The organism is Streptomyces canus (assembly GCF_001514145.1).
In the GTDB taxonomy this organism is placed as follows: domain Bacteria; phylum Actinomycetota; class Actinomycetes; order Streptomycetales; family Streptomycetaceae; genus Streptomyces; species Streptomyces canus.
This window is the reverse complement of sequence record NZ_KQ948680.1, coordinates 1-56,651: the sequence shown is the minus strand read 5'-3', so window position 1 is coordinate 56,651 and position 56,651 is coordinate 1. Positions and strand designations below refer to the sequence as shown.

The window sequence follows — 56,651 nt, the reverse complement described above, 5'->3', positions numbered from 1 at the left end:
TGGTGTCGGCCTGCGCCTCCGCGTCAGCGGTGGTCTTGAGCGACTGCTGCTGCGCCTCGCTGAGCAGCTTGTCCGCCTCGGCGGCGGTCTCCGTGATGAGCGTGTCGACCTGCTCGGCCGCCTCGGAACGCCGCTTGTTGGCGTCCTGGCGGGCCTCGTCGAGGGTGCGATCGGCCTCCGCGCGTGCGGAGTTGACCAGTTCCTCGGCCGCGGCCGCCGCGTCCGCCCTGACCCGCTCGGCCTCGCTGCGGATCCGCTCCGCGTGCTGCTGGGCCTGCCCGACCGTCGCGGCGGCCTCGGCACGCAGCCGCTCCGCGTCCCCGGACGCGTCCCCGATCAGCTGCTCGGCCTTGGCGACCGACTCGGCGCGCACCCGCTCGGCCTCGGCGACCGTCTCCGTGCGCAGCCGGTCGGTGTCGTTGATGGTCTCCTCGGTGAGCCGCTCCGCCTCGCTGCGCGCCTCGGTGATGAGGGTGTCGGCCTGCGTCGCCGCGTCCGAGCGGATGCGGTTGGCGTCCTCGCGGGCCTCGGCCCGGGTGCGGGAGGCGTCCTGCTCGGCCTGGGCGATGGCGTCCGAGGCCTCGGTGCGCGCCCGCTGGGCGTACTCGGTCGACTCCGACCTGAGCCGCTCCGCCTCCGCGATCGCCTCCGAAACGGTGCGCTCGGCAAGGGACTTGGCGGCGTCCGTCTCCGCGGTGGCCTCGCGCCGGATCCGGGCCGCGTCCTCGCTGGCCCGCTCCCGCTCGGAGTAGGCGTCCGAGCGGACCCGGTCGGCCTCCTCCTGAGCCTCGCGCCGGGTACGGTCGGCCACGTGCTCGGCGGCCGAGCGCAGTCCGGTGATCTCCTCCTGCGCCTGCTCGTGCAGCCCGGCGACCGAGTCCCGCACCTGCTGGGCGTGCTGCTCGGCGGCCGACACCATCTCGTTGGCTCGCCGGTCCGCCTCCTCGACCAGCCGTACGGCCTCGGCCTGGGCCTCCTCCACGCGGTTGCGCGCCGAGGCCAGCAGCTCCTCGCTCTGCTCGCGGGCCCGCTCACGCTCCTGGTCGGCCTCCTGGCGCGCCGAGCCGAGATACTCCTCGGCCTCCCGGCGGCGCCGGTTGGCCTCCTCCTGGGCGGCGGCCAGTGTCTCGGACGCCTCGGTGGCGAGCCGCTCCGCCGCGGCCTGCGCCTCCGCCCGGACCCGGTCCGCGGTGTCCTGCGCCTCGGACTTGAGCCGCTCCGCCTCCGCGGCGGCCTCGGAACGCAGCCGTACGGCGACGGCCTCGCCCTCGGCCCGGGAGGCGGACGCGTCGGACGCGGCCTCGGTGCGCAGCCGGTCGGCCTCCGCCTCGGCCTGCTGGTGCAGGGTGCGGATCCGCTCGGCGGCCTCGCCGCGCAGCCGGTCGGTCTCCTCGGCGGCCTCGCGGCGGATCCGCGCGGCCTCCTCACGGGCCTCCGTGAGGGCCCGCTCGGCGGCGGCGAGACGCTCCTCGGCCTCGGCGTGCAGCCGGGTCAGTTCGTCTGCGGCCTCGGCACGACGGGCCTCTATGGCCCGCTCGGTCTCCTCGTGCAGCTCGCGCGCGGCGCGCTCGGCGTCGGCCTTGATCTCCTCGGACTGCTCGACGGCCTCCTCGCGGTGCCGATCGGCCTCCTGACGGGTCCGCTGGAGGGTCTCCTCCGCCTGCCGGCGCAGCGTGGTGGCGCGCTCGATGGCCTCGGTGCGGACCTTCTCGCTGTCCGTGGTGGCGGTCTGGCGCAGCTCGTCGGCGTCCGCCTTCGCCTTGGAGAGCAGCTCCTCGGCGGTCTTGGCCGCCTCCTCGATCTGCTGGACGGCCTCCTTGCGGGCCTCCGCGCGGATCTTCTCGCCCTCGCCGACCGCGTCGGCGCGCAGCTGCTCGGCCTCGCCGCGCAGCCGGCGGGCCTCCTCCTGCAGCTCGACCGTCTTGGCGCGGTACTCCTTGGTGTCGTCCTTCGCCGTGCCCTTGAGCTGCTCGGCGATGTCGTGCGCCTCGGCGCGCAGCCGGTCCGCCTCGGTCTCCGCCTCGCGACGGATCCGCTCGGCCTCCTCGGCGGCGGCCCTGGTGGTCCGCTGCGCGTCCTCCTGCGCCTTGTTGAGGACGTCCTCGGCGGTCTTGGCCGCCTTCGACAGCTGGGTCGCGCTCTCCTCGGCGGTGAGCGTGCGGGCCTTCTCGGCGGCCTCGGTGACGATCTTCTCGGCCTCGGCGCGGGCGTCCGCGACGATCTGCTCGGCGGCCTCCTTGGTCGCCTCGGCCTCCTGGCTGGCCTCGGTGACCAGCCGGGCGACCTGCTCCTTGGCCGTGCGGGTGCGCTGTTCGTTGGCCGACTCCGCGCTCGCGAGCGTCTTCTCGGCGGCCGACTTCGCCTCGGTGAGCACCTTCTCGGCCTCGGCCTGCGCCTTGCGCAGCGCCTCCTCGGCCTCCGTCATCCGCTGTTCGGCGGCCCGGCTGAGCTCGGTGGCCTGGCGGCGGGCGCTGTCCGACTCGGTCGCCGTGGACGTACGCAGCTGCTCGGCGTGGTCGGTGGCCTCCTGGGCCTGCGTGGAGGCGGTGTCGAGCAGGCGCTCGGCGTCCGCGCGGGCGCGGCGCAGCAGCTGTTCGGCCTCCGCGCGGGCGGTCTCGGCCTCGCTCTGCAGACGCTGGCGGGCCTCGGAGGTGACCCGCTCGGCCTCGGCACGGGCGGCCGCCATGGCCTGCTCGGCCTCGGCACGGGACTCCTCCAGGAGCCGTCGGGCCTGCGACTCGCTGCGGGCGCGCAGCTGCTCGGCCCACGCCACGTTCTCGTTGACGTGCGACTCGACGGTCTGCCGGCGCTCGGCCAGCTCCTGGTCGAGCTGCTGACGTCGGGTGACGGCCTCCTGGTGCAGCTCCGCTTGCAGACGCGCGGCCTGTTCGGCGTGCTCCTGGAGGATGCGCTGGGTCTGGGCGCGGACCTGGCTCAGTTCGCGCTCGGCGTCCTGGCGCAACTGGTCGGCCTGGATCTGGGCGTTGCGCAGCAACTGTTCGGCCTGGTAGCCGATGTCCCCGCCGCCGAATTCGGGCCGGGACATGAGGGTGCGCCGCGCCTCGTGCAACTTGGCGCGCAGCACCTCGACCTGGTAGCCGAGGTCCTCGGCGTGCTGGATCGCCTTTTCCCGCTCGGTCTTCAGCCGCTCCATCTCGGCCTCGAACCGAGAGAGGTGGTCGACGTCAGCCGCCGGCTCTCGCTCCTGGCGTTCGTAGCCCCGCACTGCGCGGTCCCATCCGTCCCCTGGTCGCAAGTCTCTCCTGACGAGCCCTGTCCATCCGCCGAACGGGGCCCCCGGGGAATGGTGTCAGATCAACGGCGGAGCATGGGCTGCTGCCCGCCGCTCGCCCCCCGAAACCCGGACCCCGGCTCGGTTCTGCCGCCATGGGCAGGACCCGGTCGCCCTGGTAAGAGCGGCGACCGCCCCCAACCCTACCGGCCCATATGTACGAGGGTCAGTGCTCAGGTGACTCAACAGGCACCGAAGTGACCAGTTCTGTCAGTACGCCGTGGCAATCCTTTGGGTGCAGGAAGGTGATCCGTGACCCCATGGAGCCGCGTCGCGGCTCCTCGTACAGGACGCGTACGCCCTTGTCCTTGATGTCCGCGGCCTCCGTGTCCACGTCCGCCGTACCGAAAGCGATGTGGTGGACGCCCTCGCCGTTCTTGTCCAGCCACTTGGCGACGGTCGAGTCGGGGCGGGTCGGCTCCAGAAGCTGCAGGTAGGAGGCGCCGCCGTCGGAGGTTTCGTTGATCTTGAGCATGGCCTCGCGCACGCCCTGCTCCTCGTTGACCTCGGAGTGGAACACCTCGAAGCCGTAGGTGGCCCGGTAGAACTCGACGGTCTTGTCGAGGTCGAAGCAGGCGATCCCGATGTGGTCGATTCGCGTCAGCATGTTGTCAGTGCAGCGCTCCCGGGATGGTTACGCAACGTGCGCGCGATCACACCGACGGGGCGATGACGGCACGGAGTGCCACTCAGTACATTTTAAGTAAACCCTCGTTCACTCCTCGGCAGTGCAGCCGGTAAGGGGATCGCAGCTCATGTCTGGATCGAACAGCACGACCTCGGTGATCGTCGCGGGCGCCCGTACGCCCATGGGGCGGTTGCTGGGCTCGCTGAAGTCCTTCTCCGGAGCCGACCTCGGCGGCTTCGCGATCAAGGCCGCCCTCGACCGTGCGGGGATCGGCGGCGACCAGGTGCAGTACGTCATCATGGGCCAGGTCCTCCAGGCCGGCGCCGGTCAGATCCCGGCCCGCCAGGCCGCGGTCAAGGCCGGCATCCCGATGAACGTCCCGGCGCTGACCATCAACAAGGTGTGTCTCTCGGGCCTCGACGCGATCGCGCTGGCCGACCAGCTGATCCGCGCCGGCGAGTTCGACGTCGTCGTCGCGGGCGGCCAGGAGTCCATGACCAACGCCCCCCACCTGCTCCCGAAGTCCCGCGAGGGCTTCAAGTACGGCGCGATCGAGATGCTCGACGCGATGGCCCACGACGGCCTGACCGACCCCTGGGAGAACATCCCCATGGGCCAGTCGACCGAGACGCACAACACCCGCCTCGGCATCCGGCGCCCCGAGCAGGACGAGATCGCCGCCCTGTCCCACCAGCGGGCCGCCGCCGCACAGAAGAACGGCATCTTCGAGGCCGAGATCACCCCGGTCGAGATCCCGCAGCGCAAGGGCGAGCCGGTCGTCTTCAGCAAGGACGAGGGCATCCGCGCCGACACCACGGCCGAGTCCCTGGGCAAGCTGCGCCCCGCGTTCACCAAGGACGGCACCATCACCGCCGGAACCTCCTCGCAGATCTCGGACGGTGCGGCGGCCGTGGTCGTGATGAGCAAGGCCAAGGCGCAGGAGCTCGGCCTCGAGTGGATCGCCGAGATCGGCGCCCACGGCAATGTGGCCGGCCCGGACAACTCCCTGCAGTCCCAGCCGTCCAACGCGATCCTGCACGCCCTCAAGAAGGAGGGCCTGGAGGTCTCCGACCTCGACCTGATCGAGATCAACGAGGCGTTCGCGGCCGTCGCGGTCCAGTCGATGAAGGACCTCGGCGTATCCACCGAAAAGGTGAACGTGAACGGCGGCGCCATCGCCCTCGGCCACCCCATCGGCATGTCCGGCGCCCGGCTCGTCCTGCACCTCGCCCTGGAGCTCAAGCGGCGTGGCGGCGGTGTCGGCGCGGCCGCGCTGTGCGGTGGCGGCGGTCAGGGTGACGCGCTCGTCGTGCGGGTACCCAAGGCCTGAGTCCCCGTACGTTTCCGGGCGAAGCGCGTTTTCAGGCGAACGGAGCTGTGATGCAGGACGTCTCCACCCTGGTGGCCCAGGCCAGGGAGGGCCGCCCACGGGCCGTGGCCCGGCTGATCTCCCTCGTGGAGGGAGCGTCCCCGCAGCTCAGGGAGGTCATGGCGACGCTCGCCCCGCTCACGGGCAACGCGTACGTGGTGGGCCTGACGGGCTCGCCGGGGGTGGGTAAGTCGACGTCCACCTCGGCTCTCGTGACCGCCTACCGCAAGCAGGGCAGGCGGGTCGGCGTCCTGGCCGTCGACCCGTCCTCGCCGTTCTCCGGCGGTGCCCTGCTCGGCGACCGGGTGCGCATGTCGGAGCACGCCTCCGACCCCGGCGTCTACATCCGCTCCATGGCGACCCGCGGCCACCTCGGCGGGCTCGCCTGGGCCGCCCCGCAGGCCATCCGGGTCCTGGACGCGGCCGGCTGCGACGTGATCCTCGTCGAGACGGTCGGCGTCGGCCAGTCCGAGGTGGAGATCGCCGCCCAGGCGGACACGTCCGTGGTGCTGCTGGCCCCCGGGATGGGCGACGGCATCCAGGCCGCCAAGGCCGGAATCCTGGAGATCGGCGACGTGTACGTCGTCAACAAGGCCGACCGTGACGGCGCCGACGCGACCGCCCGCGAGCTCAACCACATGCTGGGCCTGGGCGAGTCCCGCGGCCCCGGCGACTGGCGCCCGCCGATCGTCAAGACGGTCGCCGCCCGCGCCGAGGGCATCGACGAGGTCGTGGAAGCCCTGGAGAAGCACCGCGCCTGGATGGAGGAGCGCGGCGTCCTCGCCGAGCGCCGCCGCACCCGCGCCGCCCACGAGGTCGAGACCATCGCCGTCACCGCCCTGCGCGAACGCATCGGCGACCTCAGGGGCGACCGGCGCCTGGACGCGCTCGCGGAGCGGATCGTCGCCGGTGAACTGGACCCCTACCGCGCGGCGGACGAACTGGTCGAAGGCCTGACCCGGGGCTGAGCCCCTGATACGTTGACCGTCATGTTCCTCTCATTGGCGTAGGGCCGCACCGGGCCACGGTTGAAGCACACCCGCTCCCGTGGCTCCTCGGTGTCCCCTCCCACGCCTCCTTCGAGGAACTCACCCATGTCTGCCTCCTATGCGCGGGTGCTGCGCATTCCGCATGCCCGCCGTACCTTCGCCACCGCCCTGCTCGGCAGGCTGTCGTACGGCGTCGTCCCGCTGTCCGTGATGCTCGCCGTGACCCGCGCCTCGGGCTCGTACGCGGTGGCGGGTGCCGTGATGGCGCTCTTCGGTGCCACCGTCGTCTTCCTGGCGCCCGCGCGGGCCGCCCTGATCGACCGCTTCGGGCCGCCGCGGGCGCTCGTCCCCCTGCTCTCGGCCTACGTCCTGCTGCTCGCCCTGCTCACCGCGGCCGTCTGGCGCCCCGGCGCACCCCCCGTCCTCCTCGGCACCCTCACCGCCCTCGCGGGAGCCTGCGTCCCGCCGCTCGGACCGACCATGCGGGCCGTGTGGGCACGGCTCGCCCAGGACGACAAGGCGCTGCTCCAGCGGGCGTACAGCCTCGACGGGGTGGCCGAGGAACTGCTCTTCGTCTCGGGCCCGCTGCTGGTGGGCGTCCTCGTCGGGGCCGCCGCGCCGGCCGTCGGGATCGTCGTCGGCGCCGCCCTGATGGTCGCGGGGACGGCCGGCTTCATACGGTCGCCCGCGGTACGGGCCGTGCGACCCGCGGGTTCTTCTCCTCGACGGGACAGCGGCGGCCGGCGCGTACTGCGCCGGGTCGGCCGTCCCGTCGTGGCCGCAGCGGCCGTGGGTCTCGCGCTCGGTGTGCTCGACCTGCTCGTCGTCGTGTTCGCCGAGCGGCATCATCACGGAGGTGCGAGCGTGGCCTGGGTACTCGCCGCGCTGTCGGCCGGAAGCGCGGTCGGCGGGATGCTCAACGGCGCGGTGAACTGGCGCACGCCCGCCCGGACCCGGCTGGCGCTGCTGACGGCCTGTCTGGGCCTCGCGCTCGTCGGCGCCGGGCTCGCACCGGGCCTCGGCACCCTCGCCCTGGTCATGGCCGGCGCCGGGTTCTTCGTGTCGCCGACCCTGACCACCGCGTATCTCATCGCCGACGCGGCGGTCGCCCCCGAGTCCCGCACGCAGGCCGGCGCGTGGGTCAACACGGCCGTCAACGCGGGGAGTACGGGCGGAACGGCCGTGGCGGGAGCCCTGGCGGGACAACTGCCGGTGACCGTGTGTTTCGCGCTGACGGGCGGGGTGGTCGCCGTGACGGCGGTGCTGGTCATGACGAAGGGCGCCCGGGGGAGGGGCGCCCTTCGCAGCGGTACGGATCGGGAGGCCACGCCTGTCGCGTGACGGCCGGGTCAGGCGTCGTCGCCGTCGTCGTCCCGGTCCTGGGTGACCTTGCCCGTGTCGAGGGCGATGTTCCACTCGCCGTGCCCGGTGCCCTTCACGGTCTCCGCCGACCAGGCCACGGTGCCATTGTCGTCGTCGATGCCGACCTCGGTCACGGTGCCCTTGTGCGCGGCGGCCAGCGCGGCCTCACGGGCGTCCGTCTTCGCGCCCTTCACCGCGGCGAGTTCGGCACGGTCGTCGCCGTCCTGGTCGTCGTCGGTGTCACGCTGGGCGCCGAGGACCTTGCCGGAGTCGGGGGCGATCCGTACGTCGTACTCGGTGCCGTCGCCCTTGACGACGCTCACCTTCCACGCGTCGGCGCCGTCGTCGTCCAGGTCGGCCGAGACGGCGGTGCCCGGCGTGTGCTTCAGGGCGGCCGCGATCGCCTCGGCGGCGGTGACGTCGGCGCCACGGACCGCCGTACGGTCCTCGGTGGCGTCGTCGTCTGCGTCGTCGCGGTCCGTGGCCGCCTGGGCGCTCGTGTTGGTCTGGCGCTGCGTCGCCGTCGCCTCGTCGTCGCCCGCGGCGAAGGCCGCGACGGTGCCGCCGGTTGCCAGCGCGGCGGCGGTGAGGGTGGCGATGACGATGTTGCGCTTCATGAGGATTCCTCCAGAGCCGTTCTGCTTCGTTCGCTTTCGACGACAACCACGCTGCCGGAGGGGAGCTGAACGTGACCTGAAGCCCCCTGAAGGCGCCTTCAGGTTCGCTTTGCCACCCTGTACGCATGCGCCTGCTGATCGTCGAGGACGAACGCCGCCTAGCCCTGTCCCTCGCCAAGGGCCTCACCGCCGAGGGCTACGCCGTCGATGTCGTCCACGACGGCCGGGAGGGGCTGCACCGGGCCACCGAGGGGTCGTACGACCTGGTGATCCTCGACATCATGCTGCCCGGCCTCAACGGCTACCGGGTCTGCGCCGCCCTACGGGCCGCGGGCCACGAGGTGCCGATCCTGATGCTCACCGCCAAGGACGGCGAGTACGACGAGGCCGAGGGCCTGGACACCGGCGCCGACGACTATCTGACCAAGCCCTTCTCCTATGTCGTCCTGGTCGCCCGGATCAAGGCGCTGCTGCGTCGACGCGGGCAGGGCGCCGGGGCGTCGCCGGTGCTCGAACTCGGTGGGCTGAGGATCGACACCGCCGCCCGCCGGGTCTTCCTCGACGACGACGAGGTCACCCTCACCGCCAAGGAGTTCTCGGTCCTGGAACAACTCGCGGTGCGGGCCGGCGAGGTGGTCTCCAAGGCGCAGATCCTGGAGCACGTCTGGGACTTCGCGTACGACGGCGACCCCAACATCGTCGAGGTCTACGTCAGCACCTTGCGCCGCAAGCTGGACGCGGGCCTCATCCACACGGTCCGCGGTGCCGGGTACCGGCTGGAGTCCGCGAGATGAGGCGCCTGTTCGGCTCGGTCCGGGCCCGGGCCACGCTGGCCGCGACCGCGGTGGTGGCAGTGGCCCTGGTCGCCGCGGGCGCCGTCGTCCTGCTGTCGCTGCGCAGCAACCTCGCGGGCCAGGCGGACACGGCCGCCGACAGCGCCGCCCGCAACGTGGCGACGCAGATCGCGCAGGGCGTGCCGTACCGGGAGCTCGACCTGGACGGGGACCATCCGGTCCAGGTGGTCGACCGGGACGGGCGGGTGCTCGCGGTGAGCGAGGACCTGGAGGCGATCAGCGGCACCGGCGCCCCCGACGTCACTCCCGTTTCGAGCCCCGACGCGGGGCGGGACGACGACGAGGACGACCCCGAGGTCGGTGAGGTCGGTGAGATCACCTGGCATGGGCAGGGCCGGGCCACCGTGGACGGCGAGAGCGTCGCGTACCGGTTCGCCCAGGTCGAGGTCACGGACCGGAGTGACCGAACGGTCCGGGTGTACGCCGGCGCCTCGCTCCAGGCCCAGCAGGACGCCGTGCACACCGCCGCCACGGTCATGCTCATCGGCCTGCCCGTGCTCCTCGCGGTGGTCGCCTGGGTGACCTGGGCGGTCACTCGTCGCGCCCTTCGTCCGGTCGAGGCCATCCGCCAGGAAATGGCCGCGATCACCGCCTCCGAGGACCTCGCCCGCCGCGTCCCGGTGCCGGACACCCACGACGAGGTGGCCCGACTCGCCCGCACCACCAACGAGACGCTGGCCGCGCTGGAGACCTCCGTCGAGCGCCAGCGCCGGTTCGTCGCCGACGCCTCGCACGAACTGCGCAGCCCGATCGCCTCGCTGCGCACCCAGCTCGAAGTGGCCGCCGCGCATCCCGAGTTGCTGGACCTGGACGGGGCGGTCGAGGACACCGTACGGCTGCAGCACCTCGCGGCGGACCTGCTGTTGCTGGCTCGCCTGGACGCGGGGGAGCGGGGCGCCGGCGCGCGGGTCGCGCTGGCGGCGCTGGCCCGGGAGCGGGCCGCCGGGCGGGCCGGGGTGACGGTGCGGGCGGACGCCGTGGAAGTGACGGGGTCCCGGGGGCAGTTGGAGCGCGTGCTCGACAACCTGCTGGACAACGCGGGACGGCACGCGCGGTCGGCGGTCGTGGTGACGGTACGACGGGACGGTGACCGGGATGCCGTGGTCGAGGTCGGCGACGACGGGGACGGGGTGCCGGCCGGGGACCGGGAGCGGATCTTCGAGCGGTTCGTGCGGCTGGACGAGGCGCGGGCGCGGGACGACGGCGGCGCCGGGCTCGGACTCGCCATCGCCCGTGACGTCGCCACTCGGCATGGTGGGACGCTGACGGTGCGGGACGCGCCGACAGGCGGAGCTCTGTTCGAACTCCGCCTGCCGATCGCCTGATCGGGCCCCGGTGTCAGGGGCGCCCTCGCTGCCCCCGCAAGTGCTCCGCGATCGGCTTGAGGGCCTTGTCCAGTTCGGTCAGGGACTCAGCCGGCACGAGGTCGATGAAGTGCCTCCGCACAGACGCCACATGATGGGGCGCGACCTTCTTCATCGTCTCCATGCCGTGCTCGGTCAGGACCGCGTACAGGCCGCGGCGGTCGGACTCGCAGTTCTCGCGCCGGACCAGGTCCGCGTTCTCCATGCGGGTGATCTGGTGCGAGAGCCGGCTCTTGGACTGGAGGGTGGCGGAGGCGAGGTCGCTCATCCGCATCCGTACGCCCTCCGACTCGGAGAGATTGACCAGGATCTCGTAGTCGTTCATCGTCAGGCCGAACGGCTGAAGGTCCCTCTCGAGCTGATACGTCAACAGCCTGTTGACCTCCAGGTGGGTGCGCCAGGCGCACTGCTCCGCATCGGTCAGCCAGCGCGTGGCCGTCTCGGTCTCCATGAATGAAGTCTACCTAAGAAGTTGAAAGGCGAACTAATGAGGGTGGTGTGACTGTGCGCACGCGTTCGATGTCACACTCCGCAGACTACCGCTCACAGCCCGAAGCGACGCTGGAGGTCCCCCAGCTGTCCGGGAAGGCGCGGTGCCCCCGGCTGCTGTGGATGCCCTGTGGGTGCCCCGTGTCCGCCGGGTACTCCGGCCTGCTGCGGAGTCGCTCCGACGGCCTGTTCGGCCATCAGGACCTCCGTCGACTGGAGCAGTACGGTGCCGGCCCCCACGAACTCGAACTGGTGCTCTTCCCCAGAGGCCCCGCCGAGGCCCGTCATCGCACGTAGACCGCCCATCAGACCCGTCATGTAGCCGTGGTCGTAGTGGTGGCACGGCGAGGGGCAGTCGGCCCAGCCCACAAGCGCTTGCGGGTCCACCCGGATCGGGGGCTCCATGAACACCACCGGGCCGTTGGAGGCGGCCACGAACTTTCCGGTTCCGATGAGCGTCAGGAAGCCCGGCACGATCGACTGCTTCAACGCGAGACTTGGCTGAAAAGCGAGCAGGTTGCCCGAGCGAATGGTCAGGTTGCCGTCCTCGAGGTCGTAGGAGTTCACGTCGAAGGCCCGGTCGGCGAGGAGCATCTTGCCCGAGCCCTGCGCCACGACCCAGTCGCTTGCGTGCAGAGGCGAATGGAAGGACGTACGGATGAGACCGTCGAGGCGGCCGTGTCCGATGCCGTTGAAATCCATCTGACCGTAGTAGGCGATCATCTTCCCCTTCTGCAGGAACCACTGGCTCCCTTTGAGCTCCACGCAGAAGGTGTAGTTGTTGACGTTGTCGTCCGAAGGCAGCGTCATGGGGTCGTGCACGGTGGGGCCCGCGCCCGGGTAGTGGCTCACAGCTTCTCCTCCGAGGCCTGGACGTACACCACGCCGTTCCCGCTGAGCTCCAGTTGGAAGGCCTCGCCGGAGCCGCGGCCCACCATGTCGCGCCAGCCGAGCGCCGTCGACAGCTTGTTGCGGACGTCGCCGTGATGGGCGACGTAGGCCTGCGGGTCGACGTGGACCGGGCGCTGCGGGGTGACGGGGACCTCGAAGACCCCGCCGTGGGCCATGACGGCCACCGAGCCGTGTCCCTTGAGCGTGGTGGTGAAGAGGCCCTGGCCGCTGATCTGGCCGCGCACCATGCCCATGACGCCGCCCTGCGAGCCCATGAACATGGTGCCCTGCTGCAGGGTGCCCTCGAAGGCGAGCAGGCGGTCCGCCTCGACGTACAGGGTGTCGCCGGTGAGGTTGATGATCTGGACGTGGTGGCCACCGTGCCCGAACAGGACGGTGCCGCTGCCCTCGACGGTCATCAGGGGCGTGTCCTCGTTGGCCACGCGGCGGCCGATCATCGACATGACGCCGCCCTGGCCGCCCTGGAGGTTCGGGGTGAAGGACACCTCGCCCCGGTACGCCAGCATCGCGCCGCGCTGGCTGAACAACCGCTGGCCCGGCAGGACGGTCGCCTCGACCATCTTGGAGTTGATCTCGCTGAAGGGCATGTCACACATCCCCCGCGATCGTGTTCCGCTCGCTGGGCTGGACGTACACCAGGCCGTCGCCCTCGAAGCGGATCTGGAAGGCCTCGCCGCCACCCTCGCCCATGAATGTGCGGAACGTCACACCGGACTGGAAGGACTGGCTGAGGTTGCCCTGGTGGGCGATGTAGGCGCCGGGGTCGACGGTCAGCGGGTACTGGCGGCTGACCCGCAGGACGACCGCCGGGCCGTCCGACATGATCGCGGCCTGGCCGTGGCCCTCGACCGTGGTCGTGAACAGGCCGTTGCCCTGTGAGGCGCCGCGCAGGCCGGTGAAGCTGGTGCCGGTCCGGAGTCCGGCGTCGGTCGCGAGCAGGTTGCTCGACTCCACGTACAGCTTGTCCCCCTGGAGGCCGACGAGGTTGATCTCCGAGGCCCGGTCCGCGAACCAGCACGTCCCGTGCCCCGACACCTCCATCACGGTCATCTGCTCGCCGGTGATCCGCCGGGTCACCATCCCCCGGATCCCCTCACCACCGCCGCTCATCTTCTTGAACGTCATCTGCCCGTCGTACGCGACCATCGAGCCGTTCTTCGCCTTCACGGCGTCCCCGGTCATGTCGACGGCGAGCACCTTGCTGCCTTGAAGTCGGAACATCGCCACGGAGTGAAGGTAGCGGGCGCAGGGCCCTGCCAACAGGTCCTGCGGGTGGAGCCGCACCCTGAGTGGTCCCTTAGGGTGCGGGGTGCCTGCGGCGGCCTGTGCGGGTTCGGGTGGGGTGGGGGCGGGCGTTGTGCGCAGTTCCCCGCGCCCCTGAGTGCCTGCGGCGGCCCGTTTCGGCTTCGGTGGGGGTGCGTGTAGCGCGTGCGGGTGTGTTGTGGGTCGGGGCCGGGGTGGGGGGTGTCCGTCCTCGGTCCGGCGGCTGCTGGTGCTTCAGCGGTGCTCGGTGTCGGACGCCGGCCGCTGCGGGCGGACACCCCCACCCCGTCCCCTCGCCGCCGTACGCGTCTGCACGTGCGTGCACCTGTCCGACCCAGGGGCGCGGGGAACCGCGCGAGCCACAACGGACCCGCAGTCGGACCCCGTGCCCCGGCTACCCGGAACCGTTTGTCACAATGGGCGGACGCTTGTGCGTGCGTTCACAAACTGTCGACGTACCTCCCACCGAAGGTGACCCGTGGACCTCAAGACAGCCTCCGCCATCCGACGCCTCCGCCTGATCTCCGCTCCCGAGGCGGTCTCGTTCCTGCTCCTGCTCGTCTGCTCGGTGCTGAAGCGGACCACGGACTTCAACGCCGTGCCGGTGATGGGCATGGTCCACGGCGTCCTGTTCATCCTGTACGTGATCTTCTGGTTCGACGCCTGGAACCGCACCAAGTGGTCCGCGAAGACGGGCATCTGGTACTTCGTGCTCTCCGTGCTGCCCACCGGCGGCTTCTTCGCCGAGCGCAGGCTCAAGCGCGAGGCCGAGGACGCGGTCATCGCCTCGCGCGCCCGCAAGGAAGGGGTCGTGAACGCATGATCGTCGCCTTCTCCGTGACCCCGCTGGGGGTCGGCGAGGACGTGGGGGAGTACGTCGCCGACGCGGTGCGGGTCGTCCGGGAGTCAGGCCTGCCGAACCGCACCGACGCCATGTTCACCTCGATCGAGGGAGAGTGGGACGAGGTCATGGAGGTCGTCAAGCGTGCCGTGGCCGCCGTGGAGGCGCGGGCGCCACGCGTCTCGCTGGTGCTCAAGGCGGACATCCGCCCCGGGGTGACGGACGGTCTGACCTCCAAGGTGGAGACGGTGGAACGGCACCTCGCCGACTGACCCCGGCCTCACCACGACGCACGAACCCCGGCCCGCGCGGGCCGGGGTTTTCTCGTACCTCCTGTTTGAGCGATCGCTCAAAAGCATGGTACGTTCCTCCTCAGGGTGTTTGAGCGATCGCTCAAATAGCGAGCTCACCTGGGGGTATCAATGGGGCTTTACATCGAGGCACGCATCCGCGCCGATCTCGACGATCTCTGGACTCGGACACAGGAACCGTCCCAGCACCAGCGCTGGGACCTCCGCTTCACCCGGATCACCCACCTCCCGCGCGCGGACGGCGAGCCGCAGCGCTTCCGGTACGCCACCCGGGTGCTGCCCGGTCTCACCGTCGCCGGCACGGGAGTCTCCGCGGGGGAGCGGGAACGCCCCGACGGCACCCGCACCTCCGCCCTGCGCTTCTCCTCCCCGCACCCGCTCTCGCTCCTCGCGGAGGGCAGCGGCTACTGGCGCTACCTCCCCGACGGCGACGGCGACGGCGTCACCTTCCTCACCGGATACGACTACCGCCCGCGCTGGGGCCGCGTCGGCGCCGTGACCGACCGCCTGCTCTTCCGCCCCGTGATCGGCTGGGCGACGGCCTGGTCCTTCGACCGGCTGCGCCTGTGGCTGGAGCGCGGGATCACCCCGGAGCGCGCGCTGCGGAACTGGCTCGCCGAGCTCCTCGTCCGCACCCTCGTCGTGATCGTCGGCGCCGCCGGACTCGGCCTGGAGCGCTTCCTGCACCTCTTCGGCCCCCTGGCGGCGTCGATGGCCTACGTCTCGCCACTCCTCCTCGCCGTCGTCATCTCGCTGGCCCTGTTCACATCACCCCTGCCCGGCACCCCGGCCGCCCGCCGCTGTCTGCGCCGGCCCGCCACACGCGTGCGTGCACCGCGTGTCCTTCGCACCCTGGAGACGCCGCGATGACCTCGATGTTCCGCACCGTGATGGGCGCCGACTTCGACCGCCTGCACCCTCAGCTCCAGCGCCGCTTCTCGGTCGGCCTGACGACCGGTGAGGCGTGCACCGGCCGGGGTGTGATGGACCGCATCTGGCACGGCGGGGCCTTCGTGAAGCCCTTCCTGGCCCTCGGTACGACCCGCAACATCCTGGTACCGAGACCGGGCCGGAACGTGCCGTTCGTGATCGAGAACGTGCCCTACGCGGACACCTACGGCCGTGAGACGGTGACCTTCGTGCGCACCTTCCACCTGCCCGGCCGCCCCCGCCGCTTCGACGCCCAGATGGTGCTGAGCCCCAAGGGAGACCGCATCCTCGACTACCTCGGTACCCACCAGCACCTGGCCAGCGAGCTCCACTTCCACGCCGAGCCCGACGGCTCACTGCTGATCCGCTCCGGGGAGCACCGGTTCCGGGAGGGCGTGGTGGACGTCCGGGTGCCCGAGCTGATCGGCGCGACGGCGGAGGTGAGGGAGTCGTACGACGACAGGGCTGACCGTTTCCGCATCAGCGTCCGGGTCGTCAACCGTTACTTCGGCCCCCTCTTCGGCTACGAGGGCTCCTTCGAGGCGACGTACAGCGACATCACCGCCTGCGGAGTCCGCCCCGGTCTCCGCCCCGTGCGCGAGGAGGCACGCGCATGAGCCCCGAGTCCGCCAAGTCCGTGGAGACCAAGACCAAACTCCTGGAAGGCGCCCTGCGCACCCTCACCGAGCAGGGCATCGCCAAGACGTCCGCCCGCACGGTCGCGGCGACCGCCGGGGTCAACCAGGCCCTGGTCTTCTACCACTTCGGCTCGGTCGACGAACTCCTCGCGGCGGCCTGCCACTACGGCGCGGAGCGCGCGGTGTCCCGCTACCGGGCACGGATGGCCGCCGTGACCTCGCTGTCCGAACTCCTCGCGGTGGGACGGCAGGTCCACGAGGAGGAGCGCGCCGGAGGCCACGTGGCCCTCCTCGGCCAGCTGCTGGCCGGCGCCCAGACCCACGCCACCCTCGGCCCGGCCACCGCGGCGGGCCTGGAGCTGTGGATCACCGAGATCGAGAAGGTCCTCACCAGGGTCCTCGCGGCCACGCCCTTCGGAGAGTTCGCCGACCCCGCGGGCCTGGCCCGCGCGGTGGCCGCCTCCTTCGTGGGCATCGAGCTGTACGAAGGGGTCGACGCGTCCGGCGCCACCGCGGCCCTGGACGCCCTGGAACAACTCGGCGCACTCGTCGCCGCGCTGGAGGACCTGGGCCCGGTCGCCCAGCGCGCGGTGCGCCACCACCTCCGCAGGACCGGCCGCCGCTGACCCCGTCCCACCCCTGACCCGAGGAGGACACCATGCCCGGCTCCGACAGCCTCTACGAGATCCTGGACGACCGCTTCCGCCCCTGTACCAACGGCGACAGCAGGCTGGAGGTCCTGTACGACGACTGCCGCTGGGCCGAGGGCCCCGTCTATCTGCCCGCCTGGCGGCAGCTGATCTGGAGCGACATCCCGAACGACCGCCTCCTGCGCTGGGACGAGACCACCGGCACGGTCGGCGTCTTCCGCACCCCGGCAGGCAACATCAACGGCAACACCGTCGACGGCCGGGGCCGCCTCCTCAGCTGCGAACAGGGCAACCGCCGCGTGACCCGCACCGAGCCCGACGGCACGATGACCGTGCTGGCCGAGCGCTACCAAGGCAAGCGCCTGAACAGCCCGAACGACTCCGTCGTACGCTCCGACGGCACGATCTGGTTCTCCGACCCGGACTTCGGCATCCTCAGCGACTACGAGGGGCACCGGGCCGAGTCCGAGATCGGCGCGTGCCATGTGTACCGGATCGATCCGGCCACGGGCGACGTGTCTCTCGCCGCCGACGGGCTGGACGGGCCCAACGGGGTGATCCTGTCCCCCGACGAGCAGCGGCTGTACGTCTCCGACTCGCGGGCGGCGCGGATCCACGAGTACGACATCCACGCCGACGGCACGCTCTCGGGCGGCAAGGTCTTCGCCGAGGCCCGGGAGGGCGTCCACTTCGACAACATCCGCTTCGACGACGAGGGCCGCCTGTGGGCTGCCGCCCTGGCCGACGGCATCCACTGCTACGCCCCCGACGGCACGCTGATCGGCCGCATCCGCGTCCCGGAGCCGGTGGCCAACGTGACTTTCGGCGGACCGAAGGGGAACCGGATGTTCATCGCGGCCACGACATCTCTGTACTCCCTGGTGATGTCGGTGACGGGTTGCGTGCGCGGGGCTTAGGCCGGGCGCCTACGGGAGTGCCGGGGTCGGTTGTCGGGCGGGTGCGGGTGTGGGTGAGTGGGGGCTGGTCGCGCCCGCGCGGCGGTAGCCGCACATCGATACAGCCCCGCGCCCCTGGGGAGTTGCAGTCACCCGCACCACGACGGACCGTTCGCCGCACCCCCCACCCACAACACACCCGCACGCGCTACACCAGCCCCCACCGGGGCCGCAGCTGCGCCGCAGGCATCCAGGGGCGCGGGGAACTGCGCACAACGCCCGCCCCCGCCGAACCCGCACAGGCCGCCGCAGGCAACCCCCGCCGGAGGCAACCGTCTGAAAGGCGAGACGGTGCTGACCACGATGTGACCGGCCGGTAAGGTCGTTGCCGTGCCGAAGCCGCTCAGTCTTCCCTTCGACCCCATCGCCCGCGCCGACGAACTCTGGAAGCAGCGCTGGGGAAACGTGCCGTCCATGTCCGCGATCACCTCCATCATGCGTGCGCACCAGATCCTGCTCGCTGAGGTCGACGCCGTGGTCAAGCCGTACGGGCTGACGTTCGCGCGGTACGAGGCGCTGGTGCTGCTCAACTTCTCCAAGGCCGGCGAGCTGCCGATGTCGAAGATCGGTGAGCGGCTGATGGTGCATCCCACCTCGGTCACCAACACCGTGGACCGCCTGGTCAGGTCCGGTCTCGTCGACAAGCGTCCGAATCCCCACGACGGCCGCGGCACCCTCGCCTCCATCACCGACAAGGGCCGCGAAGTCGTCGAGGCCGCCACACGTGACCTCATGGCGATGGACTTCGGGCTCGGCGTGTACGACGCCGAGGAGTGCGCGGAGATCTTCGCGATGCTGCGGCCGCTGAGGGTCGCCGCGCACGACTTCGACGAGGACTGACCCGCGGGAAGATCGCCCGGAACGCGTGGTTACGCTCGTAGGCATGAAAAAGAGCGTGCTGACCCGCTACCGCGTCCTGGCCTACGTCACCGGTGTGCTGCTGGTCCTGCTGTGCCTGAGCATGATCGCCAAGTACGGCCTGGACATCGACGGCGCCGCGGACGTCACCCGCGTCGTCGCCATCGCGCACGGCTGGCTGTACGTGGTCTACCTGGTCTTCGCCTTCGACCTGGGCTCCAAGGCGAGGTGGCCCATCCTCAAGCAGGTGTGGGTGCTGCTCGCCGGGACGATTCCGACGGCCGCCTTCTTCGTGGAGCGGAAGATCAGCCGCGAGCTGGAGGGCAAGTTCACCGAACAGGCCCCCGCACCCGTCAAGGCGTAGCCCCCACCGCCGTACAACACGCGTACGGCGGTCGTCCTTCGACGTTTACTCGGACGTCCTAGTAACTTCGAAGGTATGGACGCTGACGCCATCGAAGAGGGCCGCCGACGCTGGCAGGCCCGGTACGACGCCTCGCGTAAGCGTGAGGCCGACTTCACGACGCTCTCGGGTGATCCCGTGGAGCCGGTGTACGGGCCGCGGCCGGGGGACGCGTACGAGGGCTTCGAGCGGATCGGGTGGCCCGGGGAGTACCCCTTCACGCGCGGGCTGTATCCGACGGGCTACCGGGGGCGGACGTGGACCATCCGCCAGTTCGCCGGGTTCGGGAACGCCGAGCAGACCAACGAGCGGTACAAGAAGATCCTCGCCAACGGAGGCGGCGGCCTGTCGGTCGCCTTCGACATGCCGACGCTGATGGGGCGGGACTCCGACGACCCCCGGTCCCTCGGCGAGGTCGGGCACTGCGGGGTCGCCATCGACTCGGCGGCGGACATGGAGGTCCTGTTCCAGGACATTCCGCTGGGTGACGTCACGACGTCGATGACGATCAGCGGACCGGCCGTCCCCGTCTTCTGCATGTACCTGGTCGCGGCCGAGCGGCAGGGCGTGGATCCCGCCGTCCTCAACGGCACGCTCCAGACGGACATCTTCAAGGAGTACATCGCGCAGAAGGAGTGGCTCTTCCAGCCCGAGCCGCACCTGCGCCTGATCGGCGACCTGATGGAGTACTGCGCGGCCGGCATCCCCGCCTACAAGCCGCTGTCCGTCTCCGGGTACCACATCCGTGAGGCCGGTTCCACGGCGGCGCAGGAACTGGCGTACACGCTCGCGGACGGCTTCGGGTACGTGGAGCTGGGGCTGTCGCGCGGGCTGGACGTCGACGTGTTCGCGCCCGGCCTCTCCTTCTTCTTCGACGCGCACGTCGACTTCTTCGAGGAGATCGCCAAGTTCCGGGCGGCGCGGCGCATTTGGGCGCGGTGGATGCGGGACGTGTACGGGGCGCGCTCCGAGAAGGCGCAGTGGCTGCGGTTCCACACCCAGACCGCGGGCGTCTCGCTGACCGCGCAGCAGCCGTACAACAACGTGGTGCGTACGGCGGTCGAGGCGCTGGCCGCGGTCCTGGGCGGGACCAACTCCCTGCACACCAACGCGCTGGACGAGACGCTCGCGCTCCCCTCCGAGCAGGCCGCGGAGATCGCGCTGCGCACCCAGCAGGTGCTCATGGAGGAGACCGGGGTGGCGAGCGTGGCCGACCCGCTGGGCGGTTCCTGGTTCGTCGAGCAGCTGACGGACCGGATCGAGGCGGACGCGGAGAAGATCTTCGAGCAGATCAAGGAGCGCGGGCTCAGGGCGCACCCCGACGGGCGGCACCCCATCGGGCCCGTCACCTCCGGCATCCTGCGCGGCATCGAGGACGGCTGGTTCACGGGCGAGATCGCCGAGTCGGCCTTCCGGTACCAACAGGCCCTGGAGAAGGGCGAGAAGAGGGTCGTGGGGGTGAACGTCCACCATGGCTCGGTCACCGGCGACCTGGAGATCCTGCGGGTGAGTCACGAGGTGGAGCGGGAGCAGGTGCGGGTGCTGAGCGGTCGTAGGGCCGCCCGGGACGAGGCGGGGGTGCGAACTGCCCTGGACGGCATGCTCGTTGCCGCCCGCGACGGGTCCAACATGATCGAGCCGATGCTGGCCGCGGTGCGGTCGGAGGCGACACTCGGGGAGATCTGCGGGGTGCTGCGGGACGAGTGGGGGGTGTACATGGAGCCGGCCGGGTTCTGACCGCGCCCACGCGCCTCACTCCACGGCCGGTCCCGTCAAGCCCGTCAACAGCACCTGGGTGAAGCCGTGGACCCATGCCGCGTCCGCCGGTTCCGCGCTGACCAGGGTGCGGTGGACCACCGCACCCGCCACCATGTCGAAGATCAGGTCGACCGTGCGGGCCGCTTCCAAGGGGTCGGCCTCCGGCGGGAGTTCGCCCCGGGCCTGGGCGCGTTCCCGGCCCTCGAGGACCAGACGCTTCTGGCGGTCGACGATCGACGACCGGATGCGTTCGCGCAGCGCGTCGTCGCGGCACGACTCCGCGACCACCGCCATCAGCCCGTTCTGGGCCTCCGGTCGCGCCAGGATCGCCGCGAACTGGAGGACGACGCCCTCGATGTCCGCGGCGAGGGTCCCGCTGTCGGGGAGTTCCAGTTCGTCGAAGAGTTCGGCCACCGCGTCGACGACGAGTTCGTTCTTGCCGGCCCAGCGGCGGTAGAGGGTGGTTTTCGCGACCCCCGCACGGGTAGCCACATCTCCCAGCGTGAGCTTCGACCAGCCCAGCTCCACCAGCGCCGCCCTCGTCGCCGCGAGGATCGCGGTGTCCGCGGCGGCGCTGCGCGGGCGCCCTGTGGCGCGTGGGGCGGGGGTGCGGCTCTGCATCCTCCGACCATAACGGGCGGTTCTCGGTCGCAGTGAGAGAGATCACCGGGGCGGGGTTCCGGGCAGGCACTCGGTGCCATTACGCTACGACTCGTAGCGAAAGCTCGCGACGGACGTAAGCGAGCGGTGGTACGCACGGCGCGGGGTGGGGACCCGGCGTCAGGGCCGCGCTGCACGACCGGCTTTCACATCGCTTTTCACAGACGCGCGCCCACGGGGGAGGATAGACGCATGCAGCCACGGAACATGTCCATGAGCGGAGTCGTCGACCTCGCCGCGGTGAAGGCGGCCCAGGAGGCCAAGGCGAAGGCGGAGCAGGCGCGCGCCGAAGCCGCACGGCAGGGCGGCGGCCCGGGTGCCGTCTCCCCGGCCGATCTCGTCATCGACGTAGACGAGGCGGGCTTCGAGCGCGATGTCCTGCAGCGGTCCACCGAGGTCCCGGTCGTCATCGACTTCTGGGCCGAGTGGTGCGAGCCCTGCAAGCAGCTGAGCCCCGTCCTGGAGCAGCTCGTCGTCGAGTACAACGGACGCCTGCTCCTCGCCAAGATCGACGTCGACGCCAACCAGATGCTGATGCAGCAGTTCGGGGTGCAGGGCATCCCGGCCGTGTTCGCCGTCGTCGCCGGCCAGGCCCTGCCGCTCTTCCAGGGCGCGGCAGGCAAGGAGCAGATCCAGCAGACCCTGGACCAGTTGGTGCAGGTCGCCGAGCAGCGCTTCGGGCTGACCGGTCTCGCGGTCGACCCGGACGCCGACCCCGGTGCCGCCCCAGAGCCCGCGGCCGTGCCCGCGGGACCGTACGACGCACTCCTCGAAGCCGCCGTACACGCCCTGGACGCAGGGGACTTCGGCGGTGCCGTCCAGGCGTACAAGAACGTACTGAGTGACGACCCCGGTAACAGCGAGGCCAAACTGGGGCTCGCTCAGGCCGAGTTGCTCCACCGGGTGCAGGGCCTCGACCCGCAGCAGGTGCGCAAGGAGGCGGCCGAGAAGCCGGGTGACGCACGGGCGCAGATCGCCGCCGCCGACCTGGATCTGGTCGGCGGTCATGTCGAGGACGCGTTCGGGCGGCTCATCGACACCGTGCGGCGCACGGCGGGTGACGAGCGGGACACCGTACGGATTCGGCTACTTGAGCTCTTCGAGGTGGTCGGCGCCGACGATCCGAGGGTGTCGGCGGCCCGCAGGGCGCTCTCCCGCGCCCTGTTCTGAGCGGGGGGTCCGAGCGGGGCGCGAGCCCGGTTCTGACCAGTTGCTAAACACCACGGCATGTGTTGCCGGAGTGAAAGATTTGCCGTCAGAACGTCACTGCGGCCGCGCTTTGCCAAAACTTGGTAAACGCGGCCGCTGTTACTTCCAGTAAGTCAGGGCCGTTGATCTGTCGGATTCTGTCCATCGATCAACTGCTTTGTCCTCCCCCTGTTTGCCACCGAGCGTCGTCGACCGAGACCAGCGGGTCGTTGTTCGGTTATCCGGCCGTTACTACCGAGTAACGAAGCCCCTTGTGCGGGCGGCGAGAATGCACCACGATCGGCGACGCTCGGTCCTTTCCCGTACCCCGACAGCCGGTCGGGCGGCGGGATTCCTTGGGTCCCCACCGAGCAGGGTCGGCGGCAGGTGCGCCGGCTCTTGGACAGGGGGGTCTTCGCCCACACGGCGGAGCCTGTCCAGCAAGGTTGTGCGTGATGCGTGTCAGGCGCGACCAGTGGTTGTCGCTCGGGGGTGATCGCCGGTGATCGGTGCGCAATTGGCGCCTCCGAGTGCAGGCGCTCTCCTTCCCGAGGACGTAGCACTTCTCCCATCCCTGCCCGGCTGAGCCGTCCTTTCGACAGGGGCAGTCAGGGCCAGGAGATGTACGTCCGAGAAGGAGGAAATATGGAGTCCCAGGTGCGTGGCGGGACAAGATGGAAGCGGTTCGCTGTGGTCATGGTGCCCAGCGTTGCCGCCACGGCTGTGATAGGTGTCGCCCTCGCGCAGGGCGCGCTTGCCGCGTCGTTCAGTGTGTCGGGGCAGGAGTTCAAGGTCCGGGCCGGCCAGCTCGTCGGCTACGACATGAACCAGTACGGAGCCATAGACTCCGGCAAGGGTCTTGACGGCAAGGACCAGGCGCACCCGGTGTCGGTGTCGGCGTTCGACCACGCCACGATCACCAACATGTGCCAGTCCGTGGTCACCCCGGTTCCGTTCCTGAACAAGTCGGTCACCCTGAAGCTGACCGCGGGTGACAAGGGCACGGCGGTCGAGGCCGACAAGATCTACATCGATGTCGCCAACCTCGACGCGAAAGATGCCGTGTTCTCGGGCATCAACATCGGTGTCCCCGCCGGGACCACCAAGGGGAACACCCCGAAGCCCAAGACCGCGGACGGGGAGCAGTCCAACCCGTTCGGGTTCGCCCAGCAGGCCGACAAGGCCGTGCTGACCGATGTGAAGCAGACGGCGTGGGCCACCACGGCCGGCACCTTCAAGCTCTCCGACCTCCACATGGGTCTGAGCTGGGGCAGCGGCGACGGGATCGAGTGCTACTAGGCGCTCAGTGACGGGCGGGGGAGCCGTTACGGTCCCCCGCCCGCCATCTCCCGCCCGTCGCTTTCGCATCCCCCCACTTTCTTCATCGCGAAACACCGTCATCAAGAGCAACGCCGCACCAGGGAGCTGTTTTCCATGAGCGCCGAGAGTCCTGCCGCGCCCGGCCAGTTCGCCCACCGGAGGCAGCAGTTCCGCGCCTGGCGGGGCACCCGCCCGTTCTGGGCGGGACTGTTCGTCATGATCAGCGGACTTCCGATCATGTACTTCCCGTATGCGCACCTCAAGCTCGGTGGCCTGACCATCGCCATGGCCACCACGGCGGGCGCAGGATCCCTGATCATCGGCGTACTGCTCGTCGTCCTGGGCATCACCCTCTGGTTCCAGAAGCACGTACGCACCTTCGCGGGTGTCGCGGCGATCATGCTCGGGCTGGTGTCCCTCCCCGTCTCCAACTTCGGCGGCTTCATCGTCGGCTTCCTCTTCGCGCTGTTCGGCGGGGCGATGGCCGTGGCGTGGGCGCCGGGCGTACCGCCCGCGGAGGAGTCGGCCGCCCAGGACACGAGCGGTGAGGGCGGCGCGCCCGAGGCCACGGACTACGACACCACGCTCCTGCGGCCGGTGGACCCGGTGGGCGAGCCGAACGATCTGTCAGGAACGAGCCCGGTCAACGGGGCGAACGGGAGGCACAGTGCCGGCTGACGAGGCGACCCACGGGGCTGACGTGGACGCGTCCCGTGCGAGATCCGGGCCCCGCCACGCGGCACCCAAGAAGCCGCTGATCACCAGGTTCCACATGCCGGCCGGCAAGGCGATAGCCATGGCGGCGATGCCGACGGCCGTTCTCATGGGCATCGGGTTCACGCCGACGCTCGCGCTGGCCGATGACGCGCCGAGCGCGAAGAGCCTGACGGCGGACGAGTACAAGGACTGTGTCGCGGCACTGAGCGGCAGCGCCTCCCCGTCCGCCTCGGCGAGTTCGTCACCGGCCACCGACGACACCACGGCGACACCGTCCCCGTCGGCCTCCTCCGGCTCGGGGTCGGGCTCCGGCTCGAACTCCGGCGACTCCTCGTCGGATTCGGGGTCCGACGACAAGGCCACGCCCACGCCCACGCCGTCCGCCTCCGCGAGCAAGGAGGAGAGCAGCTCCTCCTCCGGAAGCTCCGACACCGCCACGGCGTCCCCCTCGGCCTCCGCGAGCGACGACGGCAACCTCCTGACGGACATCGGCGACGCGATCACCGGGATCTTCACGGGCGGCTCCGGCTCCGGGGATGCGTCCGGTGCCAGCCCTACGCCGACCCCTTCGGCCTCGGCGTCCAAGAGCGCGGACGACAGCGCGGGGGACACCGTCAAGGAGACGACCGACAAGGTCACCGACACGGTGAAGAACACCGTGAAGGACACGACCGACACGGCGTCCAAGGCGGCGAAGGACACCACCAAGGCCGTGGAGGACACCACCAAGGCGGCCGAGGAGGCGGCGGCGGACGCCACGGCCTCCCCGAGCCCGTCGGCGAGTTCCAGCACGGACCCGGAGGACTGCCCGGCCGCCACGGACGACGTGGGCGACACCGAGCCCGGTGTGACGGTGGCGGACAACGCCTGGACCCTCAAGGCCAGTTCGCTGCTGCTCAAGGGAGCCGACTACCAGGGTGTCGTCAAGGTCAGGACCGCGAGCGGCAAGACCAAGAAGGTGCTGAAGTACGTCATCTCCGGCGGCACCGAGATCGGTGACCTCCACCAGACCGTCACCGAGCAGGGCACGACGTACCACGTGCAGGCGGGCAAGGGCACGAAGTCCACGATCACCGGCGACAAGACGATCATGTACACCGAGAGCATCTCCGGCAACCTGCTGGGGCTGATCCCGATCACGTTCAGCCCGGACAGCCCTCCGCCGCTGAACATCCCGATCATCTACTTCACCAATGTGACCGTCCAGCAGGCCGCCCAGTACGGCGGGACGCTGACCGTGCCCGGGATGCGCCAGTACAGCGAGAGCTGACCGACGCCCCACACGAACCCTTCCGGGAGCCGCACACACGCTGAGGGTGTCCTCTTCAACAGAGGGCGCCCTCAGCGCGTATGTGAGCCCTGAGGGGCCCTGTACGACGCCCCCCTGCCCTGGCCCCCGGACTTCCCCGCGGACGCCGGCACGATCGGCTGAGTACACGCATCGAGGGCGCCCCCTGCCACAGGGGGCGCCCTCGATGTCGTACGGATTCCTACTGCGCGCCGCCGATGTGGTGCACCCGCAGCATGTTGGTCGTCCCCGCGACGCCGGGGGGTGAGCCGGCGGTGATGATGACGATCTCGCCCGGGTTGAAGCGGTTGATCTTGGCGATCTCCTGGTCGACCATGTCGACCATCTCGTCCGTGGTGTTCACGAACGGCACCACGTGCGACTCCACGCCCCAGCTGAGCGCCAGCTGGTTGCGGGTGTTCTCGTCCGTGGTGAAGGCGATGATCGGCTGCTGCGCGCGGTAGCGCGAAAGGCGCCGGGCGGTGTCGCCGGACTGGGTGAAGGCCACCAGGCCGCGGCCGCCGAGGAAGTCGGCGATCTCGCAGGCCGCGCGGGCCACCGAACCGCCCTGGGTGCGGGGCTTCTTGCCCGGGACCAGCGGCTGCAGGCCCTTCGACATCAGCTCCTGCTCGGCCGCGACGACGATCTTCGACATCGTCTTGACGGTCTCGATCGGGTACGCGCCCACGCTCGACTCCGCCGACAGCATGACCGCGTCCGCGCCGTCCAGGATCGCGTTGGCCACGTCGGAGGCCTCGGCGCGGGTCGGGCGGGAGTTGGTGATCATCGACTCCATCATCTGGGTCGCCACGATCACCGGCTTGGCGTTGCGGCGGCACAGCTCGATCAGGCGCTTCTGCACCATGGGGACCTTCTCGAGCGGGTACTCGACGGCCAGGTCGCCACGGGCCACCATGACGGCGTCGAACGCCATCACGACGCTCTCCATGTTGTCCACCGCCTGCGGCTTCTCCACCTTGGCGATGACGGGGACCCGGCGGCCCTCCTCGTCCATCACGCGGTGGACGTCGTCGACGTCCTTGGCGTCCCGGACGAAGGACAGCGCGACCATGTCGCAGCCCATGCGCAGCGCGAAGCGGAGGTCCTCGATGTCCTTCTCGCTCAGCGCCGGGACGTTCACCGCCGCGCCGGGCAGGTTGATGCCCTTGTGGTCGGAGACGACACCGCCCTCGATGACCATCGTCTTGACCCGCGGGCCCTCGACATCCAGGACCTTCAGCTCGACGTTGCCGTCGTTGATGAGGATCTGGTCGCCGCGGGAGACGTCACCGGGCAGGCCCTTGTAGGTCGTCCCGCAGATGGTCTTGTCACCCGGGACGTCCTCGGCGGTGATGACGAACTCGTCACCGCGCTCCAGCTCCACCGGACCTTCGGCGAAGGTCTCCAGGCGGATCTTCGGGCCCTGCAGGTCGGCGAGGACACCGATGGCCCGGCCGGTCTCCTTGGCGGCGGCACGGACGCGGTCGTACCGCCCCTGGTGCTCGGCGTGCGTGCCGTGGCTGAAGTTGAAACGGGCCACGTTCATGCCGGCTTCGATCAGCGAGACCAGCATCTCGTGGGAGTCGACCGCGGGGCCGAGAGTACAGACGATTTTCGAACGGCGCATGGGGCGATCCTATCGGTTTGTTTCGCTGCGGAATATTCCGTCTGGCGGAAGATACAAATGGGCGGAACGTCGCTCAGCTGGGTTACCGCTCAGTCGCCACGCGGTGGAGCCGCAAATCAATGCCGCGAGACCAGTGCGTAGGTCTGCGTCGCGATTTCCAGTTCTTCGTCGGTCGGCACCACGGCGACCTTCACCCGTGCGTCGGCGGGCGAGATCAGCCGCGGTTCGTCGCTCCGTACGGCGTTGAGCTCGCGGTCCACCGCCGGGCCCAGGGTCTCCAGGCCCGCCACGGCGGCCTCCCGCACCGGCGCCGCGTTCTCGCCGACCCCGGCGGTGAACGCGATCGCGTCCACCGTACCGAGAACGGCGTAATAGGCGCCGATGTACTTCTTCAGACGGTGAATGTAGATGTCGAAGGCGAGCTCGGCCTGCTCGTCGCCCTCGTCGATCCGGCGCTGAATCTCCCGCATGTCGTTGTCACCGCAGAGGCCGACCAGTCCGCTCTTCTTGTTGAGAAGAGTGTCGATTTCGTCGATGGACATTTTGCCAACGCGCGCCAAATGGAAGATGACGGCCGGATCGGTGTCTCCGGAGCGCGTACCCATCACGAGTCCCTCCAAAGGCGTCAGCCCCATGGAGGTGTCCACGCACCTGCCGCCCCGGACCGCGGAGGCGCTCGCGCCGTTGCCCAGGTGCAGCACGATCACGTTGACGTCCTCGGGTGCCTTGCCCAGCAGCTTCGCGGTCGCCCGGGACACGTAGGCGTGCGAGGTGCCGTGGAAGCCGTAGCGCCGGATGCGGTGCGCGTCGGCGGTCGCCACGTCGATCGCGTAGCGCGCGGCCGACTCGGGCATCGTGGTGTGGAACGCGGTGTCGAAGACGGCGACCTGGGGCAGGTCCGGGCGCAGCGCCCGCGCGGTGCGGATGCCGGTGAGGTTGGCCGGGTTGTGCAGCGGGGCGACCGGGATCAGCCGCTCGATCTCGGCGAGCACGGTCTCGTCGATCACCGTCGGCTCGGTGAAGGTCTTGCCGCCGTGCACCACACGGTGGCCTATCGCGACCAACTCGGGGGAGTCGAGGCCGAGCCCGTCCTTCGACAGTTCTTCGGATACGGCCTTCAGCGCGGCGTCGTGGTCGGCGATCGGGCCGGTCCACTCGCGCGGGTCTCCGCCGGTCGCCAGCGGCGTGTGCTTGAGCCGAGAGGACTGCTCACCGATGCGCTCGACGAGCCCCGCCGCCAGCCGGCTGCTGTCCCGCATGTCGAGCAGCTGGTACTTCACGGACGAGGAGCCGGAGTTGAGGACGAGGACGCGGGTGGCGCTCACTGGGCGGTGGCCTTTTCTGTGGCGGGAGTCGGGATCTGGGCCTGGATCGCCGTGATGGCGACGGTGTTGACGATGTCCGAGACGAGAGCGCCCCGGGACAGGTCGTTGACGGGCTTGCGCAGACCCTGGAGCACCGGCCCGACGGCGATCGCGCCGGCCGAACGCTGCACGGCCTTGTAGGTGTTGTTACCGGTGTTGAGGTCGGGGAAGATCAACACGCTGGCCTGGCCCGCGACTTCGGAGCCCGGCAGCTTGGTCTCGGCCACGGTCGGCTCGACGGCCGCGTCGTACTGGATCGGCCCCTCGATCTTGAGGTCGGGCCGCCGCTGCCGTACCAGCTCGGTGGCCTCGCGCACCTTGTCGACGTCGGCGCCCGAACCGGACGTACCGGTGGAGTACGACAGCATCGCGATCCGCGGCTCCACGCCGAACTGCTCGGCGGTCGCGGCCGACTGGATGGCGATGTCGGCGAGCTGCACGGCGTCGGGGTCGGGGTTCACGGCACAGTCGCCGTACACCAGCACCTTGTCGGCGAGGCACATGAAGAAGACCGACGAGACGATGTCGGCGTCCGGCTTGGTCTTGATGATCTCGAAGGCGGGGCGGATGGTCGCCGCGGTGGAGTGCACCGAGCCGGACACCATGCCGTCGGCGAGGCCCTCCTGGACCATCAGGGTGCCGAAGTAGTTCACGTCGGAGACGACGTCGTAGGCCAGCTCGACCGTGACGCCCTTGTGGGCCCTGAGCGCCGCGTACTTCTCGGCGAAGGCGTCGCGCAGTTCGGAGGTCGCAGGGTCGATCAACTGGCAGTCGCCGAGGTCGATGCCGAGGTCGGCGGCCTTCTTGCGGATCTGGTCGACCGGGCCGAGCAGGGTGAGGTCGCACACACCCCGGCGCAGCAGGACCTCGGCGGCGTGCAGGACGCGCGGCTCGGTGCCCTCGGGCAGGACGACACGGCGCTTGTCGGAGCGGGCCGTCTCCAGGAGCTTGTGCTCGAACATCATCGGGGTGAGGCGGTCGCTGCTCGGCGCGGAGACCCGGCGGGCGAGGTCGGCGGTGTCGGCGTACCGCTCGAAGAGACCGAGCGCGGTCTCCGCCTTGCGGGGCGTGGCCGCGTTCAGCTTCCCTTCCAGCGCGAAGAGTTCGGCGGCGGTGGGGAAGCTGGTGCCGGTCACCGAGAGTACCGGGGTGCCGGGTGCCAGGCGGGCGGCGAGGGTGAGGACGTCGTCGCCCGGGACCTCGTTCAGGGTGAGCAGCACACCGGCTATCGGCGGGGTGCCGGCGCTGTGCGCGGCGAGCGAGCCGACGACCAGGTCCGCGCGGTCGCCCGGGGTGACCACCAGGCAGCCCGGGGTCAGGGCCTTCAGGAAGTTCGGCAGCATCGCGCCGCCGAAGACGAAGTCCAGGGCGTCCCGGGCGAGCCCGGAGTCGTCGCCGAGGACCACCCGGGCACCGAGGGCCTGGCCGATCTGGGCGACGGTGGGCGCGGCCAGGGCGGGATCGTCCGGCACGACGTAACAGGGCACGGGCAGGCGGCCCGAGAGCCGCTCGGCGATCTCGTCCCGGTCCTCCCGGACCACCCGGTTGGTGACCATGGCGAGGACGTCGCAGCCCAGACCGTCGTAGGCCCGGTAGGCGTTGCGGGTCTCGGCGAGCACCGACTCGGCGGCCTGCCCCCGACCGCCCACGACCGGGATCACGGAGGCGCCGAACTCGTTGGCCAGCCGGGCGTTGAGGGAGAGCTCGTCCGGGAGCTGGGTGTCGGCGAAGTCGGTGCCGAGAACCAGGACGACGTCGTAGTCGCGGGCCACCAGGTGGAAGCGGTCGACCAGGGTGGAGACCAGCTCGTCGGTGCCCTGCTCGGCCTGCAGCGCGGAGGCCTCGTGGTAGTCGAGGCCGTAGACGGTGGCCGGGTCCTGGGTGAGCCGGTAGCGGGCGCGCAGCAGCTCGAAGAGCCGGTCGGGACTGTGGTGCACCAGCGGCCGGAACACCCCCACCCGGTCGACCTGGCGGGTCAGCAGCTCCATGACCCCCAGTTCGACGACCTGGCGGCCGTCGCCGCGGTCGATCCCGGTCACGTACACGCTGCGGGTCACGCGTGATCTCCGTTCCGTCGCCTTCGGAAAAGTCGCTGTCATGAAAATCGCCCACCGAGGTGAGCGGAAACCCTCTTGACAATACCCCGGACGATGGATAAGGCGCCCGGCAGCACGGGGTGCGTCCGCCCCGTGCGGGACGTGAAACAATCGGAATCGGCTCACCGGTATCAACAGCGAGCAGGAGACACAGCACGATGCGCATCGGAGTTCTCACCGCAGGCGGCGACTGCCCTGGTCTGAACGCAGTGATCCGGTCGGTCGTGCACCGAGCGGTCGACAACTACGGCGACGAGGTCATCGGCTTCGAGGACGGCTACTCCGGCCTCCTGGACGGCCGCTACCGCGCCCTCGACCTGGACAGCGTCAGCGGCATCCTGGCCCGCGGCGGCACCATCCTCGGCTCCTCCCGCCTGGAGCGCGACCGGCTGCGCGAGGCGTGCGAGAGCGCCTCCGACATGATCCACGAGTTCGGCATCGACGCGCTGATCCCGATCGGCGGCGAGGGCACCCTCACGGCCGCCCGCATGCTGTTCGACGCCGGTCTCCCGGTCGTCGGCGTCCCGAAGACGATCGACAACGACATCTCCTCCACCGACCGCACCTTCGGCTTCGACACCGCGGTCGGTGTCGCCACCGAGGCCATGGACCGCCTCAAGACCACCGCCGAGTCCCACCAGCGCGTGATGGTCGTCGAGGTCATGGGGCGGCACGCGGGCTGGATCGCCCTGGAGTCCGGCATGGCCGCCGGCGCCCACGGCATCTGCCTGCCCGAGCGCCCCTTCGACCCGGCCGACCTGGTCAAAATGGTCGAGGAGCGCTTCGCCCGCGGCAAGAAGTTCGCGGTCGTCTGCGTCGCCGAGGGCGCCCACCCCGCCGAGGGCAGCATGGACTACGGCACGGGCGAGATCGACAAGTTCGGCCACGAGCGCTTCCAGGGCATCGGCACGGCCCTGGCGTACGAGCTCGAGCGCCGGCTCGGCAAGGAGGCCAAGCCGGTCATCCTCGGACATGTGCAGCGCGGCGGCGTGCCCACCGCGTACGACAGGGTCCTCGCCACCCGCTTCGGCTGGCACGCGGTGGAGGCCGCGCACCGGGGCCAGTTCGGCAGGATGACCGCGCTCAAGGGCACCGACATCGTGATGGTGCCGCTCGCCGAGGCGGTCACCGAGCTGAAGACGGTCCCGAAGGACCGGATGGACGAGGCGGAGTCGGTCTTCTAGGCATGCGTCCGGGCGGTCGTCGTGCTACGGCCGTGTCTCGACCGCCTCCCAGAACCGCTCCATGATCTCGTCCAGGAACTCCTGGCCGGCCTCACCGGCGCGCTCGCCGCCCCCGCCCCAGCTCAGGGTGGACACCATCTGCCCCTGGTACTGCCGGTGCAGATCCATGAGAGTCTCCTCCACCACCCGCCGGTCCAGGGGCACGATCTTCGCCACCTGACGGACGTAGGCCTGCCAGCGGGTGCCGACCGCGCCGCGCAGACACTCGGCGAGCCGCTTCTCGCGTCCCGTGACGGCGACGAAGTCCGGCAGGTTCAGCTCCAGCAGGTCGGCGAGGGCGGCGGACTGGCGGTCGGTGCCGCGCCACTCGTCGTGCTCCTCCATGGCGAGGTAGGCGAGCAGTTCGAGCCCCACGGCGCGGGCGACGTCCTCGGGGGCGATGCCGCGCGCGACGCGGTGTTCGCGCAGGGTGCGGGGACGGCCGATGAGTTCACCGGGGGAGCACCACAACACGCCCGCGAGAGCGGTGAGTTCCGGACTGGTGGGGCACACGGTCCCGCGCTCCCAGGCGACGACGAGATCCGGGGCGACGTAGGGGAGCCCGTACGAGACGCGCAGCCCGTAGGCCACGTGCTCGGGCCCCATGCCGAGAGCGACACGGAGTCTGCGGGCGGTGAGGTTGTCGAAGGGCGGTCCGGGCTGGTTCGGCAGGGCTGGGGGTCGGCGCACGGCCCACAAGTTAGGGAAACGGACGTCCGGTGACTACGGTCTGTTCGGCCAGGATCACGGATTGTGGGAATCTACGGTTTCGGCTGCACGTTCGGGCTGGCCGAAGATCGTCTGTCGGCGGTGCGGGCGCGGTGGCGAGGATGGCGCCGGGCGCCCGGACGGGTGGCCGGAAAGAGGTGTGATCTTCGTGTACGAAGTGAATGGCAAGGTAGAGGGGCATATTCGCGAGCGGCTGCTGGCGCCGAACTTCTGGCATCTGGCGACCGTCGGTCCGGACGGAGCGCCGCAGGTCTCGCCCATGTGGGCGGATCTCGAAGGTGAGTACGTCATGGTCAACACGGCGATCGGACGTGTGAAGGAGGAAAACCTGCGGCGCAATCCGAACGTTTCCCTCTCCCACCACGACCCCGACAACCCCTACGACCGCGTCGAGATCCGGGGCCGGGTGGTGCGGTTCGTGGAGGGCGAGGAGGCGGAGCGCTCCATGGACCGGCTCACGCGGAAGTACATCGGCGAGGAGCGGTATCCGTGGCTTCTTGAGGGGGAGCGGCGGGTGATGCTGCTGATCGCGCCGGTGCGGGTGCGCAGAGTCGTGGGAGTGGAGCCGTTCCGGCCCGGGGTGCTCCCTTCGTGAGCCGGGTCATCCCTTGACCGCTCCGCCCAGTGCGAAGCCCCCGCCCAGCCGCCGGGCGATCAGTACGTACAGCAGGATCACCGGCGTCGAGTAGACGATCGAGAACGCGGCGAGCTGCCCGTACGCCACCATCCCGCGGTTGCCGAAGAACTCGTTGATGCTCACGGACGCAGGCATCTGGTCCGGGGTGAGCAGCAGCATGAACGGCACGAAGAAGTTGCCCCACATCATGACGAAGGAGAAGACCGTCACGACCGCGACGCCGGGGCCCATCAGGGGCAGCACGATCCTGGTGAGCGACTGGAGGGAGCCCGCACCGTCCGTCCAGGCCGCCTCCTCCAGTTCCTTCGGGACGCCGTCCATGAAGTTCTTCATCAGCCAGATGGCGAAGGGGAGTTGGGAGGCAGCGAAGAAGAGGATGGTGCCCTGGAGGGTGTCGATCAGGTCGACCTGCACGAACAGGGCGTACACCGGCACCATGATCGCCGTGATGGGCAGGCTGGTCGCGAAGAGGATCGACAGCAGGAAGGGCCGGTTGAGACGGGAGCTGAAGCGGGACAGCGGATAGGCCGCGAGGGCCGCGCAGACCACCGTCAGCAGGGTCGCCCCGCCGCACAGGATCAGGCTGTTGAGCAGCGGGGTGAAGGTGATGTCGGAGGTCAGGATCGCGTCGAAGTTCTCGAGGGTGATGCCGTCGGGGGCCTTCACCCTCAGGTCGGCGTGCGGATCGAGGGCCGAGAGGACCACCCAGGCGAGCGGCAGCACGAACGCGGCGGCGACCGCCAACAGGCCCGCGTCGGCGGCCAGTCGGCGGTTGCGGCGGCGGTCGGCGAGATGCGTGGCGGCCATGGTCAGACCTCCGTCCGCAGCAGGCGCATATAGACCACGGAGAAAACGGACCCCACCAGGAGCAGCAGCAGGGCCACCGCGGTGCCGTAGCCGATCATGCTGTTCTGGAAGGCCTGTTCGTACATGAACAGGGGCAGGGTCTGGCTCTTGTCGCCCGGCCCGCCCCTCGTCATCACCCAGATCAGCCCGAAGACCGACAGCGTCTGGAGGGTGTTGAGCATCAGGTTCGTGCCGATGGAGCGCCGGATCATCGGCAGGGTGATGTGCCACATCCGGCGCCAGCCGCCGGCGCCGTCGACCTCGGCGGCCTCCGTGATCTCCTTCGGTATCTCGCCGAGCGCCGCTGTGTAGACCAGCATCGAGAAGGCGGTGCCGCGCCAGACGTTCGCGAAGGACACCGCCAGGATCGGCAGGGTGAACAGCCAGTTCTGGGACGGGAGATGGAGCAGGTCGAGCAGGGCGTTCAGAGTGCCCTCCTTGCGGAAGAAGGCGTAGAGGAGGAACCCCGCGACGACCTCCGGGAGCACCCACGCGGTGATGACGATGCCTCCGGTGAGTGTGCGCACGGGCTTCGAGGCGCGCTGCATGAGCGCCGCCAGGGCCAGGCCCAGCGTGTTCTGCCCGATCAGCGACGACACGACCGTGAACACCAGCGTCAGCCATACGGCGTTGAGGAACTCCTCGTCCTGGAAGGCCGTGCGGAAGTTCTCGAAGCCGACGAAGGACGACTCGGCCTGACCGGTCAACTGCAGGTCGGTGAAGGCGATGTAGGCGCAGTAGGCGATGGGACCGGCGAGGAAGAGGAGCAGCAGGACGAGTGCGGGCGTGACCGGGAGGGCGCGGGCGAGGGAGCGCCGGTTCACTTTTCTATCACTTGGTCGTCCGTGGCCTCCTTGAGCGAGTCGTCGTAGTTCCGGGCCGCCTCCTCGACGGAGGTGTCACCGGTCGTCACGCCCTCCATCGCCTCCTGGATCGCGGTGGAGACCTTCGGGTACGCCGGGTAGGCGGGCCGGTAGTGGGTGCTGGCGACCAGATCGGTGAAGAACTTGATGCCGGGCTGGGCCTTGGCGTACGCGGGGTCCGCGGCCACGTCCTCGCGTACCGAGATGCCCGAGTTGGCGATGTACCACTTCTGGGCGTTGGCCTTGGTCTGCATCGTTCTGATGAACTCGAAGGCGAGGTCGGGGTTGGCCGCCTTGGCGGGGACGGCCCAGGTCCAGCCGCCGGACATGCTCACCTTGCCGGGGGCCTGGCCGTGCTGGGTCGGCATGTACGCGAGCCCCAGCTTGCTCGACCACTCGGGCCATTCGTGTCCGCTGCCGGGCAGCCAGTCCTGCGGGAGCCAGGAACCGTCGAGATTGATGCCGAGCTTGCCCTTGGGCAGCAGGTCGCCCCGGACGATGGTCTGGATGTTGGGGTCGAGGGCGGTGGACACGTCCGGGCCGAGCTTCTCCCGGTAGACGGTCTCGACGAAGGAGAGGGCGTCCTCGAAGCCCTGGCTGCCGGCGATCCACTTCTTCGCGGCATCGTCGTACAGACGGTCCTCGGTCCCGTACAGCAGCATCTCGAAGCCCTGCATGGCGGCGGCCTCACCCGCGGGTTTGCCGGTGTAGACGTTGAGGGGGGTGACGTCCGGGACCCTGCGCTTGATGGTGCGGGCGGCGTCGAGGACCTCGTCCCAGGTCTTCGGCTGCCAGTCGGCGGGCAGGCCGGCCTTGGCGAAGATCCCCTTGTCGTACCAGAGACCCCGGGTGTCCGTGCCGTCCGGGACGCCGTACGTCTTGCCGTCCTCGGCTTTGGCGGCGGCCTTCGCGGTGTCGATGAACCGGTTCCAGTCGGGCCATTTGGCGAGGTAGGCGTCGAGGGGCTTCAAGTACCCGCTGGTGATGTCGGAGTTGATGAGGAAGGTGTCCTCGTAGACCAGGTCGGGGGCGGTTTTCGCGGAGCGGAGCATCTGCTGCAGCTTGGTGTAGTACTCCGAGTCCGGGGCCTTGATCGGGACGAGCTCGACCTTCTTGCCGGGGTTCGCCTTCTCGAACTGCTTCTTCATGTCCGCGAGGTAGTCGTCCATGACGTGGATCGAGTTGTCCGTGGACTGCTTGAACGAGACCTTCACGGTGTCCGGATCGCTGCCGGAACCGCCGCAGGCGGTGAGGGCGGATGCGGCGAGGGCGGTGGCGAGCAGGGAGGGGAGTACGGCGGTGGGGCGCACGGGCATGACCTCCTACGGGCTCACGTCGTTGTGGCCGGGACGGCTGCCGTGTGAACGTAAGAGGAGTGGTCTAGTCCCGTCAATGACCGTGCACGGGCTCGGACTTACCGACCCCGGACCTACTGCTGCCCCTGCCCCCTGACCCACCGGTACTGCAACTCCGGCCGCCCCACCGTCCCGTACTGCGGACTGCGTGCCGCCCGGCCCGCGTCGACCAGGTGTTCCAGGTAGCGGCGGGCCGTGATCCGGGAGATCCCGACCACCTCGGCCAGGCCGGTCGCGGTGAGCCCCTCCGCGCAGTCCCGCAGGGCCACCGTCACCCGCTCCAGGGTCGGGGCGCTGAGCCCTTTGGGCAGGGCGGCCGGGCCCGGGGCCCGGAGCGTGGCCAGCGCGCGGTCCACCTCGTCCTGACCGCTCGCCTCACCGGCCGACGCATGGAACTCCGCGTACCGGATCAACCGGTCGCGCAGGGTGGCGAAGGTGAACGGCTTCAGCACGTACTGCACGACACCCAGCGAGACGCCCTCGCGGACGACCGTCAGATCCCGGGCCGAGGTCACCGCTATCACGTCCGCCTGGTGTCCGGCCGCGCGCAGCTGACGGGCCAGTTGGAGGCCGTGCCCGTCCGGCAGATGCAGGTCGAGCAGGAGCAGGTCGACGGCCGTGCGGTCCAGGAGACGGCGGGCCTCCGCGCCCGTGTGCGCCTTGCCCACGGCCGTGAAGCCGGTGACGCGGTTGACGTACAGGACGTGCGCGTCGGCGGCGACCGGGTCGTCCTCGACGACCAGGACACGGATGGGCTGCTGGGTGGTCATACGTCGCCTCCGGGGGCCGTGGCACCGTGGGGGACCGTAGCGCTGTCTGCGGCCTTGGGGGTCTTGGGGGCGGTGAGGGTTTCCGGGCCGGTGGCGTGCTCGGGAGCCGTCGTGTTGTCGGGGGTGGTGGCGGTCTCCGGGGCCGTGGTGTGTTTGGGGTCGGTGGTGGTGTCTGTGGCCCTGGGGGTCTTGGGGGCGGTGAGGGCTTCCGGGCCGGTGGCGGTCTCCGGGGCCGTGGTGTGCTCGGGGTCGGTGGTGCTGTCTGCGGTCTTGTCGTTCTTGGGGGCCGTGGCGTGTTCGGGCGCGGTGGAGTCATCGGGCGCGGTGGCCCTCCCCGCGGCCATGGCGCCCTCAGCGACGGTGGCGCTCTCCAGAGTCGTCGTGTCCTCCGGGGCCGTGGCATCCTCAGGGCCACTGGATTCGCCCCCCAGGGGCAGCCGTACCTCGAACTCGGCGCCGCCCCCTTCGGCCTCCGTCACGGTCAGGGTGCCCTTGCAGCGGTTGACCGCCTGCCGGACGAGCGCCAGGCCGAGCCCGCGCCCGCCCGGACCCGCCGGCTTCGTCGAGAAGCCCCGTTCGAAGACCGCCTCCGCGTGCGCCGGGTCCACCCCGGCCCCGGTGTCGGACACCCGCAGCACCAGTTCCGAGCGGTCCGGATCGGCGTACGCCGTCACCGTCACCCGCGCCCGCACGCTGCCCTGCGCCGCGTCCACCGCGTTGTCGATGAGGTTGCCGAGGATCGTGACCAGGTCCCGGGCCGGAAGGCTCTCCGGCAGCAGCCCGTCGTCCAGGCGGCTGTCCTCCGACACGACCAACTCCACGCCGCGTTCGTTCGCCTGCGCGGTCTTGCCCAGCAGCAGGGCGGCCAGGACGGGCTCGCCGACCGCCGCCACGACCTGGTCGGTCAGCGCCTGCGCCAGCTCCAGTTCGGCGGTCGCGAAGTCCACCGCCTGCTCCGCGCGGCCCAGTTCGATCAGGGAGACGACCGTGTGCAGCCGGTTCGCCGCCTCGTGGGCCTGGGAGCGCAACGCCTGGGTGAAGCCCCGCTCGGAGTCCAGCTCGCCCATCAGGGACTGGAGTTCGGTCACATCGCGCAGGGTCACCACGGTGCCGCGCTGCTCTCCGCCGGAGACCGGGGAGGTGTTGACGACCAGCACCCGCGAGGACGTCAGATGCACCTCGTCGACCCGTGGCTCCGAGGCGAGCAGCGCACCCGTCAGCGGCGCCGGCAGCCCGAGATCGGCAACCGACCGCCCGATCACCCTGTCCTGCGGGGACACCCCCAGCAACTCCCGTCCGCCGTCGTTGATCAGCGCGACACGGTACTGCCCGTCCAGCATCAGCAGCCCCTCGCGTACCGCGTGCAGGGCGGCCTGGTGATAGTCGTGCATCCTGCTGAGCTCGGCCGCGTTCATGCCGTGCGTGTGGCGGCGCAGGCGGGCGTTGACGACGTACGTGCCGATGGCGCCGAGCGCGAGCGCGCCGCCCGCGACGGCGAGCAGGGCGGTGAGCTGGCCCTGCACCCGCTCGCTGATCTTCTCGACCTGTATACCGGCGCTGACCAGGCCGATGACCTTCCCGTTGTCGTCCTTGACCGGGGTGACCGCGCGGACCGAGGCGCCCAGGGTGCCGGTGTAGGTCTCCGTGAAGGTCTCGCCCTTGAGCGCACGTTCGGTGTTGCCCAGGAAGTGCTTGCCGATCTGGTCCGGGTCGGGGTGGGTCCAGCGGATGCCCTGCGGACTCATGATCGTGACGAAGTCGACCTCGGTGTCGGCCATGACCCGCAGCGCGTAGGGCTGAAGTGCGGCCGTGGGTTTCGGCGTGCCGATCGCCTCGCGCACCGACGGGGAGTCCGCGACCGCCCGCGCCACGGCCCTGGCCTGAACCCGCGCCGCCTCCTCGGCCTGACCGCGGTCACTGACGTACGTGAACAGCGCGTACCCCGCCACGACCACGGCGATCAGCACGGCCTGCATGGCGAAGAGCTGGGCCGCGAGGCTGCGGGGTCTCGGTACGGGGATGCGCATGTCGTCAGTCTGCCTCCCTGGCTGATTGTGAACTAAATGAACGGAAGGGTGACCGCCCTCACAGGGCGGGAGATAGTCACGGCATTCCTTCAAAGCCCGGACGTGAGCCGCACGCCGGTCATGCCGACGAAGACGTCAAGGAGGGCAGCCGTGGCCGCCAGCACCCCCGATACGGCACCCGCAGTCAAAAAGGACCGCACTCACTACCTCTACATCGCGGTGATCGTCGCGGTCGCCCTCGGTATCACGGTCGGCCTGGTCGCACCCGACTTCGCCGTGGAGCTCAAGCCCATCGGTACCGGGTTTGTGAACCTGATCAAGATGATGATCTCGCCGATCATCTTCTGCACGATCGTGCTCGGTATCGGATCGGTACGGAAGGCCGCCAAGGTCGGCGCCGTCGGCGGTATCGCGCTCCTCTACTTCACGATCATGTCGCTGGTCGCGCTGGGCATCGGCCTGGTCGTCGGCAACATCCTGGACCCGGGTACCGGCCTCGCCGTGACCGACGCGGTCAAGGACGTCGGCCATGCGCAGGTCGACGCGGAGGCCAAGGACACCACCGAGTTCCTGCTCGGCATCATCCCGACCACGTTCGTCTCCGCCTTCACCGAGGGCGAGGTGCTCCAGACCCTGCTGATCGCCCTGCTCGCCGGTTTCGCGCTGCAGGCCATGGGTCCGGCCGGAGCACCGGTCCTGCGCGGTGTCGAGCACATCCAGCGGCTCGTCTTCCGCATCCTCGCCATGGTGATGTGGGCCGCCCCGATCGGCGCCTTCGGCGCGATGGCAGCCGTCGTGGGTTCCGCGGGCGTGGACGCGCTCAAGGACCTCGCGCTCCTGATGGTCGGCTTCTACATCACCTGCTTCCTGTTCGTGATCATCGTGCTCGGCACCCTGCTGCGGATCATCGCGGGCCTGAACATCCTCACGCTCTTCAAGTACCTGGGCCGTGAGTTCCTGCTGATCCTGTCGACCTCGTCCTCCGAGTCCGCGCTGCCGAGGCTCATCGCGAAGATGGAGCACCTGGGCATCAGCAAGCCGGTCGTCGGCATCACGGTCCCGACCGGTTACTCCTTCAACCTCGACGGCACCATGATCTACATGACCATGGCCTCGCTGTTCATCGCCGACGCCATGGGCACGCCGATGTCGATCGGTGAGCAGATCCCGCTGCTGCTCTTCCTGTTCGTCGCCTCGAAGGGCGCCGCCGGTGTCACCGGTGCCGGTCTCGCGACCCTGGCCGGCGGTCTCCAGTCGCACAAGCCCGCGCTGGTGGACGGCATCGGCCTGATCGTCGGCATCGACCGCTTCATGAGCGAGGCGCGCGCCCTGACCAACTTCGCGGGCAACGCCGTCGCCACCGTCCTGATCGGCACCTGGACCAAGGAGATCGACCGCGAGCGCGTCGACCAGGTGCTCGCCGGTCACCTGCCCTTCGACGAGAAGACGCTCCTCGACCACGATGACGACGCGGTCTCGGCGGACATCCCCGAGCAGGGCGGCGAGAAGGAGCTGGCCAAGGCCTGAGCGGCCGGACGCCGGTGGCCGAACGGCCACACAGAGCTGAGCCGGGCCCGACCTGAACCCGGGCCCGGCTCCCGCCCCGGGCGGCCGAGTACTCCCCCGTAGCTCGGCCGCCCGGACCCACTCCCCGAAGAACAGCTCAGTCGCTCAGTTTCGCCACCAGCGCGGTGGCCAGAGAGGCGGGTACGCCCGCCGCGGTCAGAACGGTGACCGCGGTGGAGCGGCCCGCCTCTTCCGCGTCCAGCAGCCCGTCGTTCACCGCCTCCATCACCGCGAACATCATCTGCTCGTGGACGTACGCCAGCGCGGGCGCGGGCAGCGGTGAGACGAAGACGCCCGTGTCCAGGCCGCGCCGGAGCAGCTCGGTGCAGGCCTCGCGCACGGGGGCGAGGCGCTCGCGGATGCCCTGCACGGTGACGCTGCGCTGGGCGAGCGCGACCAGGATGCGATAGCGGTCGGCGACCTCCCAGACCGCGAGCACGGAGCCCGCCACGGCCTGCGCCAGGTCCTCGGCCCCCTCGCGTCCCGCCGCGTGCGCGGCCGCCACCGCCTCCACGGCCCCGTCGACGAGCGTGCCGATCAGCGCCTCACGGCTCGGGAAGTGGCCGTACACGGTCCGTCGTACGACACCCGCGGCGCGCGCGATCTGGTCCATGGACGCGTCGGGGTCGCGCAGCAGCTCGGTGAGTGCGACATCGAGGATGTGGCGGCGGTTGGCTTCGGCGCGAGGTGAGTGGCCCGTGGTCATGGGCGTCATTGTGCCCCTCCCCGACTGAACTTGCACATGGTTGTGCAGCAGGCGTACATTGCGCAGCGTTGAGCAAATGCACATCACTGTGCAAGTCTGCCGAGGAAGGCCACCCCTGCCATGCGACTCGTCATGACCGAACCGGTCGAGAAGATGGAGCGCCCCTACGCCCGCCGCTGGTGGGCACTCCTCGTCCTCTGCCTCAGCCTGCTGATCATCGTGATGGCGAACACCGCCCTCACGGTCGCGGCCCCCGACATGACCGAGGACCTCGGTCTGTCCAGCGCCGACCTCCAGTGGGTGATCGACGGCTACACCGTCCCGTACGCCGCGCTGATGCTGCTGTTCGGCGCGATCGGCGACAAGTACAGCCGCCGCGGGGCGCTGCTGCTGGGGCTCGGAGTGTTCGGGGGCGGCGCGGTCTTCGGCTACCTCGCCGACAGTGCCACGACGGTCATCGCGGCCCGCGCGGTGATGGGCACCGGCGCCGCGATGATCATGCCGGCCACGCTGTCCCTGCTCGCCGCGACCTTCCCGCGCGGTGAGCGGGCCAAGGCGATCACCGTGTGGACCGCCACCTCCGGCGTGGCGATCGCGGCCGGTCCGCTGGTCGCGGGCGCACTCCTGGAGCACCACGCCTGGACGTCCACGTTCCTGATCAACGTCCCGATCGCGGCCGTCGCCGTCGTCGCCGCTCTCGTCCTCGTCCCGCCGTCCAGGGCCGCGAAGCACGGTCGTATCGACTACGTCGGCGGTCTGCTGTCGGTCGTGTGGATCGGCGCCCTGATCTACATGATCATCGAGGGCCCGCACTTCGGCTGGCACGCCAAGGCTCTTGCCGCCGCCGGGGTCGCGGCCGTCGGTCTGGTGCTCTTCGTCGTGTGGGAGCTGCGCCATCCGCGCCCCCTCGTCGACGTCCGCCGCTTCACCGACCGCGGCTTCGCGGGCTCCAACCTCGCCGTCGCCCTGTTCTTCCTGGCCGTCTTCGGCGCCTTCTACTACCTCACCCAGCACCTCCAGTTCGTGCTCGGCTACAGCGCCCTGGAGACCGGCCTGCGCATGCTGCCGCTGGCCGGCGCGGTCTTCGTCGGCTCGGCCCTGACCGGGTTCCTCACCCCGCGGGTCGGCATGAAGTGGACGGTCACCGCGGGCATGGTCGGCGGCACGGCGGCCCTCGCCCTGCTCACCCGGATCGACGCGGGTTCGTCGTACGGCGATTTCGTCGCGCCCCTGATGGTGCTGGGCCTGGCGATCGGCCTCGCCCTCTCGCCCGCCACGGACGCGATCATGGGAGCCTTCCCCGAGTCCGAACTGGGCGTCGGCGGCGCGGTGAACGACACCTCGATCGAGCTCGGCGGCTCGCTCGGCATCGCGATCCTCGGCTCGCTGCTGGCCACCTCGTACGCGGACCACCTCTCCGACGCCACCGCCGGCAGCAAGCTTCCCGCCTCGACGCTGGACGCGGCGCAGGACTCGGTCGGAGCCGGATACACGGTCGCGCAGGGCATCGGCGAGCGGGCCCAGCAGGTCGCCGCGCAGGCCGCCCGGGCCACCGACCCCCAGCAGGCGGCCCAGCTGAAGGCACAGGCCGGGCAGCTGGCCTCCGGTGCCCGGCAGATGGCGGACGCGGTCGGCTCGTCCTTCTCCGACGCGGTGGCGCACACCAGCCTGATCGGGGCGATCGTGCTGGGCGTCGGCACGGTGGTGGTCGCGGTGCTGCTGCCCGGTCGCAAGGCCGCGGAGCCCGCTGCTCAGAACGCTGAGGAGAAGGAGCTGGTCGGCACCCGCTGACTCACCGAACTCTTACCCGGCCCCACTAGCGTGCCGTCCCCGGACGGCACGCTTTTCCATCGGAGGCACACGGGGGATGAAGATCGACTGGGACCGGCGCACCTGTGCACGCCGCGGCCATGTGACGTACGCGCCGGACGAGCCCCTCCTCCGGGACCGGCTGTACGCCGAGACCGCCCTGGGCGGGGTGTGGCGCTGCCTGCGCTGCGGCGACTTCGCCCTCGGCGAGCCGCACGGCTCGGGGCCCGCGGACCACGCGCCCCTCGTGCCGCGCGGCAAGGTGCTCAGGGACCTGTTCATCCTGCGCTTCCTCGCGCTCGAACGGGCGGTGCGCGGGGTGTTCATCGTGCTGGCCGCGGTGGCGGTGTGGAAGTTCAGCAACAGCCAGGACGCGGTGCGCCGGCTCTTCGACGAGTATCTGGACGTCTTCCGGCCGGTGTTCCGGCACTTCCACTACGACCTCGACCACTCACCGGTCGTCGGCACCGTCCAGAAGACGTTCGGGTACGAGCACCACACCCTTGTCCTCGTGGCCGTGCTGCTGCTGGCGTACGCCGTCATCGAGCTCGTCGAGGCGGTCGGCCTCTGGTACGCCAAGCGCTGGGCTGAGTACCTGACGGTGGTCGCGACCGCCGCCTTCCTGCCGTTGGAGATCTACGAACTCACCGAGCGCATCAGCTGGTTGAAGATCGCCACACTGTTCCTCAACATCCTCGCCGTCCTCTACATCCTGCTGGCCAAGCGTCTGTTCGGCCTCCGCGGCGGTCACCGGGCCTTCGAGGAGGAACGGCAGAGCGCGTCGCTGCTGGAGGTGGAGGAGGCCGGCGGGCTGAGCGAGCTCAGCGCATCGGGTCACGCCCCCGGGCCCACGGGTCGGTGATCTCCGGGAGCAGCGTCAGCGCCTCGCGCAGCTGCGCCGGGCTTGGGCGGGGCGCCTGTGGGGGTGCCGGGTCAGGTTGTTGGGCGGGTGCGGGCCGGTGGGGGCTGGTCGCGCAGTTCCCCGCGCCCCTGGGGAGTTGCAGCCGCTCGCGCCACGACGAACCGTTCGCCACCCCGCGCGCCACGACGAATCGGTAACCACCTCACGCGCCACGCCGGGTCGTTGGCCGTATGCCGTGCCCAGGCCGATCGCGTTCGCCCGCAGCCCAACCCCAGGGTGCCGTACCGGATCTCAGGCGGCGGTGCCGAGTGTCTCGGCCACCGCCCGTGGTAGCCATTGCCGTGCGTCGCCGAAGGTGAACCCGAGGCGGGTGGCGCGGAAGTTGTCCATGCCGTAGGAGCGGGTGAAGGAGAACGGTGAGACCTCGCCGAGCTCGACCAGTTGGAGGACGGTCTTCCCCTCGGGGAAGTGCGCGGCCACCGCCCTGCACAACTCCTCCGTGCCCAGCAGCCCGTGGGAGGCCGCGTTGACGGGGCCGGTGAAGTCCTGGCCCACCGTCCAGGCGAGGAAGTCGGCGATCTCCTCGACGTGGATGTAGGTGGCGGGCTGGTTGTCCACCGGGACGGCGATGGGCTCGCCGGTGCGGATACGGTCCGCGTAATGGGCGAGCCGCCCGGTGAAGTCGTCGTCCCCGCCCAGGACATGGGCCACGCGGACGGTCGTAAAGGGAAATACGGCGTCGGCGGCGAACACGGATTCCGCCTGTCGCTTTCCTTCTCCGTAATGGGAGTCGAGGAATTCGGGGTCGTCCCAGGGAAGTCCGAGATCGACGGGTACGGTCGCCGGGTCGACGGCGTCCTCCCGGACGAGGGCGATCGAGTCCTCGTACTCGTACACCTCCACGGTCGAGGTCATCACATAGCGGCGGGTGCGTCCGGCGAAGACCCGGCGGGCGACCGCCGCCTGGCGCGGGGTGTAGCAGACCTGGTCGACGACGACATCGAACGTGCGGGAGCCCAGAGCGCTGCGCAACGAGCCTTCGTCGTCGCGGTCCGCGACCAGGTGAACCGCCCCGCGAGGGGGTGCGGACGAGCCCCGGTTGAGGACCGTGACCCGGTCGCCCGCGGCCAGCAGCCGTGCGATCAGCCGCTTGCCGAAGTAACGGCTGCCGCCGATGACCAATACCTCTCGTGGGGTTTCCATGACCATAATTCTCCCGGCGTATGTCCACGTATTGAAGGGGGAACCATGGGAGTTCGGGAAGTACCACCGAAAGAACCATGGCATCTGCGCGCCACCGCCGACGAAACCTCGGTGGCCTTCGACGCGCTGGACCGGCAGATCCTGGAGCTCCTCCAGAGCGACGGCCGGATCAAGCTCAGCGAGCTGGGCCGCAGGGTGCGGCTGAGCCCGGCGGCGGTCACCGAGCGGGTGCGGCGGCTCGAGGCGGCGGGCGTGATCAGCGGCTACGGCGCCCACGTGGTCCCGGCCCGGCTCGGCTACGGCATCCAGGCGTTCATCCGGGTCAGCCCGCACGGCGGCTACAACCTCAGGCATCCGAGGACCCTGGAGCTGATGGAGCGCCCCGAGGTCACCGAGGTGCACCACGTGGTCGGCGAGGACTGCTGGATCCTCAAGGTCGCCGTCCGGGACACGGTCCACCTGGAGGACGTCCTGGAAGAGGTCTCCACCCTGGGCCGCACGACGACGTCGATCGTGCTGACCTCTCCGGTGCAGCGCAAACCGCTCTTGCCTTGACGTCGGCGTCAAGGACTACGTTCGTGGGCATGCGAATCGGCGAGCTGGCCGCACGGGCCGGGACCACGACGCGGACGCTGCGCTACTACGAGGCGCGGGGCCTGCTGCCCGCGCGGCGCGGCCACAACGGATACCGGACCTACGACGAGGACGACCTGAAGCTGCTCCGGCAGATACGGACGCTCCAGGACTTCGGGTTCGACCTGGAGGAGACGCGGCCGTTCGTGGAGTGTCTGCGGGCCGGTCATCCCGAGGGCGATGCGTGCCCCGCCTCGCTCGCGGTCTACCGGCGCAAGCTCGGTGAACTGGACGCGCTGATCGGTGAGTTGCAGTCCGTGCGGGCCCAGGTCGGGCAGCAGCTGGAGCGGGCCGAGCGGGCGCGGGACGGGCTGGCCGCCGACGCGGAGGTTCCGGGTGGTCCGGAGCCGCAGTGCGAACTGGGAGGGATCCACAGGTGATCAGGGCAGCGGGTGTGGCAGAAGTGACGGACACGGACTTCGAGACGGAGGTGCTCGGCTCGGAGCTGCCGGTGCTGGTGGAGTTCACCGCCGACTGGTGTCCGCCGTGCCGGCAGATGAAGCCGGTGCTGACGGCTCTCGCCGCGGAGGAGGGCGAGCGGCTCAAGGTGGTCCAACTGGACGTCGACACCAATCCGCTGACCACGAACGCCTACAAGGTGCTGTCGATGCCCACCTTCATGGTGTTCCGGGGCGGGGAGCCCGTGCGGTCGATGGTGGGGGCGAGGCCCAAGCGGCGGCTGCTGGAGGAGCTGACGGACGTCCTGTGACCTGACGCAATACAGAGAAATCCCCCGAGCGATTGCGCTCGGGGGATTTCTCTGCGTATATTCAATGATTCGCGACTTCATATGTATTGGGTCGCAAAGAAGCTCAGTGAGCACAGTATATCCGGGCGGGAGTGGAATTGTCAAACACCGGTTTTCCGGACGATGAATTGCGGCAGGAGCAGGAATTCATCGACGGGCTGTACGCACATGTGGACGCCCTGCGCGGCGACACCGAGGTCTCCGTCACGGACGCGCTCGCCCAGGGCAACACCCCCATGCAGGCGCGCCTGGAGCGGGACATCCTGGTCGCCGAGCGCTCGGGGCTGCTGGCCGCGCTGAACGCGGTCGACGGCTCGCTCTGCTTCGGCCGGATCGACCTCACCTCGGGCACCACCCACCACATCGGCCGGATCGGACTGCGCGCCGAGGACGCCGAACGCACCCCGATCCTCATCGACTGGCGAGCCGGCGTCGCCCGCCCCTTCTACCTGGCCACCGGTCACACCCCGATGGGCCTGCGCCGCCGCCGGCACATCGGCACCGAGGGCCGCCGGGTGACCGACCTGCACGACGAGATCCTCGACCTGGGCGACCAGGAACGGACCGGTCACGAGGACCCGACCGGCGACGCCGTGCTGCTCGCCGCGCTCAACTCCGCCCGCACCGGCCGCATGAGCGACATCGTGCAGACCATCCAGGCCGAGCAGGACGAGATCATCCGTGCCCCCCACCGCGGGGTGCTGGTGGTCGAGGGCGGCCCGGGCACCGGCAAGACGGCCGTCGCCCTGCACCGGGCCGCGTATCTCCTCTACGAACACCGGGAGTTGCTGGCCAAGCGTGCCGTGCTGATCGTCGGGCCCAACCCCGCCTTCCTCGGTTACATCGGCGAGGTGCTGCCCTCGCTGGGCGAGACCGGCGTGCTGCTCGCGACGGTCGGGGAGCTCTTCCCCGGGGTGAAGGCGACGGCGACCGACAGCCGCGCGGCGGCCGCGGTGAAGGGGCGTGCCGCCATGGCGGACGTCCTCGCCGACGTCGTACGCGACTGGCAGGCCCTGCCCGACCCGGTGATCGCGATCGAGCACGACCGCGAGATCCTCATGCTCGACGACGGCCTGGTGAAGGTCGCCCGCGAGCGCACCCGGGCCGCCCGGCTGCCGCACAACGCGGCCCGTGAGCACTTCGAGGGCCACATCCTCAACACGCTCACCGACATGGTCGCCGAACGCATCGGCACGGACCCGTTCGACGGGACGAATCTGCTGGACCCGAGCGACATCACGCAGATCCGCGATGAACTCGCCGAGAACCCCGAAGTCTGGGCCGCCATCGACCAGTTGTGGCCACGTCTGACCCCGCAGCGGCTGGTCGCGGACTTCCTCGCCGATCCGGTCGGCTACCTCCCCGACGAGGACGCGGCCGCCATCCGCCGCCCGGTGACCCGGGGTTGGACGGTGGCGGACGTCCCCCTGCTCGACGAGGCGGCCGAACTCCTCGGCGTGGACGAGCGGCTGGCCCGGGCCCGGGCCGAGCGCGAGCGGGAGACGCAGATCGCCTATGCGCAGGGCGTGCTGGACGTGTCGTACGCCTCGCGGACCTACGAGTTCGACGACAAGGACGAGGAGGACTCCGAGGTCCTGTCCGCGCACGACATCATCGACGCCGAGCGGTTCGCCGAACGGCAGGAGGAGGACGACCACCGCAGCGCCGCCGAGCGCGCGGCGGCCGACCGCACCTGGGCGTTCGGGCACATCATCGTCGACGAGGCGCAGGAGTTGTCGCCCATGGCCTGGCGGCTGCTCATGCGGCGCAGCCCGACCCGTTCGATGACCCTGGTCGGCGACCCGGCGCAGACCGCGGAGGCGGCGGGTGTGGGTTCCTGGCAGAAGATCCTGGAGCCGTACGTCGAGGACCGCTGGGAGCACGCCCGATTGGGCGTCAACTACCGCACCCCGGCCGAGATCATGGAGCTCGCGGCCGCCGTGGTGCGGGCCTCGGACCCCGGCTTCGAGCCGCCGAGTTCGGTGCGGTCGACAGGGGAACGGCCGTGGGTGCGCGCCACGGACGACCTCCCCGGCGCGGTCGCGGAGGCGGTGAAGGAGCTGACCCCCGCCGAGGGGCGGCTCGCGGTCATCGCCCCGCGTCATCTGCACCGCAGGCTGGCGGCCCGGCTCGACGGGGTGACCGCGGGCGCGGAGCCGGATCTGACGCGGACCGTCGTACTCCTCGACCCCCGGCAGTCGAAGGGGCTCGAATTCGACTCCGTGCTCGTGGTCGAGCCGGGGCTGTACGGCACGAGCGACCTCTATGTGGCGCTGACCCGGGCGACCCAGCGGCTGGGGGTGCTGCACACGGGCCGGCTGCCGAAGGCGCTGGCCGACACATCCGTATCGGGGATCACCGAGCCGTAACAGTTCCTGTCATGGTCACTGCGTGTGCACGGCCGGTGCGGTAAGCGTGTGCGGTATGGAAGCCCACTCCCACGCGACCCCGCCGGCCGACGGCCCCACGCTCGGGTCGCTGCCCGTCGAGCCGCTGCTCACCGCCGAGTTCGACGTCGACCCCGGCGCGGTGTACGAACGCCTGCGCAGCACCTACGGGCCGGTCGCGCCGGTCGGTCTGATGGGGGTGCCGGTGTGGCTGGTACTCGGGTACACCGAGGTCACCGAGGTGCTGCGGAACGAGAGTCTGTGGCGGCGGGACATCCGGTACTGGCGGGCGCGGGCCGAGGGGCGGCTGCCGCAGGGCTGGCCGTTGCTGGCCGGTTACGAGGTACGGCAGATGATGTTCATGGACGACGACGAGCATCTGGGGGCCCGGCGCACCCATCACTCGGCGCTGAGCCCCTTCCAGGACGCGCGGAGTCCGGAGGGGTGGCAGCTGCGGGCCGCCGTCGCACGGTACGCCGACGAGCTGGTCGGGATGCTGGCGGCGGAGTCCGGGTCCGTGGGGTTCGCGGATCTCGGGGCGCAGTACACGCGGCCCTTGCTGCTCATGGTCACGACCAAGCTGTTCGGCTGTCCTGTGGAGTTGGGCGACGAGCTGGTCATGGATCTGTGGCGGATGCTGGACGGGGGGCCGGACTCGGGGCCCGCGACGGCGCGTGCCCTGGGAGCCTTCACCCGTCTCGCCGCGCATCGCAGGGCCCGGCCGGGTGACGATCTCACGTCCTACATGCTGCTCGCGGATCCGGGGTTGAGCGACGAGCAGCTCGGGCGGGAGCTGTTCATGAACGCCGTGTATCTGAACGACATCACCGGGAACATGGTGCTCAACACACTGCTGGAGGTGCTGCGGGGGAACGCGACGGTCCGGCGGAGCCTTTCGGCCGGGCAGCTGGGAGAAACGGTCAACCGGGCGGCGCTGGCGAATCCTCCGGTGGCCAACATGTGCTTCCGGTTCGCCGCGCGGGACGTGCGGCTGGGGGAGGTGTGGGTGCGGGCGGGGGACGCGGTGTCCCCCTCCGCCGCGGCTGCCCATCGTGACCTGCTGGCGATCAGCTCGTCCCACCTGGTGGGGTCGACAGTGTCCACCCGGGCGCATCTGGGGTGGGGGGCCGGGCCGCATCAATGCCCCAGCGCGGCGCGTGAGTTGGGCGGGATGATCGTGGCGACCGCGGTCGGACGCGTCCTCGACCACTTCGCGCGCGCGGAACTCACCCTGCCGCCCGACCAGTTGCCCTGGCGGTCGGGGCCGGTGGTGCGGGGCCTCAGACTGCTGCCGGTGCGCTACGAACTGCGCGAGGGGGTGCTAAAGGCGCCGCGGCCGGAACCGGCCGATCCGTCCACCGCGCCGACCGCCGACGGATACGCCCGACGGCTGCTCACGGTGCTTCGGCGGCTCATGCCCGGAGGCAAGGAAGAAGACCGGATCCTTCCGTAAGGGATTCCACCTTTGCCTGGCGCAGGGTGAGCGGGCGCGGTTCAGGCCGGCCGCAGCCACACCGTCCCCAGCGGGGGCAGGGTGAGCTGGATGCTGGCCGGGCGGCCGTGCCAGGCCTGGGGGTCCGGCTTCACGATGTCGGGGTTGGTGACGTCGCCGCCGCCGTACTTGGCGAGGTCGGTGTTCAGGGACTCCAGCCAGGCCGGGACGTCGTCCGGGGCGCCCAGGCGGTAGTTGGGGCGGACCACGGGGGAGAGGTTGGAGACCGCGAGGAGCGGGGACCCCTCCGCGTCGTAGCGGAGGAAGGCGAAGACGTTGTCCTCGGACGCGTCACCCACGATCCACTGGAAGCCCGACGGGTCCGTGTCGCGCTGCCAGAGGGCCGGGGTGTGGCGGTAGACGACGTTCAGGTCGCGGACCAGGTCACGGACGCCCCGGTGATCGGCCTCCGCGCCGTACCCCGGGCTCAGGAGCCACCAGTCGGGACCGCGCGCCTCCGACCACTCCGCGCCCTGGGCGAACTCCTGGCCCATGAAGAGGAGTTGCTTACCGGGATGGGCCCACATGAAGGCCAGGTAGGCACGGAGATTGGCCCGCTGCTGCCACCAGTCGCCCGGCATCTTGGAGACCAGTGAGCCTTTGCCGTGCACGACCTCGTCGTGGGAGATCGGCAGGACGTAGTTCTCGCTGTACGCGTACACCATCGAGAACGTCATCTCGTGGTGGTGGTACTTGCGGTGCACGGGTTCATGGGACATGTAGTCCAGCGAGTCGTGCATCCAGCCCATGTTCCACTTCAGGCCGAAGCCGAGACCGCCGAAGCCGCCCGGACCCATGTGGTGCGTCGCGCGGGTGACCCCGTCCCAGGCCGTGGACTCCTCCGCGATCGTCACCACGCCCGGGACCCGCCGGTAGACCGTCGCGTTCATCTCCTGGAGGAAGTCCACCGCGTCCAGGTTCTCCCGGCCGCCGTGCACGTTCGGGACCCACTGGCCCGGCTCGCGCGAGTAGTCGAGGTAGAGCATCGAGGCGACCGCGTCGACCCGCAGGCCGTCGATGTGGAACTCCTCGCACCAGTAAACGGCGTTCGCCACCAGGAAGTTGCGGACCTCACGGCGGCCGTAGTCGAACTCCAGCGTCCCCCAGTCGGGGTGGGCCGCGCGCAGCGGGTCCTCGTGTTCGTACAGGGTGCGGCCGTCGAACTCGGCGAGCGCCCAGTCGTCGCGCGGGAAGTGAGCCGGCACCCAGTCCATCAGTACGCCGATACCGGCCTGGTGGAGGGCGTCGACGAGGTACTTGAAGTCGTCGGGGGTGCCCAGGCGGGCCGTGGGCGCGTAGAAGCCGGTGACCTGGTAGCCCCAGGAGCCGCCGAAGGGGTGCTCGGCGACCGGCATCAGCTCGACGTGGGTGAAGCCGAGGTCCTTGACGTACGCGGGGAGCTGCTCGGCGAGCTGACGATACGTCAGTCCGGGTCGCCAGGACGGCAGATGGATCTCGTACACCGAGAAGGGGGCCTCGTGCGCGGGGGCGCCCTCCGCACGGCGGGCCAGCCATTCCGCGTCCTTCCACTCGTGGTGCGAGGCGTGGATGATCGAGGACGTGTTGGGCGGGACCTCCGTGCGGCGGGCCAGCGGGTCCGCGCGTTGGGTCTTGGAGCCGTCGGGACGGGTGATCTCGAACTTGTACAGCTCACCCTCGCCGACACCGGGCACGAACAGCTCCCAGACGCCGGTGGAGCCGAGCGAGCGCATCGCGAACGCCGACCCGTCCCAGAAGTTGAAGGTGCCCGCCACCCGCACACCGCGCGCGTTCGGCGCCCACACCGTGAAGCGGGTGCCCGTCACGCCCTGGTGGGTCATGGGCTGCGCGCCCAGCGCCGTCCACAGCTGCTCGTGCCGGCCCTCGCCGATCAGATGCAGGTCGAGGTCGCCCAGCGCGGGCAGGAAGCCGTACGCGTCCTCCGTGTCCTGGACCGTCCCCTCGTACTCCACGAGCAGCTGGTAGGGCGGGACCTCGAGCAGCGCCAGCAGGCCGGAGAAGAAGCCGCCGCCGTCGTCGTGCAGCTCGGCCCGCACGTCCCCGGCCACGACCGTGACGGCCCGGGCGTACGGGCGGAACACCCGGAAGGCCACCCCGCCGGGGACCGCGTGCGCGCCGAGCACCCCGTGCGGGTCGTGGTGGGTGCCCGACAGCAGCCGGTCGCGGTCGGCGGCGGGTACCTCCGGTGAGACCGGGATCGCCGCGGGTACCTCCGGTGGCGACGCCGGGACCGGTGCGGCGACCTTCTTCGCCTTCGCGGTCCCCTTCTTCGCGGTCTTCGCGGCGGTCTTCTTGGTGACCGACTTGCTGACGGCGTTCTTCTCGGCGGCCTTCTTCGCCACGGCCTTCTTCGCGGGCGCCTTCTCGGCCACCGGATCCGGGTTCTTCGCGGCGGTCTTCTTGGTCACCCCCTTCTCCGCGGCCTTCTTCACGGTCTTCGCCGCTTTCGCGGCAGACTTCTTCGGGTCCGAACCGCTGGGGGTGGGGCGGGGGGTCACTGGCGGAGCCTCCTCGGCGAAGGTCAGGTCGGGTCAGATCGGGTCGGACGACGCGTACCGCGCCACCGCGGCCATCGGTACCTGCAGCCAGTCCGGGCGGTGCCGGGCCTCGTAGACGACCTCGTAGATCGCCTTGTCGGTCTCGTACGCGCGCAGCAGCACCGGATCGGTCCGCGGGTCCACGCCGCTGACCTCGGCGTATCCGGAACAGTACGCGGCCCGGCACGCCTCGGCCCAGCCCGGTACCGGCAGGTCGGTCGAGTGTGCCGCGTAGTCGAAGGAGCGCAGCATCCCGGCGATGTCCCGCGCCGTGGGGTGCGGCAGCCGGCGTTCGGAGAGCGGCTTGGACGGCTCGCCCTCGAAGTCGATCAGCGACCAGTGCCCGGTCGCCGAGCGCAGACACTGGCCGAGGTGGAGGTCGCCGTGGATGCGCTGGGCGGTCCAGGTGGTGCCCTCGGCGGCGAGATCTCCCAGCGCGGTGAACGCGGAGCGCAGGCCCGGCGCGTACGGCCGGAGCGCGGGGACCGCCTGTACGGCCGCCTCAAGCCGCTCGATCATGCCGTCGACGAGCAGATGCAGCTGCTGGTGCCCCAGCGTCACGGTCGGCAGCGCCCGGGCGAGCGCGGTGTGCACCTCGGCGGTGGCCCGCCCGAGGGCATGCGCCTCGGCGCTGAAGTCCTCGCCCTTGGCGAGCTCCCGCAGGGCCAGCTCCCAGCCGTCCGAAGCGCCCTGCACGAAGGGCTGGAGCACCGCGAGGGTGTACGGCTCTCCGGCCAGCTCCGCCTGCAGCCACCCCGTCGGCGCGGGCACCCGGGGGCAACCCTCCCGGGCCAGGGCCCGCGGCAGCTCCAGGTCGGGGTTGACGCCGGGCACGACCCGGCGCAGGAGTTTCAGGATGAACGTATCTCCGTAGACGATCGACGAATTCGACTGCTCGGCGGTCATCACCCGGGCCACCAGACCCTCCCGGATCTCCTGGTGCGGGTCCCGCTCGAAAGACAGCCCGCCGATCCGGTTCCCGGAGCGGATCGCTTCCAGGAGCAGTTCGGCGGGCAGTGGGTCGTAGAGGGCGTCGTACGCGGTACGGCCGGTGAGCGGGCCCTCCTCGACATGGCCGATCAGCGCGGGCGCCAGCCGGGGCGGCAGCGCCTCGCGCAGGCCTATGAGGAGCTGGTAGCAGTCCCCGGGGTGCGTCGGGGCGCCCACGGTGAGCGGCTGGTGGGCACGCACCAGCAGGTGGTACAGACCGAGCTTGGCCGTGGGCGGCAGCAGCTCGGTGGCCGCCACCAGCGAGAACCCGGTGACCGGGCGCCCCTTGCCCGCGAACCAGCGCTGCCGCGGCAACCACTCGCGCAGAAGTGGATCAAGCGAGGCGAGGAGGCCTGGACTTGTCGTGGCGGTACGGGTGACGGCTTCCGACATGGCGTGGCGTCCTTTCCCCGGGCTGGCTGATCGGGGTGTTACTGATGCGTGCCCCGGGCGGGGCGGTGGAAACCGACTCGCCCGGGTCCTCATCGGCTAAACAGCGTCCTTGCGGAGCCGGAACCAGTAGAAGCCGTGCCCGGCGAGGGTCAGCAAGTACGGCAGCTCACCGATGGCCGGGAACCGCACCCCACCGAACAGCTCGACCGGGTGCCGTCCGTTGAAGGCACTCAGATCCAGCTCCGTCGGCTGCGCGAACCGGGAGAAGTTGTGCACGCACAGGACCAGATCGTCCTCGTACTCCCTCAGGAACGCGATCACCGCCGGGTTCGACGACGGGAGCTCGGTGTAGGAGCCGAGGCCGAAGGCGACGTTCTGCTTGCGGATCTCGATCATCCGGCGGGTCCAGTGCAGCAACGACGAGGGCGACGCCATCGACGCCTCGACATTGGTGACCTGGTAGCCGTGGACGGGGTCCATGATGGTCGGCAGATAGAGCCGCCCGGGGTCGCAGGAGGAAAACCCTGCGTTACGGTCCGGTGTCCACTGCATCGGGGTGCGTACGGCGTCGCGGTCGCCGAGCCAGATGTTGTCGCCCATGCCGATCTCGTCGCCGTAGTAGAGGATCGGCGAGCCGGGCAGGGACAGCAGCAGGGCGGTGAAGAGCTCGATCTGGTTGCGGTCGTTGTCGAGGAGGGGGGCGAGCCGCCGGCGGATGCCGATGTTGGCGCGCATACGCGGGTCCTTCGCGTATTCGGCCCACATGTAGTCGCGTTCCTCGTCGGTGACCATCTCCAGGGTCAGCTCGTCGTGGTTGCGCAGGAAGATGCCCCACTGGCAGTTCGACGGGATGGCCGGGGTCTTGGCGAGGATTTCGGAGACGGGGTAGCGGGATTCGCGGCGGACCGCCATGAAGATGCGGGGCATCACCGGGAAGTGGAACGCCATGTGGCATTCGTCGCCGCCGCTCTCGAAGTCGCCGAAGTAGTCGACGACGTCCTCCGGCCACTGGTTCGCCTCCGCCAGCACCACCGTGTCCGGATAGGAGGCGTCGATCTCCTTGCGGACCCGCTTGAGGAACTCATGGGTCGCCGGCAGGTTCTCGCAGTTGGTGCCCTCCTCCTGGTACAGGTAGGGCACCGCGTCGAGGCGGAAGCCGTCGATGCCCAGGTCCAGCCAGAACCGCAGGGCGGAGATCATCTCCTCCTGCACGGCCGGGTTCTCGTAGTTGAGGTCCGGCTGGTGGGAGAAGAAGCGGTGCCAGTAGTACTGCTTGCGGACCGGGTCGAAGGTCCAGTTGGAGGCCTCGGTGTCGACGAAGATGATCCGGGCGTCCTGGTACTGCTTGTCGTCGTCGGCCCACACGTAGTAGTCGCCGTAGGGACCGTCGGGGTTGGCCCGGGACTCCTGGAACCACGGGTGCTGGTCGCTGGTGTGGTTCATGACGAAGTCGATGATCACGCGCATGCCGCGGTGATGGGCGGCGTCGACGAACTCCACGAAGTCGGCGAGGTCACCGAACTCCGGCAGGACGGCGGTGTAGTCGGAGACGTCGTAGCCGCCGTCCCTGAGTGGAGATTTGAAGAACGGCGGCAGCCACAGGCAGTCGACGCCCAGCCACTGCAAGTAGTCGAGTTTGGCGGTCAGGCCCTTGAGGTCGCCGACGCCGTCGCCGTTGCTGTCCTGGAAGGAGCGGACGAGGACCTCGTAGAAGACGGCCCGCTTGAACCAGTCCGGGTCCCGGTCCTTGGCAGGGGTGTCCTCGAAGGTGTCGTGGACGGGCTCGTTGACGATCATGTTGTGGGTGACCCTCCGATCTGCGGGGTGGACGGTCGCAGGACGGTGAGGATGTGCGCGGGGCGAGTGCCCGGTTCGAGACGCACGTAGTTCGCCCTGCCCCAGTGATAGGTCTCACCGGTGAGCTCGTCGCGCACCGGCACCGACTCGTGCCATTCCAGGCCGAGTTGCGGCATGTCCAACGAGACCGTGGCCTCCTGGGTGTGGTGCGGATCGAGGTTCACGACCACCAGAACCGTGTTCGAGCCGCTCCGCTTCGAGTACGCGATCACCGCGTCCTTGTCCGCGTGATGGAAATGAAGGTCGCGCAACTGCCGTAGAGCCGGGTTGTCCC

51 protein-coding genes (1 of these 51 running past the window's edge) are annotated in these 56,651 nt (G+C 70.2%); 28 read left to right on the top strand and 23 right to left on the bottom strand.

All coding sequences use genetic code 11. The features are described 5' to 3' along the window. A protein-coding gene (gene scy, locus AQJ46_RS46295) for a polarized growth protein Scy (RefSeq protein WP_059211372.1) crosses the window boundary here: on the bottom strand, positions 1-3,226 show its 5' portion. Its footprint begins 653 nt before the window's first position; only the first 3,226 of its 3,879 coding nucleotides appear in the window; the start codon lies at positions 3,224-3,226; the stop codon falls past the left edge of the window. 232 nt (positions 3,227-3,458) lie between these two features. Then, positions 3,459-3,899: a methylmalonyl-CoA epimerase gene (gene mce / locus AQJ46_RS46290; RefSeq protein WP_059211371.1), complete on the bottom strand. Its 441-nt coding sequence runs from the start codon at positions 3,897-3,899 to the stop codon at positions 3,459-3,461. 148 nt (positions 3,900-4,047) lie between these two features. Here mce and AQJ46_RS46285 point away from each other — a divergent pair, with 148 nt between their 5' ends. The 3 genes from AQJ46_RS46285 to AQJ46_RS46275 all read left to right on the top strand — a co-directional run bounded on the left by AQJ46_RS46285 (position 4,048) and on the right by AQJ46_RS46275 (position 7,619). Continuing rightward, positions 4,048-5,250, top strand: a complete 1,203-nt coding sequence (locus tag AQJ46_RS46285) for an acetyl-CoA C-acetyltransferase (protein WP_057612060.1) — start codon at positions 4,048-4,050, stop codon at positions 5,248-5,250. Between the two features lie 50 nt (positions 5,251-5,300). Beyond that, positions 5,301-6,257: a methylmalonyl Co-A mutase-associated GTPase MeaB gene (gene meaB / locus AQJ46_RS46280; RefSeq protein WP_057612059.1), complete on the top strand. Its 957-nt coding sequence runs from the start codon at positions 5,301-5,303 to the stop codon at positions 6,255-6,257. A 126-nt stretch (positions 6,258-6,383) separates the two neighbouring features. Further along, on the top strand, positions 6,384-7,619 hold the full coding sequence (locus AQJ46_RS46275; protein WP_079072770.1) for an MFS transporter: 1,236 nt from the start codon (positions 6,384-6,386) through the stop codon (positions 7,617-7,619). Between the two features lie 8 nt (positions 7,620-7,627). On the opposite strand, the gene AQJ46_RS46270 is transcribed toward AQJ46_RS46275, so the two are convergent. Continuing rightward, complete coding sequence (locus tag AQJ46_RS46270; RefSeq protein WP_059211370.1) at positions 7,628-8,257, bottom strand: PepSY domain-containing protein; 630 nt, start codon at positions 8,255-8,257, stop codon at positions 7,628-7,630. 125 nt (positions 8,258-8,382) lie between these two features. On the opposite strand from AQJ46_RS46270, the gene AQJ46_RS46265 reads away from it, so the two are divergent. Together AQJ46_RS46265 and AQJ46_RS46260 are read left to right on the top strand one after the other, a co-directional pair. Then, complete coding sequence (locus AQJ46_RS46265; RefSeq protein WP_059211369.1) at positions 8,383-9,051, top strand: response regulator transcription factor; 669 nt, start codon at positions 8,383-8,385, stop codon at positions 9,049-9,051. Further along, a complete protein-coding gene (locus tag AQJ46_RS46260) occupies positions 9,048-10,436 on the top strand; it encodes a sensor histidine kinase (protein ID WP_059211368.1) in 1,389 nt (462 codons plus the stop codon). The genes AQJ46_RS46265 and AQJ46_RS46260 overlap by 4 nt, the downstream gene beginning before the upstream one ends. A gap of 13 nt (positions 10,437-10,449) precedes the next feature. Here AQJ46_RS46260 and AQJ46_RS46255 read toward each other — a convergent pair whose 3' ends face one another. The 4 genes from AQJ46_RS46255 to AQJ46_RS46240 form a co-directional block, all read right to left on the bottom strand. Beyond that, entirely contained in the window at positions 10,450-10,926 is a 477-nt protein-coding gene (locus AQJ46_RS46255; RefSeq protein ID WP_057612054.1) for a MarR family winged helix-turn-helix transcriptional regulator, read from the bottom strand. A gap of 92 nt (positions 10,927-11,018) precedes the next feature. Then, the gene (locus AQJ46_RS46250; RefSeq protein WP_059211367.1) at positions 11,019-11,816 is read right to left on the bottom strand and encodes an AIM24 family protein; all 798 of its coding nucleotides are present in this window, start codon (positions 11,814-11,816) and stop codon (positions 11,019-11,021) included. Continuing rightward, entirely contained in the window at positions 11,813-12,463 is a 651-nt protein-coding gene (locus AQJ46_RS46245; protein ID WP_057612052.1) for an AIM24 family protein, read from the bottom strand. Before AQJ46_RS46245 ends, AQJ46_RS46250 begins: the two co-directional genes overlap by 4 nt. A gap of 1 nt (position 12,464) precedes the next feature. After that, the gene (locus AQJ46_RS46240) at positions 12,465-13,097 is read right to left on the bottom strand and encodes an AIM24 family protein (RefSeq protein WP_057612253.1); all 633 of its coding nucleotides are present in this window, start codon (positions 13,095-13,097) and stop codon (positions 12,465-12,467) included. Positions 13,098-13,617: 520 nt separating this feature from the next. Here AQJ46_RS46240 and AQJ46_RS46235 point away from each other — a divergent pair. The 9 genes from AQJ46_RS46235 (at position 13,618) to AQJ46_RS46195 (ending at position 20,463) form a co-directional block, all read left to right on the top strand. Further along, a complete protein-coding gene (locus AQJ46_RS46235) occupies positions 13,618-13,962 on the top strand; it encodes a DUF3817 domain-containing protein (RefSeq protein ID WP_057612051.1) in 345 nt (114 codons plus the stop codon). Next, positions 13,959-14,252, top strand: coding sequence for an MTH1187 family thiamine-binding protein (locus AQJ46_RS46230; RefSeq protein WP_057612050.1), 294 nt, complete (start codon positions 13,959-13,961; stop codon positions 14,250-14,252). Before AQJ46_RS46235 ends, AQJ46_RS46230 begins: the two co-directional genes overlap by 4 nt. Positions 14,253-14,402: 150 nt before the next feature. Next, positions 14,403-15,161, top strand: a complete 759-nt coding sequence (locus AQJ46_RS46225; protein WP_059211366.1) for a hypothetical protein — start codon at positions 14,403-14,405, stop codon at positions 15,159-15,161. Then, positions 15,158-15,838, top strand: a complete 681-nt coding sequence (locus AQJ46_RS46220) for a DUF4166 domain-containing protein (RefSeq protein WP_059211365.1) — start codon at positions 15,158-15,160, stop codon at positions 15,836-15,838. Before AQJ46_RS46225 ends, AQJ46_RS46220 begins: the two co-directional genes overlap by 4 nt. Then, a complete protein-coding gene (locus tag AQJ46_RS46215) occupies positions 15,835-16,485 on the top strand; it encodes a TetR/AcrR family transcriptional regulator (protein WP_059211364.1) in 651 nt (216 codons plus the stop codon). The genes AQJ46_RS46220 and AQJ46_RS46215 overlap by 4 nt, the downstream gene beginning before the upstream one ends. A 32-nt stretch (positions 16,486-16,517) precedes the next feature. Next, on the top strand, positions 16,518-17,426 hold the full coding sequence (locus AQJ46_RS46210) for an SMP-30/gluconolactonase/LRE family protein (RefSeq protein WP_059211363.1): 909 nt from the start codon (positions 16,518-16,520) through the stop codon (positions 17,424-17,426). Positions 17,427-17,795: 369 nt separating this feature from the next. Next, on the top strand, positions 17,796-18,305 hold the full coding sequence (locus tag AQJ46_RS46205; protein ID WP_059211362.1) for a MarR family winged helix-turn-helix transcriptional regulator: 510 nt from the start codon (positions 17,796-17,798) through the stop codon (positions 18,303-18,305). Between the two features lie 43 nt (positions 18,306-18,348). Beyond that, positions 18,349-18,687 carry a DUF3817 domain-containing protein gene (locus AQJ46_RS46200; RefSeq protein ID WP_059211361.1) on the top strand — a complete coding sequence of 113 codons (339 nt, stop codon included), beginning with the start codon at positions 18,349-18,351 and terminating at the stop codon, positions 18,685-18,687. Between the two features lie 75 nt (positions 18,688-18,762). After that, on the top strand, positions 18,763-20,463 hold the full coding sequence (locus AQJ46_RS46195) for an acyl-CoA mutase large subunit family protein (protein WP_059211360.1): 1,701 nt from the start codon (positions 18,763-18,765) through the stop codon (positions 20,461-20,463). Between the two features lie 15 nt (positions 20,464-20,478). Here the strand turns inward: AQJ46_RS46195 and AQJ46_RS46190 are convergent, their stop codons facing one another. After that, positions 20,479-21,105, bottom strand: a complete 627-nt coding sequence (locus AQJ46_RS46190) for a TetR/AcrR family transcriptional regulator (protein ID WP_057612042.1) — start codon at positions 21,103-21,105, stop codon at positions 20,479-20,481. Between the two features lie 231 nt (positions 21,106-21,336). Between AQJ46_RS46190 and AQJ46_RS46185 the strand changes: the two genes are divergently transcribed. The 4 genes from AQJ46_RS46185 (at position 21,337) to AQJ46_RS46170 (ending at position 25,639) form a co-directional block, all read left to right on the top strand. Beyond that, a complete protein-coding gene (locus tag AQJ46_RS46185; RefSeq protein ID WP_059211359.1) occupies positions 21,337-22,314 on the top strand; it encodes a tetratricopeptide repeat protein in 978 nt (325 codons plus the stop codon). A 663-nt stretch (positions 22,315-22,977) separates the two neighbouring features. After that, positions 22,978-23,631, top strand: coding sequence for a DUF6230 family protein (locus AQJ46_RS46180; RefSeq protein ID WP_020122730.1), 654 nt, complete (start codon positions 22,978-22,980; stop codon positions 23,629-23,631). Between the two features lie 135 nt (positions 23,632-23,766). Continuing rightward, on the top strand, positions 23,767-24,330 hold the full coding sequence (locus AQJ46_RS46175) for a DUF6114 domain-containing protein (RefSeq protein WP_059211358.1): 564 nt from the start codon (positions 23,767-23,769) through the stop codon (positions 24,328-24,330). Next, on the top strand, positions 24,320-25,639 hold the full coding sequence (locus AQJ46_RS46170) for a hypothetical protein (protein ID WP_059211357.1): 1,320 nt from the start codon (positions 24,320-24,322) through the stop codon (positions 25,637-25,639). Before AQJ46_RS46175 ends, AQJ46_RS46170 begins: the two co-directional genes overlap by 11 nt. A gap of 220 nt (positions 25,640-25,859) precedes the next feature. Here the strand turns inward: AQJ46_RS46170 and pyk are convergent, their stop codons facing one another. The 3 genes from pyk to pta form a co-directional block, all read right to left on the bottom strand. After that, the gene (gene pyk, locus AQJ46_RS46165; RefSeq protein WP_057612037.1) at positions 25,860-27,284 is read right to left on the bottom strand and encodes a pyruvate kinase; all 1,425 of its coding nucleotides are present in this window, start codon (positions 27,282-27,284) and stop codon (positions 25,860-25,862) included. A gap of 116 nt (positions 27,285-27,400) precedes the next feature. After that, entirely contained in the window at positions 27,401-28,609 is a 1,209-nt protein-coding gene (locus AQJ46_RS46160; RefSeq protein ID WP_059211356.1) for an acetate kinase, read from the bottom strand. After that, entirely contained in the window at positions 28,606-30,705 is a 2,100-nt protein-coding gene (gene pta, locus AQJ46_RS46155; RefSeq protein ID WP_059211355.1) for a phosphate acetyltransferase, read from the bottom strand. The genes AQJ46_RS46160 and pta overlap by 4 nt, the downstream gene beginning before the upstream one ends. A gap of 197 nt (positions 30,706-30,902) precedes the next feature. Between pta and AQJ46_RS46150 the strand changes: the two genes are divergently transcribed. Then, a complete protein-coding gene (locus AQJ46_RS46150) occupies positions 30,903-31,928 on the top strand; it encodes an ATP-dependent 6-phosphofructokinase (protein WP_059211354.1) in 1,026 nt (341 codons plus the stop codon). 24 nt (positions 31,929-31,952) lie between these two features. On the opposite strand, the gene AQJ46_RS46145 is transcribed toward AQJ46_RS46150, so the two are convergent. After that, positions 31,953-32,657, bottom strand: a complete 705-nt coding sequence (locus AQJ46_RS46145) for a helix-turn-helix domain-containing protein (RefSeq protein ID WP_107117473.1) — start codon at positions 32,655-32,657, stop codon at positions 31,953-31,955. 178 nt (positions 32,658-32,835) lie between these two features. Between AQJ46_RS46145 and AQJ46_RS46140 the strand changes: the two genes are divergently transcribed. Beyond that, positions 32,836-33,291 (top strand): PPOX class F420-dependent oxidoreductase, encoded by a 456-nt coding sequence (locus tag AQJ46_RS46140; protein WP_079072769.1) that lies wholly within the window; start codon positions 32,836-32,838, stop codon positions 33,289-33,291. A 6-nt stretch (positions 33,292-33,297) separates the two neighbouring features. On the opposite strand, the gene AQJ46_RS46135 is transcribed toward AQJ46_RS46140, so the two are convergent. The 5 genes from AQJ46_RS46135 to AQJ46_RS46115 all read right to left on the bottom strand — a co-directional run bounded on the left by AQJ46_RS46135 (position 33,298) and on the right by AQJ46_RS46115 (position 39,194). Beyond that, positions 33,298-34,140, bottom strand: a complete 843-nt coding sequence (locus tag AQJ46_RS46135; protein WP_059211352.1) for a carbohydrate ABC transporter permease — start codon at positions 34,138-34,140, stop codon at positions 33,298-33,300. Between the two features lie 2 nt (positions 34,141-34,142). Next, positions 34,143-35,003 carry a carbohydrate ABC transporter permease gene (locus tag AQJ46_RS46130; protein WP_059211351.1) on the bottom strand — a complete coding sequence of 287 codons (861 nt, stop codon included), beginning with the start codon at positions 35,001-35,003 and terminating at the stop codon, positions 34,143-34,145. Then, positions 35,000-36,358 carry an extracellular solute-binding protein gene (locus AQJ46_RS46125; RefSeq protein ID WP_059211350.1) on the bottom strand — a complete coding sequence of 453 codons (1,359 nt, stop codon included), beginning with the start codon at positions 36,356-36,358 and terminating at the stop codon, positions 35,000-35,002. The genes AQJ46_RS46130 and AQJ46_RS46125 overlap by 4 nt, the downstream gene beginning before the upstream one ends. A gap of 113 nt (positions 36,359-36,471) precedes the next feature. Then, positions 36,472-37,167, bottom strand: coding sequence for a response regulator (locus AQJ46_RS46120; RefSeq protein WP_057612029.1), 696 nt, complete (start codon positions 37,165-37,167; stop codon positions 36,472-36,474). After that, entirely contained in the window at positions 37,164-39,194 is a 2,031-nt protein-coding gene (locus AQJ46_RS46115) for a sensor histidine kinase (RefSeq protein ID WP_225887608.1), read from the bottom strand. The genes AQJ46_RS46120 and AQJ46_RS46115 overlap by 4 nt, the downstream gene beginning before the upstream one ends. A 120-nt stretch (positions 39,195-39,314) precedes the next feature. Here AQJ46_RS46115 and AQJ46_RS46110 point away from each other — a divergent pair, with 120 nt between their 5' ends. Then, the gene (locus AQJ46_RS46110; RefSeq protein WP_059211408.1) at positions 39,315-40,721 is read left to right on the top strand and encodes a cation:dicarboxylate symporter family transporter; all 1,407 of its coding nucleotides are present in this window, start codon (positions 39,315-39,317) and stop codon (positions 40,719-40,721) included. Positions 40,722-40,857: 136 nt separating this feature from the next. On the opposite strand, the gene AQJ46_RS46105 is transcribed toward AQJ46_RS46110, so the two are convergent. Continuing rightward, a complete protein-coding gene (locus AQJ46_RS46105; protein ID WP_079072768.1) occupies positions 40,858-41,475 on the bottom strand; it encodes a TetR/AcrR family transcriptional regulator in 618 nt (205 codons plus the stop codon). Positions 41,476-41,586: 111 nt separating this feature from the next. Here AQJ46_RS46105 and AQJ46_RS46100 point away from each other — a divergent pair, with 111 nt between their 5' ends. Both AQJ46_RS46100 and AQJ46_RS46095 read left to right on the top strand, forming a co-directional pair. Beyond that, positions 41,587-43,257: an MFS transporter gene (locus AQJ46_RS46100; RefSeq protein WP_059211348.1), complete on the top strand. Its 1,671-nt coding sequence runs from the start codon at positions 41,587-41,589 to the stop codon at positions 43,255-43,257. A gap of 76 nt (positions 43,258-43,333) precedes the next feature. Then, positions 43,334-44,137 carry a DUF2127 domain-containing protein gene (locus AQJ46_RS46095; protein ID WP_059211347.1) on the top strand — a complete coding sequence of 268 codons (804 nt, stop codon included), beginning with the start codon at positions 43,334-43,336 and terminating at the stop codon, positions 44,135-44,137. Positions 44,138-44,428: 291 nt separating this feature from the next. Here the strand turns inward: AQJ46_RS46095 and AQJ46_RS46090 are convergent, their stop codons facing one another. Next, positions 44,429-45,340: an NAD-dependent epimerase/dehydratase family protein gene (locus tag AQJ46_RS46090; protein ID WP_079072774.1), complete on the bottom strand. Its 912-nt coding sequence runs from the start codon at positions 45,338-45,340 to the stop codon at positions 44,429-44,431. A gap of 45 nt (positions 45,341-45,385) precedes the next feature. On the opposite strand from AQJ46_RS46090, the gene AQJ46_RS46085 reads away from it, so the two are divergent. From AQJ46_RS46085 to AQJ46_RS46065, 5 genes are all read left to right on the top strand, one after another. Further along, on the top strand, positions 45,386-45,895 hold the full coding sequence (locus tag AQJ46_RS46085; RefSeq protein ID WP_208617102.1) for an Lrp/AsnC family transcriptional regulator: 510 nt from the start codon (positions 45,386-45,388) through the stop codon (positions 45,893-45,895). A 29-nt stretch (positions 45,896-45,924) separates the two neighbouring features. Beyond that, the gene (locus tag AQJ46_RS46080) at positions 45,925-46,353 is read left to right on the top strand and encodes a MerR family transcriptional regulator (RefSeq protein WP_059211407.1); all 429 of its coding nucleotides are present in this window, start codon (positions 45,925-45,927) and stop codon (positions 46,351-46,353) included. Between the two features lie 14 nt (positions 46,354-46,367). After that, positions 46,368-46,682, top strand: a complete 315-nt coding sequence (locus AQJ46_RS46075) for a thioredoxin family protein (RefSeq protein WP_059211406.1) — start codon at positions 46,368-46,370, stop codon at positions 46,680-46,682. 119 nt (positions 46,683-46,801) lie between these two features. Then, positions 46,802-49,090 carry a HelD family protein gene (locus AQJ46_RS46070; protein ID WP_079072767.1) on the top strand — a complete coding sequence of 763 codons (2,289 nt, stop codon included), beginning with the start codon at positions 46,802-46,804 and terminating at the stop codon, positions 49,088-49,090. A 55-nt stretch (positions 49,091-49,145) separates the two neighbouring features. After that, positions 49,146-50,561 (top strand): cytochrome P450 family protein, encoded by a 1,416-nt coding sequence (locus AQJ46_RS46065; protein ID WP_059211343.1) that lies wholly within the window; start codon positions 49,146-49,148, stop codon positions 50,559-50,561. A 41-nt stretch (positions 50,562-50,602) separates the two neighbouring features. Here AQJ46_RS46065 and glgB read toward each other — a convergent pair whose 3' ends face one another. From glgB to AQJ46_RS46045, 4 genes are all read right to left on the bottom strand, one after another. After that, a complete protein-coding gene (gene glgB, locus AQJ46_RS46060; RefSeq protein ID WP_079072766.1) occupies positions 50,603-53,098 on the bottom strand; it encodes a 1,4-alpha-glucan branching enzyme in 2,496 nt (831 codons plus the stop codon). Positions 53,099-53,131: 33 nt separating this feature from the next. Beyond that, complete coding sequence (locus AQJ46_RS46055; RefSeq protein WP_059211342.1) at positions 53,132-54,520, bottom strand: maltokinase N-terminal cap-like domain-containing protein; 1,389 nt, start codon at positions 54,518-54,520, stop codon at positions 53,132-53,134. A 96-nt stretch (positions 54,521-54,616) separates the two neighbouring features. Then, on the bottom strand, positions 54,617-56,317 hold the full coding sequence (gene treS / locus AQJ46_RS46050) for a maltose alpha-D-glucosyltransferase (RefSeq protein WP_059211341.1): 1,701 nt from the start codon (positions 56,315-56,317) through the stop codon (positions 54,617-54,619). After that, positions 56,314-56,651, bottom strand: a 338-nt coding sequence (locus AQJ46_RS46045) for an alpha-glucosidase C-terminal domain-containing protein (protein ID WP_225887607.1), incomplete at its 5' end; no start/stop codon positions are given. The genes treS and AQJ46_RS46045, both read right to left, overlap by 4 nt.

Bases quoted from the DNA above. Each gene is read 5' to 3' on its own strand.
- AQJ46_RS46090 (WP_079072774.1), bottom strand. From the start codon at position 45,340: ATGGAAACCCCACGAGAGGTATTGGTCATCGGCGGCAGCCGTTACTTC.
- AQJ46_RS46080 (WP_059211407.1), top strand. From the start codon at position 45,925: ATGCGAATCGGCGAGCTGGCCGCACGGGCCGGGACCACGACGCGGACG.
- AQJ46_RS46285 (WP_057612060.1), top strand. From the start codon at position 4,048: ATGTCTGGATCGAACAGCACGACCTCGGTGATCGTCGCGGGCGCCCGT.
- AQJ46_RS46175 (WP_059211358.1), top strand. From the start codon at position 23,767: ATGAGCGCCGAGAGTCCTGCCGCGCCCGGCCAGTTCGCCCACCGGAGG.
- AQJ46_RS46100 (WP_059211348.1), top strand. From the start codon at position 41,587: ATGCGACTCGTCATGACCGAACCGGTCGAGAAGATGGAGCGCCCCTAC.
- AQJ46_RS46220 (WP_059211365.1), top strand. From the start codon at position 15,158: ATGACCTCGATGTTCCGCACCGTGATGGGCGCCGACTTCGACCGCCTG.
- AQJ46_RS46110 (WP_059211408.1), top strand. From the start codon at position 39,315: ATGCCGACGAAGACGTCAAGGAGGGCAGCCGTGGCCGCCAGCACCCCC.
- AQJ46_RS46115 (WP_225887608.1), bottom strand. From the start codon at position 39,194: ATGCGCATCCCCGTACCGAGACCCCGCAGCCTCGCGGCCCAGCTCTTC.
- AQJ46_RS46185 (WP_059211359.1), top strand. From the start codon at position 21,337: ATGCAGCCACGGAACATGTCCATGAGCGGAGTCGTCGACCTCGCCGCG.
- meaB (WP_057612059.1), top strand. From the start codon at position 5,301: ATGCAGGACGTCTCCACCCTGGTGGCCCAGGCCAGGGAGGGCCGCCCA.
- AQJ46_RS46120 (WP_057612029.1), bottom strand. From the start codon at position 37,167: ATGACCACCCAGCAGCCCATCCGTGTCCTGGTCGTCGAGGACGACCCG.
- AQJ46_RS46065 (WP_059211343.1), top strand. From the start codon at position 49,146: ATGGAAGCCCACTCCCACGCGACCCCGCCGGCCGACGGCCCCACGCTC.
- treS (WP_059211341.1), bottom strand. From the start codon at position 56,317: ATGATCGTCAACGAGCCCGTCCACGACACCTTCGAGGACACCCCTGCC.
- AQJ46_RS46180 (WP_020122730.1), top strand. From the start codon at position 22,978: ATGGAGTCCCAGGTGCGTGGCGGGACAAGATGGAAGCGGTTCGCTGTG.
- AQJ46_RS46150 (WP_059211354.1), top strand. From the start codon at position 30,903: ATGCGCATCGGAGTTCTCACCGCAGGCGGCGACTGCCCTGGTCTGAAC.
- AQJ46_RS46195 (WP_059211360.1), top strand. From the start codon at position 18,763: ATGGACGCTGACGCCATCGAAGAGGGCCGCCGACGCTGGCAGGCCCGG.
- AQJ46_RS46055 (WP_059211342.1), bottom strand. From the start codon at position 54,520: ATGTCGGAAGCCGTCACCCGTACCGCCACGACAAGTCCAGGCCTCCTC.
- AQJ46_RS46200 (WP_059211361.1), top strand. From the start codon at position 18,349: ATGAAAAAGAGCGTGCTGACCCGCTACCGCGTCCTGGCCTACGTCACC.
- pyk (WP_057612037.1), bottom strand. From the start codon at position 27,284: ATGCGCCGTTCGAAAATCGTCTGTACTCTCGGCCCCGCGGTCGACTCC.
- AQJ46_RS46225 (WP_059211366.1), top strand. From the start codon at position 14,403: ATGGGGCTTTACATCGAGGCACGCATCCGCGCCGATCTCGACGATCTC.
- AQJ46_RS46085 (WP_208617102.1), top strand. From the start codon at position 45,386: ATGGGAGTTCGGGAAGTACCACCGAAAGAACCATGGCATCTGCGCGCC.
- AQJ46_RS46270 (WP_059211370.1), bottom strand. From the start codon at position 8,257: ATGAAGCGCAACATCGTCATCGCCACCCTCACCGCCGCCGCGCTGGCA.
- AQJ46_RS46095 (WP_059211347.1), top strand. From the start codon at position 43,334: ATGAAGATCGACTGGGACCGGCGCACCTGTGCACGCCGCGGCCATGTG.
- AQJ46_RS46215 (WP_059211364.1), top strand. From the start codon at position 15,835: ATGAGCCCCGAGTCCGCCAAGTCCGTGGAGACCAAGACCAAACTCCTG.
- AQJ46_RS46230 (WP_057612050.1), top strand. From the start codon at position 13,959: ATGATCGTCGCCTTCTCCGTGACCCCGCTGGGGGTCGGCGAGGACGTG.
- AQJ46_RS46210 (WP_059211363.1), top strand. From the start codon at position 16,518: ATGCCCGGCTCCGACAGCCTCTACGAGATCCTGGACGACCGCTTCCGC.
- AQJ46_RS46190 (WP_057612042.1), bottom strand. From the start codon at position 21,105: ATGCAGAGCCGCACCCCCGCCCCACGCGCCACAGGGCGCCCGCGCAGC.
- AQJ46_RS46105 (WP_079072768.1), bottom strand. From the start codon at position 41,475: ATGACGCCCATGACCACGGGCCACTCACCTCGCGCCGAAGCCAACCGC.
- AQJ46_RS46240 (WP_057612253.1), bottom strand. From the start codon at position 13,097: ATGTTCCGACTTCAAGGCAGCAAGGTGCTCGCCGTCGACATGACCGGG.
- AQJ46_RS46260 (WP_059211368.1), top strand. From the start codon at position 9,048: ATGAGGCGCCTGTTCGGCTCGGTCCGGGCCCGGGCCACGCTGGCCGCG.
- AQJ46_RS46265 (WP_059211369.1), top strand. From the start codon at position 8,383: ATGCGCCTGCTGATCGTCGAGGACGAACGCCGCCTAGCCCTGTCCCTC.
- AQJ46_RS46255 (WP_057612054.1), bottom strand. From the start codon at position 10,926: ATGGAGACCGAGACGGCCACGCGCTGGCTGACCGATGCGGAGCAGTGC.
- AQJ46_RS46275 (WP_079072770.1), top strand. From the start codon at position 6,384: ATGTCTGCCTCCTATGCGCGGGTGCTGCGCATTCCGCATGCCCGCCGT.
- AQJ46_RS46135 (WP_059211352.1), bottom strand. From the start codon at position 34,140: ATGGCCGCCACGCATCTCGCCGACCGCCGCCGCAACCGCCGACTGGCC.
- mce (WP_059211371.1), bottom strand. From the start codon at position 3,899: ATGCTGACGCGAATCGACCACATCGGGATCGCCTGCTTCGACCTCGAC.
- AQJ46_RS46125 (WP_059211350.1), bottom strand. From the start codon at position 36,358: ATGCCCGTGCGCCCCACCGCCGTACTCCCCTCCCTGCTCGCCACCGCC.
- AQJ46_RS46245 (WP_057612052.1), bottom strand. From the start codon at position 12,463: ATGCCCTTCAGCGAGATCAACTCCAAGATGGTCGAGGCGACCGTCCTG.